We start from the raw sequence: 57,671 nt of genomic DNA, 5'->3' as shown, positions 1-57,671 counted from the left end.
TCGCACTGAAAAAATTCTCTAAATCGTCCTTTTTGCGGACGGTCTGCGCGCCAAACCGGTTGAATTTGATATCTTTTAAAAGGAAATTCTATATCGTTTTGGTGCTGTACTACGTAACGTGCAAAAGGCACAGTAAGATCGTATCGAAGGGCTTTTTCTGAGATTTTTGGCGTTATTTTAGTTTCAGATTTAGCACTATAGTCTTCATCTGATATTTTTTTCAAATACGCACCACTATTCAAAATTTTAAAAATCAAGCGATCCCCTTCTTCGCCATATTTTCCCATTAAAGTTTCGGAGTTTTCAAAACTTGGAGTTTCGATAGGTTGAAATCCAAAAATTTGAAACTGTTCTTTTATGGTTTCCATTATATAAGAACGCTTTGCAACTTCTGCTGCATTAAAATCTCTTGTCCCTTTTGGGATGCTTGGTTTTTGTGCCATGTTAACGTCCTGCGAAAGCAGGAATCTCTTTTAGTGAAACTTAATTTTGAACTTAAAATTCAACACAAAAATATTATATTTTTCAGAGGTCTTATAAAGATATCTTCATTTTATAGTAACTTTATACAGTTTACGTCGTCTTATACTTTTAAACAACTCAACCAACACGATTAAAAATCATGTTTTCATTAGCTAGAGAGAATATTAGAATTGCTTTTGACTCTATAAAAGGGCAATTATTACGTACCATTTTAACGGTTTTAATTATAGCAATTGGTATTATGGCTTTAGTTGGAATTCTTAGTGGTGTATCTGCACTAGAAAATACCATAACTAGTAATTTTTCTTCAATGGGCGCAAATACATTTAATTTGCAACGCTATGAGTTTACAAATCAACGTCAAAGTAGCAGAGAACGTCAAAAAATAAATCCGGTAATTGATTACAGAAACGTAAAGGCTTTTGCCGATAATTACAATTTTCCGTTCACTAAAGTTGCCATTTCTTTTATGGGCACATTTGCCGCTGAAGTTAAATACGAGAATAAAAAAACAGATCCTGAAGTAGCGGTTTTAGGTGCCAATGAATTTTATATCGAAAATTCAGGTTTAGAATTAGATTTTGGTCGGTCATTAAATGTTTTTGATGTAGAGAATAGTAATGCCGTTTGTGTCATTGGAAGTGATTTACAAAAAGCCTTATTTCCTGATGAAAACCCTATTGATAAAACCATAAGTATTAGAGGGTCTAAATTTAAGGTTATTGGCGTGCTTAAAGAAAAGGGCTCTACATTTGGAAATAATCAAGATTTAAGGGTTTTTATGCCTTTACAAAAAGCGCGTTCTATGTTCACTAACGCCAATATTAATTACAATTTAAGTGTAAAAGTGGACAAAACCGATATGTTAGAAGCTGCCCAAGATGATGCTATATTAACCTTTAGAAATATTAGAGGTCTTAATCCTATTGAAGCCAATGATTTTGGGATAGAGCGCAGTGATGACTTATTAAATCGTGTTGCGGAAAATATTTCTGCCTTATATATTGCCGCGTGGATTATTAGTATCATTACCATTTTTGGATCTACTATTGCCTTAATGAACATTATGTTGGTCTCAGTAAGCGAGCGAACGCGCGAGATTGGAGTGAGAAAAGCGCTAGGTGCAAAACGCAAAACTATAGCCTTTCAGTTTTTTATGGAAACGATTATCATCGGTCAGTTTGGAGGTGTTTTAGGCATTATTTTAGGTATTTTAATCGGTTGGGCAGTTGCCAATGGCTTTGACCTGGAGTTTTCTACGCCTTGGATTGCGATGATTTGGGCAACAAGTATAGCGTTTATTGTAGCCATTGTTTCAGGTTTATATCCTGCGACAAAAGCGGCCAAACTCGATCCTATTGAGAGTCTGCGCTATGAGTAAAATTCCTGCGAAGGCAGACATCTTATTTAACACTACAATTATGGCTATTTTGGTAACCTATAAAATTTAAAGCTTATGAAAGCATTCTTTTTAAAATTGAACACTTTTATCAGAAACATGCTCTTAGATGATGTTGATAAACCTTACGATAAGCCACTGCCTTACCATCGGAAATTTGGTTCTGTAGACAGACAGAAAAACGATATTAAACAAAAACGTAACTACGAACAAAAACAGCAATCTGGCGGCTTTTAATCACCCTTTACCAAATTCGCAAAATACTCAAACAATTCGCCTTTAGTAATGTTTGCACCAGACTGAATCATTTTAAATATATCTAAATACTTATCGTCTGAATAATCTTTTTTAGCATTAAAAAACTCCACAGAATCCGATAATAAATTATCGCGTAACCAATTAAACCCTTCTTTGGTTGTAAAATCGACACGTTTATTTTCAATTCTTAAGGCAATTAAACGCATGCTCTTTTCATTGCACTGAAATAAGTGAATTTGCTGTGGCGAAATATGTTCTAAATACTTCACTTTCTGTAAAACACCTAACCAAACCAAATCACTAAATACGTCGAGCTCTTGCTCTGCTGTTTCTGGCTTATTCTTTTTTATATCTTCCCACTCATCACCTGTAATAGATTGTGTGGCTAAAAAATTAATGAATTCTTGGTGTAATTCTTCAAACTGTTCTTTGGTTAATCTTGAATACTTCATTATTTACGTTTTCAATAGTATTGCTATTGCCATCACGTCAATTGGCAAATTAAATTTTTTAATTATTAAGCGCTTCAAAAGCATTAAAAGGCCTGTCTGTTGCTAAAATATCTGCACCTCGCTTGTTCCATTCCCTATAAATAGCATCGCCTTTAGCCGCTGCGCTTTTATCTAAATTCCCTAAAGTGCCTAACATACATACTATATTATTTTCATGTAAGCGCTTAAATAAAGTAGCATCAGATAAGCGCGTTCCTGTAAATGCGAGCATATTAGCTGTTGGTATTTCAGTTTTTAGCAACCTATCAAATTCCTCATCGTTTCTGGCAGAAACTGACAATAACAATTCTGGTGCTAATTGGTATGCGGTTTTCGCTTGGTCTACAGTGTACGTAATAATAATACTTATGTCTTCGGCAGACTGCTTTTTTATTTCGCGTATTACCGATTCTTGGCGCACCGTTTTTTTGATATCTATGGTTAACACCACATTGTGTTTTACACACCAGCTTAAGACGTCAGAAAATAAAGGGATTTTATACGCCGTTACGTTACCGAAATCATCAACTAATTTAAAGTCTTTGATTTCATTATACGTTAATTGGTCAATTTTTCCACTGCCATTGGTGGTACGGTCAATAGAATTATCGTGTAACAATACGAGTTGACCATCTTTGGTTTGTGCCACATCTACTTCATATATCGCAGAAATACTATCGCTGATATATTTAATGGTTTCAAGGCAATTTTCAGGATACTTTAAAATCCCTTTTCCACCACGATGCACACTTATATTTGGGTAATTAGTTTGTGATGCTTTAAAAAGCGCAATGAGTTGAGACGTTTTTACTTCTGGTAATTGCTTTGAGACTTCGCTTTGTTTACAACTAAAAAAAGTACTTATAATTAATACGAAAAGAAAATGTTTCATAAAAAACAACCGTTTTAAACCAAAAAAATACGCTACAACCCTAAGGGCTGTTTAAGCATCTCGATGAATTTTGAAAAAAAATTATAAAAAAACCGCTTAGAAAACTAAACGGTTTTTTAAAATTGTATTACTAAAGATTATGCATCAGCAACAACATCGAAAGTTAAATCAACATTTACTGATCTGTGTAATCTAATTGCAGCTACGTACTGACCTAAACGTTTAATGTTACCACCTGTAATAGCGATAAACTTTTTGTCTACATCGAAACCAGCATCTTTAAGTGCAGCAGCTAAATCAATATTGGTTATAGAACCAAATAATTTATCTCCAGCAGTAGCACCAGTACCAGCTTTAGCTGTTATTTTAATATCTAAACCTCTTAATCCTTCAGCAGTTTTTTCTGCTTCAGCAATTATAGATTTTTCTTTATAAGCTCTTTGCTTTAAAGTTTCTGCTAATACTTTTTTAGCAGAAGAAGTCGCCATTACAGCTTGTCCTTGAGGAATTAAAAAATTTCTACCATAACCGTTCTTAACAGATACAATATCGTCTTTAAATCCTAAATTTTCAACGTCTTGTTTTAATATAAGTTCCATTGTTATGATATTTTATTTTAATAAATCAGCAACGTATGGCATTAAAGCTAAATGTCTAGCTCTTTTTACAGCCACAGATACTTTTCTTTGATACTTTAAAGATGTTCCTGTTAAACGTCTTGGTAATAATTTTCCTTGTTCGTTTACAAAACCTAATAACCAATCTGCATCTTTATAATCTACATACTTGATTCCAGATTTTTGGAAACGACAATATTTTTTCGTTTTAGACGTCTCAATATTTAACGGTGTTAAATATCTAATTTCTCCGTCTTTTTTTCCTTTTGCTTGTTGTTCTATTGATGACATAATTACGCTTTTGCTTTTACTTTAAGTTTTTCTCTTCTTCTCTCAGCCCATGAAATCGCATGCTTGTCTAATTTCACAGTTAAGTAACGCATAAAACGCTCGTCACGTCTAAACTCTACTTCTAAAGGTTCTATTACTTCTCCAGCAACAGTGTACTCAAATAAATGGTAAAAACCACTTTTTTTGTTTTGAATTGGGTACGCTAATTTTTTTAAGCCCCAATCTTCTTTTGATACCATCTTAGCTCCTTTAGAAACGAGGAAATCCTCATATTTCTTTACTGTCTCCTTTATCTGATCTTCAGATAAAACGGGATTTAAGATGAAAACAGTTTCATAATGATTCATAATAAATAATTTTGTTTATTGTTAAAACGGCTGCAAAAGTACACATTAATTATCTAACTGACAACTAGTTTTACAACTACTTTAACAACAACGATTTTACATCAAAAAAACAGAAAAAATTTATGTTAATTATTACGCTTTGTCGGTAATATTTGTTTTTTAACCGAATTTATCGTACTATTGTCGATATCTTAACCTAAAATTAATAATGTTATGACTTTAAACTGTGTAGTTGTTGATGATTCTGCGATTCAGCGCCTCTCTATAGTAAAGTTAATCGAGAATCATTCTTCGCTTAACCTTATTGCAGAGTACAGCAGTGCGTTAGAAACAAAAAACGGTCTTAATACACATAAGGTTGATCTTATCTTCTTAGATATAGAGATGCCTGTATTAAACGGTTTTGAATTACTAGATGTACTCAACAACAAACCCCAAATTATTTTTGTTACTGGTAAAACCGAATATGCTTTTAAGGCATTTAATTATGATGCCACAGATTATCTTCAAAAACCTATTACTAAAGAACGTTTTAATACTGCCGTAGAAAAAGCTATTGAGCAGCACAAATTAAAACTAGACTTTAATGAAACGGATGGCGAACATATATTTGTAAAAAGCAACCTTAAAAAACGTAAAGTTTATATTAAGGACATTAAATGGATTGAAGCCCTTGGTGACTACGTAAAAGTAGTGACTGAAGAAAACAGTCTCGTGGTTTTATCTACAATGAAAGCTTTTGAAAGCGAACTACCTGAAGGTAAATTTTTAAGAATTCACAAATCTTATATTGTGAATCTCGACAAAATTGACCGATTTAACAGTAAAAATGTTGAAGTTGGCGCTTACGAAATCCCATTGAGTCGAAATAAAAAGACCCAATTAGTTGATGCTTTAAATAACATGTAGAATTATTACATTAACATTTAAGCATTACATTATAATTTTAAAAAATCCTAAGTCATGGCTTAGGATTTTTTGGTTTTAATAATTATCGACATTAATGACCACACGTACAGATCTAAAATCTTTAACGGCATTAAAACTGTTATCAATCTTTCTAATGGCCTCTTTTGTTTTGCCTAAGGATTGCTGTTGTGGGATTTTTATTAAAATATTTTTGTGATATAAATTTCTTATACGCGATACTGGAGGAAATTCTGGACCTAAAACATTAGATTTAAAATACTGTTTTAAAGATTTCGCATACCAATCTGCTGCTAAATTTACGCGGTTATAATCCTTATGCTTAAATGTAATTTTAATGATTCTAAAAATTGGAGGATATTTAAAATTATAGCGCTCATTCATTTGCTCGGCAAACATCTCTTTATAAGAATTGGTAGACACTTGCTGTAAAATATTATGGTGCGGATTATAGGTTTGAATTAAAACCTTACCTCGCAAATCGGTACGTCCTGCCCTTCCCGACACTTGTGCCATGAGTTGATAGCTGCGTTCGTGCGCTCTAAAATCCGGAAAATTTAGCAAGTTATCTGCATTCATTATACCTACCAATTTTACGTATCTAAAATCTAAACCTTTAGTCAGCATTTGTGTACCGACCAAAATATCAACTTCGCGCTGCTCAAAACTGTTAATTATTTTTTCAAATCCATATTTACCTCGTGTCGTATCTAAATCCATACGAGCCACTTTCTTATCTGGAAACAACTGTTTCACTTCTTGTTCTATTTGCTCTGTCCCAAAACCTTTAGTATCTAAAGTAGCGTTTCCACAACCTTGACATGTTTTTAACATCACAGCATTATAACCACAATAATGACAACGCAACTGATCTCTATATTGATGATAGGTTAAACTTACATCACAATTAGGACATTGAGGTGACGTGCCACATGTGGTACATTCTATTATTGGTGAATAGCCTCTCCTATTTTGAAATAATATAATCTGAAAGCCCTCCTCTAAGGTCTCTGTCATCTCTTCAATTAATCGATCACTAAAATGACCTTTCATGCGTTTTCGTTTGTACTTATCTGCCAAATCTACCAACTCAATATCTGGCATCAGAACATTATTGTAACGCGTATTTAATTCTACCAAACCATATTTGCCTTGGCTAGCATTAAAATAACTCTCTAAACTTGGCGTTGCCGAACCTAAAAGCGTTTTGGCGCCAAAAATATTGGCCAACACTATGGCTGCATCTCTAGCATGATATCGTGGTGCAGGATCAAATTGCTTGTAAGATTGCTCGTGCTCTTCATCTACAATGATTAACCCTAAATTGACAAATGGTAATAATAAGGACGAGCGTGCACCAATAATTACTTGGGCTTTCTCAGATTTTGAACACATATTTTGCCAAACCTCTACCCTTTCGTTTCCAGAATATCTAGAATGAAAAACGGCAACTTTCTCCCCAAAATAATCTTGAAGTCTATTAACCAATTGTGTCGTTAATGCAATTTCAGGCAATAAGTACAATACTTGCTTTCCTTGGTCTAATTGCTTTTGAATGAGTTGAACATATATTTCCGTTTTACCAGAAGAGGTTACACCATGCAATAAGGCTACAGATTTGTCTTTAAATATAGTTTCAACCGCATCATAGGCTTTTTGTTGTGCCTCGCTTAATCGTTTAGCATCTTCATCGCCTTCACCATCAAATTGCACACGATTAACTTTTAAATGATATTCTTCTAAAATCTGTTTATCAATTAGCGTTTTAACAATACTTGATGAGGCACCACTTCGTTCTGATAAATCTGAAACTTTTATTGGTTGATTTAGTGATGCTTCCATGGTAAATAATGTTAATACCACTTCTCTTTGCTTAGGAGCACGACTCAATTCTTCTAACAATTCTTGTAATTTGTCTTGAGTTTTGTGATTGTGATGCAACTTTACATAGCGTACTAATTTTGGTGTGTATTTTTCATAGAGCTCTTCTTGCAAATTCAATACACCCTTTTCTACTAAACCATTAATTACTGGTAAAACGCGTTTTTTGTCTAATATTGAAACGACATCATTTATTTTTAATGAGGATTGATGTTGTAATGCTTCATAAATTAAAAACTCATCATCTTTTAACTCTGATTCATTAACGTTTAGTTTTTCGTTTTTTGAAATTACCGTTTCACTTTCTAACAAGTACGCATTGGGCATTGCAGCTCTCAAAACCTCTCCAATGCTGCACATATAATACTTAGCCATCCATTCCCAATGTTTTAATTGGTTCGAGGTCACAACAGGCGTTTCATCTATAATTTGATGAATCGTTTTGGCATCATATGCTGTCGGTGGATTTTGATGAATACTATAGACTATAGCTGTGTAAATTTTACGCTTTCCAAAAGGAACAGCCACACGCATTCCTGGCTGAAGAAACTTAGATTCCGCTTCTGTAATATGATACGTAAATGCCTTTTGAAGCGGAATTGGTAAAATGACGTCTATAAAATGTAGCATACTTCAAAAGTAATGCCTTTCCATAAAAAAACCATCTCGAAATGAGATGGTTTTTTACTTAAATTTTTATTCATCTACTGCTTTACAATCTTAAAAGTTGCTTTTTCATTTTCCGTAGATAAACTTAATATATATATACCACTTTCTAAGTCACCTAATTCTAAACTTCGTAAATCTTCTGACGATGTATAAACTTCTTTTCCTGTAATATCGAAAACTGTAATAACTTGGAACGTTACAGCTCTTGAAGCCTCAAAATTTATTGTATTTATAAATGGATTGGGATTTATATGTATAGAATCATACAAACTTTCTCCTACACTTAATTGACCACTTATTGTAAAAATTTCACAATCATAAAGTGACCAATTTTCATTTTCATTTTTAGTTCTTACACAAAAAACATGATCTCCTTGCGCTAATCCAGTTGTATTAAAATTAATTACCCTATTTAAGGAAGCTTCAGACGGATTAACACTTACATCTGTAACACCATTTGCCTCTGAATCAATATAATATTGAAATGCAACAATATTTGAAACGTTACCAATTTCTGAAATATAAATTAATTGCCTATCATACAAACTCCATGTATCTTCAGAATTTTTGACGCGAACATAGAGAATGTGAATACCAGAATCTAATCCCGTTGTTGAAATTGTAGAAGTTACTGTTGGATTTGCCTCATTCGGAATACTTAATGGCAAGTTGTCTCCAAACCCAAGATCTCCATCATCAAAGAAGTACTCAGCAGCTAGAATTACCGAATTTGAAACTGTATTGGTTTTTGAAACATAAACCCATTGTTTATCATTTAAACTCCATCTACCTAGATCATCTTTTACTCTAAATGTAATTAAATGTACGCCTTCGTCTTCAGCAGCCATAGAAATGGTATAGGATTGATTTATACTACCAGTATTTACATTAACACTAAGTGAATTACCCATTCCTATTCCGGGATCTTGATCTATAAAATACTCCGCGGAAGTAATACTTTGAGCATTTATATTTATTATGAAAAACCCAGTGCAAATAATAAAATATATTTTTTTCATATTATTCGCATTATTAGTTTGTATTCCCCTCTATAGTTACTTCTAAATCTGCACCTTCTGCTACTGTATTAGTGATTGCTGTAATTGTAACACGAGGTACGCCATTAGTAAATCCAAAATTATTGAATCCATAATTACTATTATAAATCCCAATATTTAAACCATCATTTCCAAAGTTAAGACCTGGTGAAGCTGATTGTAGGTGATAATCTTCTGTATAAGCATTAAAAACCGTACTTGTAATTGAAACAAACTGAGGGTCTACATCATTCATATTCGTATCTGTACCTTCAAAAGGCAATGTAATGAATCCGCCACCCGCATTATAACTTAAACAGTTTTCAAAAACGAAACCATCATTACCTGAACTAAAATTGGTAACATCTGCTGTACCAAATGGCTTTATTAAAATAGAATTTTCTATCGTAATATTATTTGGGTTAGTATTAGAATAAGTTGTATTATTTAAGCCAGTTGCGTTTGAGCTTGTACCTATAATAATGATGTTATTTTTAAAAGTGATATCATAAAAATCAAAAACAATAGAAGCTTGAGTAAATACATTATGTGAAATTACAGAATTACTCATCCTTATATCGGAAGCAGAATTGATAATATTTCCTGTTAAAAAAGAATTGTTCATTACCGATGTACCAGAAAAATCAATATTGTCTATAAAATTATTCTGAATTTTCATATTTGTAATAGTAGCGGCGTTCTCTGTATATAAATCATCTATCCATAATCCGCTAATAAATGAACCCGAAGCTGCTTCTGCAATGGTTAATACATCCATAGTAGTCGTGTATGAATTTTCACTATGCGAACGACCTACAATGTTTATTAACTTGTTCACTGTAGCATCTTCATAATTTGTTTCGGACTGTTGTATATAAATAGTATCTCCTGCGACTGATGTATTAATTGCAGATTGTATATCAGTAAAATCTGCAGAGGTGCCAGCATTATTATCAACAATCCAAGTGTTTTGTGAATGAGTGCTCATTGTTACTAAAATTGCACTAAAAAAAAGTAAAAAATTTGTTTTCATTTGTTTTTGGTTTTAAGAATTAATTAATAGCTAATAAAAAATGATTTATGGTTAAAATTCATGTCGATTAATGAACAATTAAACGCCTATCTATATACACCTTAGTTTGTGATTAGAATATTAAATATTGATAATAAAATTGTGAAACAAGCAAATTTCTAAATGCCGAAAATTTTAAATTGAAAACAATAAGGTTAACTTTTTAAATTTTTAATTCCACATAGAAATTGTACTCAAAATAGATTGAAAAACTAGGCATATTATTTAAGATTACACTATCAAACAAAATATTGCAACCTGCTTATTTTCAACGCATTAAATAACAAGAATTTTAATAAAAACTGCAAAAAACAACGACGAACGGTAAAAAACCTAGCTAAAAACAGCACAATACTCTGATTTTAAATGTTTTACAACTAAAACATGTTCTGAATTCAATTATTCAGAATTCAAAAATCATAATGATAAGGTATATCTGTAAAGGAACCGTTAGAAATGGTATAAGTAATCCCTGTATCTTCATCAGTGGTTTCATAGTTAAATGTTCCTGAAATTGTACCTTCAGAATCATTTACAGATGCTATGTTTAAGGTTGCTGAAAGGGTTTGATCGGCATCAATACTTGACGTTCCTGCTTCATTATCGTACGCATATGTACCTAACACAATATCTGAAGGTGTTGAAAATGAAGCTCCAGCCACGACGTCATCAGGATGATCTATAAAAACCACTATACCTATTGATTTGGTTTCCGAATTATCAGACACACCATCCGTAGACGCTGCAACGCCTAATGCATAAATTGTTTCTGTACCTGCCGTTTCACTAGTAATCACTGCACCCAATGAATTTACGCCAAAATTCCATGTATGTGTTTGTCCATTAATATCTGCTTTTACAGTACCTTCAACGAGTTGACTAATAATGTCTTCAGTATCACAACTTGCCAATACAAGAGCGAATAAACAAAATAATATTTTCTTCATAAGTTAAAATTTTAATGATTTACAAATCAAAATAATAGTGAATACCAACACCATATGCAAAACCAGCGAAGCTCCCAATTCCTCTATCAAAAGAACCGCCTACATAACCCAACTCTACATTAAATGCCAAACCCTCTACAAATTCTGGAACAGTGCCTTCTATGCCACCACCAACTCCAAAAGAGACGGTATTATAAGACTCTGAAGCACCTAAAAACTTTACTTTTACACTAAAATACCCTAATTGGCCATAGGCATATGGTTGGTAAATAAATTTACTGCCTCCTGCTTCAAAATTATAAAGGTATCTCCCAGATATGGCTAGCGAACTCGTACCAAAGCCATAAGAAGCTCCTCCAAGTATAACTTGTCCTGAATGGGTTTCGGTAAAATTATATTTTGCACTAAGACCATAACCAGGATATGACGACGCCAATCCAACACCTAATTTTCCTTGCTCTGATATACTTTGCGATTGCAGTGCTGTGAATAAAAACAGACTTAATATAATGGTAAATACATACTTGTTTTTCATAATGAGTTATGGATTTAATCGTTTATAGTTTGAACAATTTTTTAAGCGCAGCAGAATCCGTCTTCTTTTCGGACGTATTACTGCTTGTTCTACTGGCATTTGTATTTGTTCTTTTAAGCACGTCCTTATTTAGGCGATCTTGCCTCTCCTTTATAATTTGCGCTTGTGCTTGTTTATTAGATTCATCTAACGCCTGTGCAGATGGCATATTTGCAATGGTTCCTCCACTTTTTTTATCTGCAAGCGCTCTTAATTTTAAAACTTCCAAATCTAATTCTCCAAAATAAATTTTATCATAGAGCGCAATAGCGTCAGTGTAACGTTCTTGCTCTTCATAAACCCAAGCTAAAAGCTTTAGCTCATGCCTTGTAGATTTAAAATTCTCTTTGTTTGGGTTGAGTTCTAAACTTTTTTTAATATCAGCTTCGGTCTCTTTTAAATTACCCAACTTAAATTGCACTTGAGCTCTCATATAATAAGCCATTGCTGTTGGTGTTAAGGCGACCATTTGATCATAGCGTTCTAATTCACTTTCCTTGGCATTTTCTCGTGCAATGAGTTTTTTACTGGTCCTTTGATAATCAATGTGCTTATAATAGACATCACAGGTGTATATTAATTCTGCTGGCATTGCAAGTAATAATTCTTTTCTCGCCAGTTGCCCTTTTAGATACTTCTGCTGAGGATCTGCCTCTATAATACTGGCATCAATCTGGTCTGCATACGTTGGTAAGGTCTCTCTTAAACAGGTTTTAAAGGCATTTTCGGTTAGTGGTCGCTTTAGACTTTCTTCTTCTAAACAGCTACACACATCTGCCCTAAATGCACTTTTATACGCTTGTGCATGTACAGACAAAAATCCCATGATGACTATAAAATAAAGGACTATTTTTTTCATGTTTCTTTAGTTAATCTTCATCTTCCTTTATACCAACAAAGTATTCCTTAACGGCAGTCATACAAAACTTTAAGGCCTTCTTAGAACGGTTAAGATTAAACGTTGCCTTAGCCTGTTTCATAAAAGGAGCATCACTAATATCATCTACAATATTAGGCACTTCTTGCCAAAGGCTGTCTACATCTCTTTCTGCACGTTCTATAAGGGCATCTTCAATTTCAGCAGGCACTTCAACACCTGCTTTATATAAACTATCGTAAACAAATACTTTGTGATATAACTCAAAAGAATGATTCACAAATTTATCAACGCTTTCTATTTTAGAATTACGCTTTGGCGGCTTTAACCGATTTACTTGAGACCAACCCAAAAACGGAATCAGTAATACGATAATAAAAACGCTCGTGTTAAAAAGGGTAGCTGATTTCATATGTTTCATAATGAGAGATTTTAAAACCTTAATTATATTGAATAATACCGTTCATGGTTAAGACGTTGTCGTTCTCTACATTGATAACCGTTGTATTAGAAAACACAATTTCCTTTTCTACTTTGTCTACGCTAAAACCTGTACCGCAATCTATTCCACCTCCAGCACTAGTTGCAGGTGTAGTGCATACATAACTCATTTGCACACCGTTTTTAACAATAGTCATTGAAATGGATTTCTCTACTGCAGCTTCATCTTGCGCATTAAACTCTGCGGCAACCAAAACAAAGGCATTTGCAAAATCTGAAGATTCTATTTCGCCATTTTCAAAGGTTGTGTTTTCATCTAATAGCACTACAGAACTCGAGGTGCCAGTGGTATCTAATGCATCAGCATCAATATTACCAACGGTTAATGACGAACCAATAATAGCTGTATCTGTACCAGATAATTCAATTGTGCCATAAACGTTTGCGTCTGAATCATCACTACTAGAACACCCAGCAAGTATTAAAACAAATGATACAATTTTAAGGGTGTTTAATAGTCGTTTCATATTTAAGATATATAGGATTAATTATACATAAAGAACCAACTATTTATAATGAAAAACGATAACCAACCTATTATCGTTGGATTTGAATATATTAACGTTCTAATTCTTATTAACTTTTGTATATAATTGTTACTTTTAAACCAGCTATTAATTAAACCATTACATGAAAAGATTCCTAACAATCCTCTTTTTTGCATCGGCTTTATTTTGTTTTTCCCAAAACAAAATGATTGACTCGTTAGAAAATGTAATTACCAATTACAAAAAGAAAGACACCAATTATGTGAACCTAAGAATTAAGTACGTCGCAAGAAAAATGTTCTTAACACCAGCAGACACAACTTGGACCTCATATAATAACACAACGCTAAACCTTTCTAAAGAGTTAAAGTATCCAAAAGGCGTAGGGATTTCTTATAATAACTTAGGCATTATTCAACATTACTTTTTATCAGACCCTTTAAAAGGTTTAGAATTTTACCAAAAGAGTTATGCCGTTTTTGAAAACGAACCCAAATTTCAAAAATATGCCATAGGTGTTCTTACTAATATTGGTCTTATTAATTTAGAACAACAAGAATATGGAAAAGCCTTAAATAGTTTTAAAACTTTATTGAAAAATCCAGAAAACAAGAGCAAACACAGTACTGAATTTTACATTGGTAATGTCTATGGCGAACAAAAGCAATTAGATTCTTCAATCTATTATTACAAAAAATCATTGATTGGTGCAGAACAACACAAGCAACCTATTTTAATCGCTAACATTAAAACCAATTTGGGCTTAATGCAAACCAATGCCGGTTTTTTGGAAGACGGTCTGCTAAACACACAAGAGAGTTTAGATCTCATTGCAACTCACAATATAGAAGGTTTACGTGTTACAGCTTACACTAATGCAGCCGAAGTTTACTTACAAAACAACAACATTGAAAAAGCCGAATACTATGCCTCAAATAGTCTAAAATTAAGTGAAGGCTTAAACAGCTTATCTACTAAAAATAGTGCTTTGGCAACCTTAGCGAATGTCTATGCTCAAAAAGGCGATTATAAAAATGCCCTCACCAATTACAAAGAACATATTGTATTAAGAGATAGTTTAATTAATGCAGATAGAAAATTAGAAATTTCTAGAAAGGAAATTCAGTTTAAGGCAGATAAAGATAAAGCCATCGCACAGGTTGAAATTGAACGCCAAAAATCGATTAAAAATGCGTCTATTCTTGGTGGCGCAGGACTCATATTAGCCGCAATCATCGGGTTTATTTTATACCGAAGAAAGCAAGATGCTGTTTCAAAATCAAAGGAAGCCGAATTTAATGCTAAGGTTTCTGATACTGAGTTAAAAGCCTTACGCTCTCAAATGAATCCGCATTTTATATTTAATTCTTTAAACTCCATTGGCGATTATATTCTAAAAAACGACACCCAATCTGCGAGTGACTATTTAAGCAAGTTTGCCAAATTAATGCGACTTACTTTAGAAAACTCAGAAAAAAAGGAAATTTTACTCAGTGATGATATTTCGCTATTGAGAACGTATATGGACATTGAGCGAAAACGCTTTAACAATGCTTTTAATTACGTCATTAAAGTAGATGATGAACTCGATGAAGATAACATCCTTGTTCCACCAATGATTCTGCAACCATTTATAGAAAACAGCATTATTCACGGATTAGCCCAAAAGGAAAATTCTGGAGTTTTAACCATTGCTTTTAAAGCCGAAAATGATATGCTCATTTGCAGTGTAGATGATAATGGTATTGGCCGAACATCCTCAGCTAAAAACAAATCCGCTACTGAAAATAAATCTATGGGAATGGCGATTACCAAAAGTAGAATTGAAATTATCAATAAATTAAAAAACACCAACGGAAACGTTGAAATTATTGATAAAACCGAAGGCACCAGAATAGACGTTTCATTACCAATGCAACTTGCTTATTAACATGATAAAAACCATAATTATAGACGACGAAAAGCATTGCTCTGACCGTGTTTTAAATTTGATAGAACGACATCCTAACACCTTTAAAGTCTTAAAAGTTATAGATACGGTTGATGACGCATTAGAACTCGTACCACAACTACAACCCGATTTAGTGTTTTTAGATATTAAAATTCATGAAAAAACAGGATTTGATTTTCTTCAAGCCATGGACATCATAAATTTTAAAGTCATATTTACCACTGCTTTTGACAATTACGCTATCAAAGCCTTTAAGTTTAGCGCCATTGATTACCTATTAAAACCTATTGATGCAGACGATTTTAATGCTTCCGTGTTGCGATTAAAAGAAACGATTTCGCAACAAAGCATGGAGCAACAATTGCAAAGTTTATTTGAAAACATAAAACCTAACCAAAAAAAGGTCATTACCATTCCGTCATTAACTGGCTTTGAAACCTTAAAAATTGAAGACATTGTTCATCTTGAAGCTGATACAAGTTATACGCATATTTTCACAAAAGAGGGCAAATCAATGGTCTCTAAACCTATTAAGTTTTATGAAGAATTACTCGATGATGAGACGTTTTTTAAAACACACAAATCGCATTTAATCAATCTAGACCACGTTAAGCAATATTTTAAAGGCAAACAGAGTTATGTTGTAATGTCTAATGACGCTCAGGTACCAATATCAGTGAGACGCAAGGAAGAATTCCTAAAACATTTTAACTAATAATATCCTTAAATTTTATTGGTTTTTTAACCCTTGGATGCTTTCTTAAAAACTGAAGTGAGGCATTTAACTCATAACCCAAAAGCAAAATATTAGAGTTTAACCATAGGTATAATAATAGAATTAATAAACCACCAATAGAGCCATAAAGTTCATTGTATTGTGAGAAATTATTAATATAAATACCGAAAAGAAAAGACGTTAAAATAATAAGCAATGTTGTGAGTAAAGCGCCTACTGAAAAGAATCTGGATTTCCGGCCTTCTCTAGTGCCAAAATAATATAAGGTAGCCGTTGCAATATAAGTCATTATTACAAAAAACATATACTTTGCAAAGATGACCCAACCGACACCAGAATTGTCTTCTGAGACCATTTCTTTATTAATACTTTCATACAAAGGTTCTATCACATAAATCTGAAAATACCCTAAAAACGCAACCGTTAACAGTAATAATATGGCTAAGATTAAGGCAATGCCTAAAGCAAAAATATATTGCTTAAAAACGTTTCTGGTAAGTTGCTGATGATACGAATTTTCAAATCCAGAAAAAACGGCATTAACACCATTTGCCATTAACAACATAGACAAAAGAAAAACAGAAGATATTAAACCACCACCTCCATTACCACTGATGTTTTCAAAAATATTAGAAAAGAAAAAATCGGAAGTTTGTGGCGGCAAAAAGGAGTTTAAAAAATCTAAAAAATCCGATTGAAAATTATCAATTGGGATATACGGAATTAAAATAATTACAAATAATAAAAAAGGAAATATTGCTGTAAAGAAACTGAACGCAATAGCACTAGCTCTTGTGGTTAATGCACCTTTTACAATGCCCATAACGTAAAGCTCTAACAAATCATATATGGATAAACCTTCGAATCCTGGTAATCTAATCTGCTTAAAAAAACGCACAACTATATTTAAAACCGGAATCTTATCTAATTTATCTTCTATGTGTTTAGTCATTATTTAGCTTTTAGCAATAGACGGTTAGCCTTTAGCGCTTCTTTATCGTCAACATAAAGGGTAAATGCAAAACGTTTCTTAAACCGCTTTTAAGCTTAAATCTTTGTTGTAAACGGAGTGCGTTAACGCACCAGATGAAATATAATCCACACCACATTCGGCATATTTTCTAAGGGTGTTTTCGTTTATTCCACCAGAAGATTCTGTTAAACATTGGTCGCCAATTAATTTTACAGCTTTACGCGTATCTTCATAATTAAAGTTATCAATTAAAATTCTATAAACACCACCACAATCTAAAATTTCTTTAATTTCTTCAAGATTTCTAGCCTCTACTATGATTTTCAAGTCTCTATCTGTATCTTTTAAATATTGCTTAGTTAGGTTAATGGCTTTAGACACGCCTCCTGCAAAATCAATGTGATTATCCTTAAGCATAATCATGTCATACAAAGCAAATCTATGGTTTTCACCACCACCAATTTTTACAGCCCATTTTTCTAAAGCTCTAATACCTGGCGTGGTTTTACGCGTATCTAAAATTTTGGTTCCTGTACCTTCTAAAATATCTACAAATTCTCTCGTCTTTGTGGCAATAGCACTCATGCGCTGCATCGCATTTAGTACTAAACGTTCTGCTTTTAAAATAGATTGTGATGCGCCTTCTACATAAAACACAATATCGCCATGCTTAACGCGGCTTCCATCTTCAATTAAGGTTTCCACCTTCATATCAGCATCCACATACGCAAACACTTGCTTCGCGAATTCTACACCAGCAATTACACCAGTATCTTTTACTAATAATTTTGCTTTTCCTTGCGCTGAAGCTGGTATACATGCTAATGAACTATGGTCGCCATCACCAACATCTTCACGGATGGCATTAGAGATTATTAATTCTATTTCTTTATCGAATTGTGCTTGTGAAATCATATTAAATACTTATTTGATGTAAAAATAGGAAATTGATTTACGAAATCCGATTTTAGAATTACGAATTATAATTTCAGAAAAAAATTAAAATGATAGCTTGTAAATCGTAAATTTGAAATATGAACATTAAACTCATAGCCATAGGCAAAACGGATAATAAAAACCTTCAAGTTTTAATTGAAGATTATACCAAAAGACTTGGGCATTATATAAAGTTTGATTTTGACGTTATTCCGGATTTAAAGAAGGTTAAAAATTTATCCGAAGCACAACAAAAAGACAAAGAAGGCGAACTCATTTTAGCGAAAACGCAAACCTCTGATGTTTTAATTTTACTAGATGAAAACGGTAAACAATTAGATTCTGTAGCCTTTTCTAGCTATCTACAAAAACACATGAACTCTGGAATTAAAACCTTAATTTTTGTCATTGGAGGTCCTTATGGATTTTCTGACGCCGTTTATAACAGAGCGAATGGGAAATTAGGTTTATCTAAAATGACCTTTTCGCATCAAATGGTAAGACTATTCTTTATAGAACAATTGTATAGAGGGTTTACAATTCTTAGAAATGAACCTTATCATCATCGCTAAAAACTATAAACCCTCTGTACTTTTAAACAAAAAAAGTATTAATGTGTACTAAAAACTTCTTTACGCTTTTTAAGTTGGCGTTCTAAATCTTTAATGGTTTCTGTCATTGCCATTTCGTAGTTCTTTTTGCTTGACGTTGCGAAAATACGAGGTCCTGGTAAACTCAACTCTATATTACAAATTTTGCCAGTTTCATTATCTTTTTCGTCGTGCTTAAAATAAACTTGAGCTGAAATTAAAAACTCAAATTTATGAGCTAATTTTTCTAATTTCTCAATGGTTAATGCAGAAAGTGTTTCGCTTGTATCTAGGTTTACGTATTGAAAATTCACAGTCATAATCTCTATCTTTTTAAATTAATTATTCTTTTGTCTAAGATAAAGATTAAACACAATCTTATGACTGATAAATATCATAAATAATACCTAAAATTTAGCAATATGATCAGTTTACTGAATAGCCTTTAGACTAAAATAAAAATAAGCACTATTGATTTCTACTTCTAAATCTGTAACCAATAGCTAGTTTAGCATTCGTAAGGTTTAATCGATACTTATTATCATAATCAAAATCAGTGGTATACAAACCATTATTATACGTTAAGCTTATATAATATCTATCAAAACTATATCCTAGGCCAACCATAAAATCGAGCTTATAAAGCATGGCATTACTCGGTGTATAGGATTTCCCTTCTACCGTAAGTTTTTTATACATCATTCCCATACCTGGCATTAAATTAATGGTAGCTGTAATATTTTCCGGCAATTTAAAATACGATATAAAACCAGCTAAAACACCTAGAGTAACACCTTGAAAACGTCTTATATTAGCTTCATCATTAAAATATGGGCTCGTATCTTCTGTCAATAAACCAGTATCTGAAGAAAAATAATCAAAGCCAGTAAAAAGGCCTAGTCCGCCTGTGATAAAAATATTTTCGTTTCTTTTTTCTGCTAATCCTGCTTTGAGTAAGGCATAGGAAAATTCAATATCGTCAAACGTATATAAATAATTAAGCCCAAAACTTATAGAACGTAAATCACTGTTAAACTCAAAGGCTTCATCAAAATTATTTTTAGCGGTAAACCCTTTATATGTTTGCACATAAATATTAGAAAAATGCCTATTCTTAATGATTGTAGTGCCTTGTAAATCAAACTTCTTTGTATCTTCTTTGTTTGTATTTTTTACATTGAAGGCAACATCTAAAATAATTTTGCGGTTCGCCACACCTATACCCAAACCATGTCTGTTATTAGGCACAAATCTCGCCTTATAATCATCGTTATGTATACTAAATTTATTCGCCTTAAAATTTGTAAACAAGCGCAATGAATAATTGTCTAAATCTCTATCTACAAGTAAAGAGTCTAAATCATCAATATCTTGAGCATTGACAAAAAAACAACAGAAACAAAGCAAAAAAGGCCAGATACATCGTAAGCTATAAGACCTCTCAAAATTTATTTCATTTGACACAAAAAATGTAATTAGATTCATATTTTTACAAGAGCTAAAATACATTAATAAAAAGACACTATGCAACTCGTTTTCGCTACAAATAATTTAAATAAGCTAAAAGAAGTACAAGCCATACTACCACCACACATTAAACTTTTAAGTTTAAAAGATATTGCCTGTACCGAAGATATACCTGAAACACAAACTACTATTGAAGGTAACGCTATTCAAAAGGCAGAATATCTGCAATCCCATTATGGATATGATTGTTTTGCAGATGACACGGGTTTAGAAGTTAATGCTTTAGATGGTGAACCTGGTGTCTATTCGGCACGTTATGCTGGTCCGCAACGTAACGCAGAAGACAATACCAATAAGTTATTAAACGAACTCCAGGATAATCCCAACAGAGCTGCTCAATTTAAAACCGTAATTGCGCTACACATCAATGGTCAACTTCACACTTTTACAGGGATTTGTAAAGGTAGTATCACAACCAAAACCTATGGACAAGGTGGATTTGGTTACGACCCTATTTTTAAAGCTGAAGGCTACACTAAAACGTTTGCAGAAATCTCATTAGAAGAAAAAAATAAAATAGGACATCGTGGTAAAGCCATTAGGCAGTTGGTTAATTTTTTAAATCAATAGTTCAATTTTCAGAAGAAAACGTTAAATATTTTTTAGTTTCTAACCGATTGTTTAGTTTTGTATCATCATTTAGAACAAATTTTGTTTTCGGATAAAAAAAATGGCAAGAACTAAACAATACATAGAAGCTGAAGTTGTCGAAAAAGCTATGCATCTTTTTTGGAAAAATGGCTATGAAACAACCTCTATGCAAATGCTTGAAAAAGAAATGGGCATTAATAAGTTTTCTATATACGCTAGTTTTGGCAGTAAACATGGATTGTTTTTAGAAAGTTTAAAGCAATACAAATCTATTGTAAATACCGTCTTAGAAAAATTAAAACATGGCACACGTGGTGTGGCAGATATAAAACAATTTTTCTATGATTCTGTAAGTTCTAAATTAAAAGACGACAACTTAAACGGATGCTTTGTGACCAATACCTATAATGAGTTTTCAGAATCAGAAGATGAATTAGTACAAGAACAAATGAGCATGTTTATGACACAGTTAAAACAAATTATCATAGATAAGCTAAAAATGGATCCTACTAAAGATGATGCAACCATCTTAAAACAAGCTAATTATTTATTATTAGCAAAACACGGATTAGCAGCAGCATCTAGAGTTAACACCAAAAAAGAAATTGAAGATTATATTGAAATGATCTTCGCAAATGTGTAAACATTTTTTTTACACCATAACTAAACGAACGTTTAGAATAAAAATAATATAAATATTAAAATCAAAATTACTATGACTACATTAAAAATTCACGACATTGATTCTGCACCAGAAGGCAGCCAACCATTTTTAGAAAATTCTTTAAAATCATTTGGAATGATTCCTGGTTTACATGGTGTATTAGCCAGTTCGCCTCAAATCTTAAAGGCATACCAAACTTTACACGAGCTGTTTACACAATCCTCATTTAACAGCGATGAATTAACAGTCGTTTGGCAAACTATCAATGTAGAACATGAATGTCATTATTGCGTACCTGCACATACTGGTATTGCTAAAATGATGAAAGTAGACGATGCCATCACAGAAGCACTAAGAAACGAAACACCATTAGAAGATGCTAAACTAGAAGCGTTACGTACCATGACATTAAGCATCGTAAGAAATCGTGGCCATGTTACTCAAGACGATTTAGATGCCTTTTATGCTGCAGGTTACCAAGAAAAGCACGTTTTAGATATTATTCTAGGTTTATCTCAAAAAACGATAAGTAACTATACAAACCATATCGCAAATACACCAGTTGATGGTGCTTTTGAAAAATTTGCATGGTCTAAAGAAAACGTGGTATCCTAAACCCTAAAACCACGATGTTGATTGTTAGCAATAAACCTTCCGATTATTCGGGAGGTTTATTTAATTAAAACACAAATTTAGCATGACAGATAAATTAAAAATAGACATAGTGTCTGATGTCGTTTGTCCTTGGTGTACCATTGGATACAAACGCCTTGAAAAAGCTATAAATGAATTAGGTATTTCAGATCAAATTGAGATAGAATGGCAACCTTTTGAATTAAACCCTAATATGCCTGCAGATGGTCAAAATGTCACTGAACATATCGCGGAAAAATATGGTGCTACAATTGAACAACAAAAAGCGTCACAACAGCAGATGGCAGAAATTGGAGAATCATTAGGTTTTAAATTCGATTATTTTGATACGATGAGAATCGTGAACACTTTTGATGCTCATGTCCTTTTAGAATACGCTAAAAGCAAAGGCAAACAAACTGAATTAAAAATGACGTTAACTAAAGCGTTTTTTAGCGAAAGAAAAGACGTTTCTGATAGACATATTTTAAAACAAGCACTATTAGAGGTTGGCTTAAACGCAACAGAAGCTCTTGAAAAATTAGATGATGAGGATGCTCGTTACCACGTTCGAAGCCTTCAAAATGAATGGAAAAATATGGGTGTAAATTCTGTACCAACAATTGTTTTTAACCGTAAAAGCGCGATAACAGGCGCACAACCTGTAGAAACATTTAAACAAGTCCTTTCAGAATTAATAGCAGAATAGGCTAAAAAAAGCACATGAAATTCGCAAAATTGTATTTTAAATAAATTAACCTACCTTTGCACCTTGCAAAAATCCATAGATTGGATTTTTATATTCCTCAGAGTGAGGATGTGTTACCTAGAAGTTTTAGTGTTTAGTATGTCGATTCGCTTCTCTTGTAACACCAACAGAACATAATCGAATACATAAAACTCAAGAATGAGCACATTCCAAGAATTAGGTCTTAATGAAGACCTACTTAACGCAATTACGGATTTAGGTTTTGAAAAACCATCTGAAGTCCAAGCAAAAGCAATTCCAATTTTATTAGAAGAAGACAAAGATTTAGTGGCTTTGGCACAAACAGGAACTGGTAAAACAGCAGCTTTCGGTTTTCCAATGTTACAAAAAATTGATGTAGATAGTAGAACGACTCAAGGTTTAATCTTATCACCTACTCGAGAACTTTGTTTACAAATTACCAACGAATTAAAAAACTACGGTAAATATTGTAAAGGTTTAAACGTTGTAGCCATTTATGGTGGATCTAGTATATCTGATCAAGCCAGACAAGTAAAACGTGGTGCGCAAATAATTGTGGCTACACCTGGTCGTATGAAAGATATGATTAGTAGAAATATGGTGGACATCTCTAAAATACAATACAGTGTTTTAGACGAAGCCGATGAAATGCTAAACATGGGATTCTATGAAGATATCACAGACATTTTATCACATACACCAGATGATAAAAGTACATGGTTATTCTCTGCAACGATGCCTAGAGAGGTCGCTACCATAGCTAAGAAATTTATGTACGATCCAACAGAAATTACGGTTGGAAATAAAAACGAAAGCACAAGCAATGTAACACACGAGTATTATTTAGTCAATGCCAGAGACCGTTATAGAGCTTTAAAACGATTAGCAGACGCGAATCCAGATATATTTTCAGTAATATTCTGTAGAACAAAACGCGATACGCAAAAGGTAGCCGAAAACTTAATTGAAGATGGCTATTCTGCAGGTGCTTTACATGGTGACTTAAGTCAAAACCAACGTGATTTGGTTATGAAATCCTTTAGAAACAACCAAATACAAATGTTAGTTGCTACTGATGTCGCTGCACGTGGTATCGATGTAGATGACATTACACACGTTATCAACTACCAATTGCCAGATGAAATAGAAACGTATACCCATCGTTCAGGAAGAACAGGACGTGCTGGTAAAACCGGAGTTTCCATGGTTATTGTTTCTAAAAGTGAATTAAGAAAAATTAAAAGTATTGAACGCATAATTAAAAAGCAGTTTGAGAAAAAAGACGTGCCATCTGGTACTGATATTGTTGAAGTACAATTAATGTCTTTAGCCAATAAAATTCATACTACAGAAACCAATCACGAAATAGATAAACATTTAGACAGTATTAACGAATTATTCGCGGATACTGATAAAGACGAATTAATTAAAAAATTCTTCTCAGTAGAATTTAATCGTTTCTTTGATTATTATCAAAAATCTAAAGATATCAGCGCTGTAGAATCTAGAGGCGATAAAGATGGTGGACGTGATTACGGTAAGCAATCTAATGATTCTCGTTATTTTATCAATGTTGGAAGTAAAGATGGTTTTGATTGGATGAAATTGAAAGATTTCTTAAAAGAACAATTAGAATTAGGACGAGATGATGTTTTTAAAGTCGATGTAAAAGAAAGTTTCTCATTCTTTAATACGGAAAAAACATTACAAGAAAAGGTATTAGCATTCTTCACAGATTTTAAACACGAAGGTCGTTTTGTAAACGTAGAAGTTAGCGAAAATAGAGGTCGTAGCGGTGGCGGAAGACGCGATAGAGGTCGTGGTCGTGGCGGAAACGATAGACGCTCTGGTGGTGGAAATCGCAGAAGAGATGACAGAGGAGATAGACGCTCTAATGACAGACGTTCATCTGGAGGTTCTGGAAACAGAAGTGACAGAAGAAGCAGTAGACGATCCGACGATAATAGAAGTGACCGAGGCCAAGACCGCAAATTTAATGATTCTCGAGGCGATAGACGTCCAGAATCTAGCAACTCAGGTTCAGATAGACCAAGACGTTCTAGACGTAGAGATTAAAGATCTGTAGAGTTCATAGAACACCATTCTAACATGTATTAGAATACTTTATACAAAATCCAAAGCCTATAAGATATCCTTAAGGCTTTGGATTTTTTTTGTCCAACAACCAAAAATTGTAACCCAATCATCAAATAAAAGTTAATATTTAGTCAAAAATAAAGGTCCAATATGTTAAATCGGTTTTGTTTATTACCTTTACGGAGTAACACAACTACATGCGATATTTATTTATTCTCTTTATTTGCTTAACTACAGTCCATGGCTATAGTCAAGATAGTACATCTACAAAAACACCAACAACTGTTAAAGGAACTCTAGTTAGTGCATCTACAGCATTACCTTTGAGCGAAGCCAATATTGTAAATATTAATCAGGTGGTAGGAACCGCTTCTGACGATAATGGAGAATTTGAAATAAAGGCCAAAGTAAATGACACCTTACATTTATCTTATATTGGGTACAAATCAATTAGAGTGCGTGTTACTAACGACTGGTTAAAATTTGGTGGCACGGAAATTCAAATGACCGAACTCGCCTTAGCCTTAGAAGAAGTAACCGTAAAACAACTAGAATTAACTGGGTATTTGGAGGTAGACATGGAACAAATTCCAGTAACATCAAACAACCGTTATCGTATTTCTGGTTTACCTGGCCAAGGTTACGAAGCTGGTAAGCCCAATATCGCCACAAAGGTATTAGGTGCTATTTTTAATCCTGCAGATTTCTTATACAATATGTTTGGTAAAAAGCCAAATGAGATGCATAAGCTTAAGAAAATGAAGGAGGACGATGAAATAAGAAACCAATTAGCTAAACGCTTTGACAGAGAGATGTTACTCGTCTTACTGCAGGTTACTAAGTATGATTTAGATGAAATCGTTAACCAATGTAACTACTCAAAAGACTTTATAAACACCGCGAATGATCTACAAATTTTAGATGCCATTAGTGAGTGTTATGAAGAATACAAGGTCATTAAACGCAGTAAGGATAGAAAAAATAAGAAGGATTAATTTTTCTCTTGATAGCGTTCAACAATAGCATCGTAATCTTTGATTGTTTTTTTAACCCAATCAAAACGTTTATCAATAATGTCTTCGGCAGTTAATTGCCATTTGATTTCAGATTTTCTTAGTTGTGCTGTAACATGTTGAAGAATAATCGCAGCAGATACTGATATGTTTAAACTCTCTGTAAAGCCTACCATCGGAATTTTCAAGTAGCAATCTGCTGCTTCCATAACTTGTTGAGACAAGCCTTCTGTTTCCCTTCCAAAGAAAAAGCACGACTTTTTTGAGATATCAAAGTCAATCAATTCACAATCGTCCACATGCGGTGTAGTCGCCACAATTTGGTATCCTTTCGACTTTAAATCTTTAAGGCAGTTGGTAGTAGAATGATACCTATTTAGATCTACCCATTTTTGTGCTCCCATAGCAATTTCTCTATCGATGCTTTTAGAATTCACTTCTTCTACAATATTTAATTCTTGAATACCAAAGACATCACAAGAACGCATCACTGCACTAGTGTTGTGCAATTGATAAACATCTTCTGTAGCCACAGTAAAATGTTTGGTACGTTGCGGCAGTACTTTTTTAAAACGCTCTCTCCTATTTTCGGTTAAAAAGCTTTCTAAATATTCTAAAAGTTTTAGGTCTTGCATACTTCAAAAATAACTATTTTTAGTCTATGAAAAAACACATCGTTGTATTAACAGGAGCTGGCATGAGTGCCGAGAGTGGAATAAAAACATTTAGAGATGCCAATGGTCTTTGGGAAGGACATGACGTCATGGAAGTGGCTTCTCCAGAAGGTTTTGCAAAGAATCCTGAACTTGTTTTAAAATTTTATAACGAAAGACGACAACAACTAAAAGACGTAGAACCTAATCAAGCGCATAAGGACTTAGCAATGCTTGAAGATAAATTCAAAGTCACCATTGTAACCCAAAATGTAGATGATTTACATGAACGCGCTGGTAGTACAGATGTGATTCATCTTCATGGCGAATTAAGAAAAATACGAAGCACAGGAAATGAAAACGATATTAGAGATTGGACTGAGGATGTAAACTTAGGCGATTTGTGTAAAAAAGGACACCAATTACGTCCTCATATCGTTTGGTTTGGCGAGGCCGTACCAGAGATTGAAACCGCGATTAAGATTTGCTATGCCGCAGATATTTTAGTGATTATTGGAACGAGTATGCAAGTATATCCAGCAGCTAGTTTAATTGACTATGTACAACCAGACACACCCATTTTTTATATCGACCCTAAACCTGCTATTAACAGTAGTGACAAGGTAACTGTAATTGCGAAATCTGCTACAGAAGGCATGCAAGCGCTTTGCCACTTATTATAAATGATCGTTACGCGTCATCAATAGTTAATTTAAAAAAATCATTTACTGGTTTATTAAAAAGTTGAGATAATTTTAATGCCAAAACCGTTGACGGCACATAACGATTAGCTTCTATAGAATTTATAGTTTGTCGAGACACACCAATTTTTTTAGCCAATTCATCTTGTGTTAAATTTAAAATAGCACGTTCTACTTTGATGGTGTTTTCCATTATCTGTAACGTTTTAAATTATGGTAAAACATAAGCTGAATCATTAGCATAAACAATAAGACTTGAAAATCGCCTAAATCTTTAAATGCTTCGCCTCCAGAATGCACTAAATTAGACACACCATATTCTACATAAGGCATAACTAAGGCATAAACCACACCAACAACAAAAGCAATAGCATACGATTGTGCTCTTAAACTTATGGTCATCTCATCCTCTACCTTATCCTTAGACAAAGACATAATTAACATACCGACTAAAAGTATTTTTTTTAATAACTGTTTTAACCAATCCATGTCACCTTCCAAAGCAAAAGCGTGTACCAACATACCTAGTATTGCTAAAACAACAATGGTTAAACCAACAGCCATAAAGCGATGCGGCAACCTGAATTTAATAAATTTTTGAAAGCGCTTACGCTCACAGTTAATTATCTTCTCGGTATTCATAATTGACAAATTTTCTTTACATTAAGGAAAGTTTATTTCCCTATATGACAAACATACTTTACATATTGCAATTTTTAAAATTTTTTAAGCATATTTTAACATCCCAAAAACATACTAACTAGTATTTTTTATATTATATTTGAACCATGGAACAAAAACAAAAATCTGAACTCACCAAACAGTTAATACTCGACGAGTCTTTTAAATTGTTCTATAAAAACGGGTTTAAAACTACGAGTGTAGATAAAATAATGAACGCTACTCAACTCACTAAAGGTGCGTTTTATCATCATTATAAAAGCAAAAGAGAACTCGGTTTAGAATTGATTAGTTCTAAATTACAACAACGTGTGTATGACGGCATGATAACGCCTTTATACGAAGAAGGAAACGCTTTAGAAATTTTAGAAAACACCTTCTCTAGTCGACTAAAGTCCTTTTCTGTATTCGATAAGCGACATGGCTGCCCAATGAATAATTTGATTAATGAAATTGCAGACGAAGAAGAAGCCTATCAATTCGCATTAAAACGTATCATAGAAGAATGGAAAGCAGCTTTAATTCATTTGTTAGAACGTGGTAAAAAAGACAAAGACATTAACCATACCATTTCTAGTAGCGCTGCTGCTGTATATTTAATTAGTGCGTTTGAAGGTGTAAGAGGACTACGAAAACTATATAATGACGATCAAATTTTAGACGACTATATAGAAGGACTATCTCAGTATATAAAACAATTAGCAGCCTAGGTTTAACATAAGACATACTAATAAGTATGTAAAATAGAAAAACATGACGACTAACAACAGAAGAAATTTTATTAAAAAATCCGCATTACTTGGCTTAGCTGGTGCCACAATACCGCAATATAGCTTTGCTTCTGATGCCAAAACAAAACAACAGGATATTAAATCTTCTAAAAGACCAAAAGTTTTATTTTTTGATGTCAATGAAACACTTTTAGACCTTACTGCTATGAAAGAAAGTGTTGGAAAAGTGCTTGGCAATCGCAGTGTTTTGTTACCATTATGGTTTACAACAATGCTACAATACTCTTTAGTTTCTACTGTTGGCAGACAGTATAATGATTTTGGTGTCATTGGTGCAGCCGCATTACAAATGGTAGCTGCTAACCACAATATTACACTAAGTGAAGAAGAAGGAAAAGCAGCTATATTAGGACCATTGCGTTCAATACCTCCTCATCCAGAAGTAAAACAAGCTCTAGCTGACTTAAAAAAAGCCGGTTATACCTTAGTTTCGTTTACCAACTCCTCTAATATTGGCGTAGAAACTCAATTTAAAAATGCTGGCTTATTAGATTATTTTGACCAACGCTTAAGCATAGAAGATATAGGAAAATACAAACCACATACAGACGCCTATGATTGGGCTGCAAGAAAAATGGGTATTCAACCCAATGAATGTTTATTAATAGCTGCACACGGCTGGGATATTGCTGGTGCATTATGGGCAAACTGGAGAGGTGCTTTTGTAAGTCGACCTGGTGCACAACAGTATCCTCTTGCACCTACTCCAGAAATTGCCGAACCTAATTTAACTTTAATCGCAAAACGTTTAATTGCTCTTAAATAAACGCATGGAAACATTAAAAAATAAAGTCGTTGTTGTTACTGGTGCTTCACGAGGTATTGGTCGTGAGATTGCTATACAATTAGCTAAAAATGGTGCCGCAGTTATTGTAAATCACTCTAATAGTGCTACAGAAGCAGAGGAAACTGTGAACACTATAAGTAATGAAGGCGGAAAAGCCATAGCCGTAAAAGCAGATGTGAGTAACAAAACCGACGTTACATGTTTATTTGATACTGCAATCGAAACTTTTGGCAAAGTTGATGTTTTAATCAATAACGCAGGTATAATGATTTCTAAAACATTAAAAGATAACACCGAAGCGGATTTTACCAAGCAATTTAATGTGAATGTAAAAGGCGTGTTTAACACAATGCAAGAAGCATTTCATAAATTATCGGATAACGGAAATATCATTAATATTTCTTCAAGTACCGTAAAATTAATGTTTCCTACTTATGCTATTTACTCTGCTTCTAAAGCTGCCGTTGAGCAAATGACACGCGTATTCTCTAAGGAGGTAGGAAGAGGAATTTCCGTAAATGCCTTAGCTCCTGGACCTACAGAAACAGAATTATTTTTAAATGGCAAATCGCAAGAGTTTATAGACAAATTAAGCAGCATGAACGCCTTTAATAGATTAGCAAAACCCTTAGATATTGCCAATGTTGCTGTTTTCTTGGCCAGTGATAATTCTAAATGGATTTCTGGACAAGTTATTGGTGCCAATGGCGCTTTAGTATAACGATATTGATTGAAACAAATAACTCATAAAAAACACATGAAAGTCAACATTTTTACTCTTTTTCTTTGTATTATTTTAATGTCTTGTAATGAGACGAAAAAAAACACTACGGACACACCTGCAAAAGATGCTCCTAATACTGAAGCCGTCGATGCAATACCCATTCATTTTAAAAACAAAGGTCATGAATTAGTATATAACCTAACCCAAAAAACAGGAAACTACCAAACGCTTCTAAAAAAGAAAGACGTAGTTTATACCTATACGTACACAACGCCAGATGGCAAAACAGATAGCTCTACAGAAAAATATATTTTTAACGGAGAATTATCTTATGGTGCTTACAGCCAACACCAACGCACGTTACCTAAACTTGAAGGATTAATTGAACAAGGTTACGATGGGAATGAATTTTGGCTTAAACACAATGGTAAGATCATAGAAGATGAAGCTGCATTAAAACGTGTTGCTTTTAATAGACCAACAAATTTTTATTGGTTCGCTATGATGCCTAAACTTTTAGATCCAAGTGTTGTTTATGACTATTTAGGCAATAAAACCATTGATACTACGGAGTACGACATTGTAAAAGTATCATTTACATCAGAAAACAATAAACCTACAGATATATATCAATTATATATTAATAAAAACACAGGCTTAGTAGACCAATTTTTATTTACTGTAGCGGACTTTGGCAAAATGGAAATCCCAAATTTAATGCAATTAGAATATGAAGAAATTGATGATATATTAATTCCGACTAAACGACAATATAAAAAATCTAATTGGAATGCCGATGTTACAGACCAACCTTGGATTAATGTAAATTGGACCAACATAAAATTTAATACAGGATTAACCAAAGACGATTTTAAAAAATAATAATGCTGTTACACCTAAGTAAGAACACTACTTTGTAACCACATTATAACAATAATTGAAAAAGAAGATTAGATTACGCTTACCTGATGCACACTAGGTCTCAAAACCATCTTGTTTTTGAATCAAGGTGTATCAACAGAATTATTTATTAATAGTTTGTTTTTGTTCACTAAAAAAGTCATTATTTATATAATGGCTTTTTTTAATGTTCATCTTTAAAATCAATTGCCTTACAAAACAACCTCATCAAATGATTCTCAATTATTTCTACTAACTTCGTTTTTATAACTTACATCAACTTTCAGAACAAAATAGAAGCCAAATAAAAACGACAACAACTCATACTGCTCCATTGCGCTCTACTCCTATTCGGCTTCAAGAATATGGTGTTGGTATTTTTGATGCTTGCCCAACAAAATCGGCTTTAAAAAAAGCTCTAAAAAAAAACTACATTACAGTCAATGGAAAAATAGCAACGTCTGCAACCTACATTAATGGTGGAGAAATCATTTCACTATCCACACCAGAATCAACAAACGCACATAAAAAATTACATTTTAATTTAAAGGTTTTATTTGAAGACGAATATTTAGCCGTTATACACAAACCAGCAGGTATTTTAGTCAGTGGTAATCATTTTAAAACTATTGCAAACGCATTACAACAAAACCTAAAAACAAGCACACTAGCAGATGCTTCTAAACCTCAGCCAGTGCATCGTTTAGATTTTGCCACCACAGGAATTTTATTAGCAGGCAAAACAAGCACGAGCATAAGAACTTTAAATAAACTTTTTGAAAATAAAAACATTAATAAAACTTATTTTGCTGTCACTATTGGTAGCATGACCAATAAAGAAGGTATCATAACTACCAATGTTGAAGACAAAGTTGCACAATCTAAATATAGCGTTGAACAATCAGTGTCATCAAAGCGATTTGGTCAACTCAATTTAGTAAAACTTGAACCCTTAACAGGAAGACGACACCAATTGCGCATTCACTTATCACAACTTGGACATCCTATTTTAGGCGACAAAGATTATGGCATAAAAGATTTAATATTGAATGGAAAAGGCATGTATCTTCATGCGTATTCATTAGAATTTGTTCATCCATTTACAAATGAGAATATTTGTTTGATAAGTGAATTACCAGAAAGATTCAAGAAGTTATTTAACTCCATTTAATTTGCTAATAATTAGAAAGTTAGTATTTGACTTTGTAATTTTAAATCCCTAACTTCGTTTACTTGTGCTGAACTAGATTCAGCAACTTATGATTTAAAACATTGAAACGTTTTTATGTCATTGAATCATTAGCCTTCATTAAGACCAACCATTAACCAAATGATAAAGTTTTTTAGATTATCGAAACAAAATTTTGCAAGGCAAAATCGAATACCCTGTGGACATTTGGTGGAGATAGCCGCTTGCGGAAGATTTAAAACCTTAAAACATGATTAAGTTCTTCAGACACATAAGACAACGACTACTCTCAGAAAACAAATTCAGCAAATATCTACTTTATGCAATTGGAGAAATTGTGCTTGTTATTATTGGTATTCTTATCGCGCTTCAAATAAATAATAAAAACGAACAGCGTAAATCCGAAAATAAGATTGTTTCTATTTTAAAAGAAGTACAACATGATTTAGGACTGGATATTCAAAAATCGGACGAACTAATTGCCTATTATAAAACACAAGATTCAATCATCAACCTAATACTAACAGATAAACTAACCTATGATGATTATAAAAATAATAATATTTTAAGATATACAATTATGAACGCCTTTCACATGAAAATTCATGCAAATGGATATACCAACCTCATGGAAAATGTTGATAATGTTCCAAAAAATCTGAAAGCAGTCATTGAGCCATTGAACGAGATCTATATTTATAACAAATACGAAATAGACAAGTTCGATAAGCGATTGGACTTGATTACAGATAGAGTGATAGACAAGTTAGCCAAAAGTAAAGATTGGCATTACAGAATAGATCAGCCTCAATTAGAAGATGAGATGATTGATTTTTTCCTAAATGACCCTTACTATAAAAATGATGTGTATCTATACCGAAATGCTGGCTGGACAAACTTGGCATACCATGTTACTATATTTAGAGAAAATGCGATAAATGCTTACAAACAAATTAACGCACTTATTGAAAGTAATGAACCGCTTCCCGATTTTATACCACATAATTTAGTTCATCTAACCACAGCACAACTAAATGAATACGTGGGTAATTTTAAGGTTGTAAAGTTTGAAGGGTACGATGGTCCAATTCCAGACCTAAATTATAAAATTCAGATACAAGACAATGGTCTAGAAGGCATTATGAATGGAGATCTTGAAGATATGGATTATTTCTATTTTGAAACAAAAGATAAGATATTTGGTCAGACTGATATTTACCTTAAAGGAGAGTTTGTAAGAGATAGTTTGAATAAAATTACATCTTTGATTATTACGAAAAATGGAAGGGAAGCTCACTTAAATAAACTTGAAACGAATTAGAAGAAGCTAATAACGAAAGCCTAACAATGTATCTATTTTATTGTTAGTTCTAGCGTGCTTACCAATATTCTCGCGAATTTTCTATTATGTTTTTATTTGTTAACTTAGTTACTTTAACTACGTAACTTTCCTTATACAAAACCGATAATCCAAAGCCCAAAAGAATCAACTATTCTTAGCCTCTATCCACTTACTCATATACTTGGTACTTTGCATGGTTTGATGCATCAATAATTGACCAATAAAGTTTTGTTCGCGATGCGCTGTTAAGATTTCTATCAAGATATTAACTTGAGATTCAAAATCAGCTTCAAAATCTATACGATTAAAACGTTGGTTTAAAACTTCAAAACCATGTTGTTGTTTCTGTTGCCATACTTCAACATTGTTATAAAGTTCAACAGCTTGTTTTGCAAAAGCTTCTGGTGCATCTTCTATAAATCCATTGGGTTTAGAATTTCCAAACATTCCTTCTGCAGCAATAGAAGTCATAACAACTGGTGTTCCATTTTGCATGGCATCAACCAATTTACCCTTTAAACCAGCACCAAAACGTAAGGAAGCCAAACAAACTTTAGCATGTCTCATCACTTCATTTACATCTTCGGCAAATCCTTTAATTAAAAAACCTTCCTTATTAGTATTGAGTTGAGTTACTTTCTGAGATTCGTAGGCACCATAAATATGTAACTCTGCTTTGGGTAATTGCTTTTTTATTAATGGCCAAATGGTTTGTTTTAAATACAATACTGCATCATAATTTGGCGCATGTAAAAAATTACCAATGGTAATAAAGTGGTGTCGTGCTTCAAAAGCTGGTAATTGATTAATGGTTTCCTGTTGAATTGGTTCTAATAAAAATGGCAAATAATACAATAAGCTTTTATCAATATTAAATTGCTGTGTCAAGATTTCTATTTCAACTTCAGAAATCATTAAACTTAAATCACAACGGTAAATACTGGCAATTTCACGCTTGGTAATAGCGTTTTGCATATGCTGAGCAGAAACACTTTCATTGCGTTTTAAAGCCACTTCCCTAGCCTTTCTTAACCCATGAAAATCTTCGGTATCTAAAATTCTTAAAGCATTAGGACATTGTTCTGCGACGCGCCATCCGTATTGTTCTTCAGACATAAACCGATCAAACAATACCACGTTTGGATTTAGATTTTTCACAAACACATCAAAAGAAGCATCATTTAAAAGAATGTGCTGTGTTGTAATATTGATACTTTCTAAATTAAAGGTATTTGGAGATGTTTTTGCTGCTGAAGCAAATGTCACTGTATAGCCATTTTGCTGAAATTGATGTACCAACTGCAGCATTCTACTGCCTGCAGCAGAACTTTTAGGTTCTGGCCAAACAAAACCAATAACGAGTAATTTCTTTTTCATGTTACCTCAAAAAAAGAATGCTATTGTAGCTTTTACAATAGCATTCCACTTTATAAATAGTATATGCTACCTTATTGAGCTTCTTCTAGAAAGGTATATTTTAATCGCACATTTTTTGCCCAATCTACAACGGCATCAATTTGTGCTTGCGATAGTTTCGCTTCGCCATGTGCCCACGTATAACTCTCTAATGGCATTTCTTTGTCTTCTACCATTTCAATTAACTCATCGAGTTTATGATCTTTTCGCTTATCATCGTAGTCGTTCCATTTAGAAAAATTTAAATGTTTTGTACCATGCTCTATATGGTCTGCCAACCAATAGTTAACAGGTGTAATAGTACTATACCATGGATATTTTGTACTATCGCTATGGCAATCATTACAAGCATTTTCTAAAATCATTTTAACATCTTCTGGCGGATTAGTATCTGCATAAAAAGCCTCTACAGTTGTAAAATCACCTTCATTTTTATCTGGCCCAAAAAACTGAGCTATAATAAAAACCACCAAAAGTAAAAGTCCTATTTTTTTGAAAATCTTCATATTTCATTAATTTTAAAGCTCTAAAATAAACATTTTCTTTTGACCAAAGCAGAACTCTACCAAGAATTAAATTATGTCAACCACTCGCGAGATAAGCGCGTAAAATATGCCAATATGGTTATTGACCAGCCAGATCTTATTGCGCCTCTATTAGACATACTATTTGATGTAGATGATAAAATTTCGTGCAGAGCCGCTTGGGTTTTTGAGTTTATGTGTGGCGAAAAGTTAGAAGCCATTATTCCGCACCTCGATACTTTTACTGAAAACATGAGCAAAGTTCACTTAGATTCTGCTGTAAGACCTGTATCTAAAGTGTGTGAATATTTAACCAAAGCTTACTATGGTAAAGCAGATCATTTATTAAAACAACACCTTACACCAAAACAAAAGGAAAAAATTATTGAAGCTTGTTTTGACTGGATGATTAATGACGAAAAAGTTGCTCCAAAAGCATATAGTATGGTTAGCCTCTTTTTATTAGGGCAAGAATACGATTGGATCTACCCAGAACTAACACTGATTTTAGAACGCGATTTTCATATTCAAAGTGCTGCTTTTAAAGCAAGAGCTCGACATATTTTAAAGAAAATTAAAAAGTAAATCGCTTTAAACCTGAAGCATAAACTTGGTAATAAGAATGAAATCGTTCTATTACAAATTAAGCGTTATTCCGAATAAAGCACATAGGGAAATCACATTATTATAGCATTTATAATTAGGCACTCAAAGGCTTAATAATTATTCATTCTTCCAACTAACTTTATTATATTTGATGCTTCAAAAAAACAACTCTAAATGGCACTTTCACCTCTTAATGCAATTTCTCCAATCGATGGAAGATATAGATCTAAAGTAGAAAAATTAAAAGACTATTTTTCTGAAGAAGCACTTATTAAATATCGTGTTTTAGTAGAAATCGAATATTTTATTGCACTTTGTGAATTACCATTGCCACAACTCGAGACCGTTGAACATACACTTTTTGACGCCTTAAGAGACATCTATAAAAACTTTACAGCTGATGATGCTTCTGCCATTAAAGACATAGAAAAAGTAACCAACCATGATGTAAAGGCTGTTGAATACTTTATTAAAGAAAAGTTTGATACTTTAGAATTGTCTGCTTATAAAGAGTTTATTCATTTTGGATTAACGTCTCAAGACATCAACAACACAGCCATTCCTTTAAGTATTAAGGATGCCATGAACGCTGTTTATGTCCCAGAATATTTTGAACTTTTAGAAAAAATAGAAGGTTTAGCAAAAGAATGGGAAGCCATACCAATGTTAGCCAGAACACATGGACAACCTGCTTCGCCAACACGCTTAGGTAAAGAAGTTAGTGTATTTGCCGTTAGACTTAAAGAACAGTTTAACTTATTAAACGATGTACCAAGTGCTGCAAAATTTGGTGGTGCAACAGGAAATTTCAATGCACACAAAGTGGCTTATCCTGCTATTGACTGGAAAGCATTTGGTACCAAGTTTGTTCAAGAAAAATTAGGTTTACAACATTCTTTCCCAACAACTCAAATAGAACATTACGACCATGCAGCGGCTTTATTTGATGCTTTAAAGCGTATCAATACTATAATAATTGATTTAGATAGAGACATATGGGCCTATGTGTCTATGGATTATTTTAAACAAAAAATAAAAGCTGGTGAAGTAGGCAGTTCTGCAATGCCACACAAAGTAAATCCTATTGATTTTGAAAATAGCGAAGGTAACTTAGGTATTGCAAATGCTATTTTTGAGCACCTTTCTGCCAAGCTACCAATATCTAGATTACAACGTGACTTAACAGATAGTACAGTCTTGAGAAATGTTGGTGTACCATTTGGTCATACCATAATTGGATTTAAATCTACAATGAAAGGTTTAGGTAAATTATTACTAAACGAATCTAAATTTGCGCAAGATTTAGAAAATAATTGGGCTGTGGTCGCAGAAGCTATTCAAACGATTTTAAGACGCGAAAGCTACCCAAATCCTTATGAAGCTTTAAAAGGTTTAACAAGAACGAATGCAGCTATTACGCAAAGTTCAATCTCAAATTTTATTGATACTTTGGAAGTTTCAGACGACATTAAATCTGAATTAAAAGCGATAACACCTAGTAATTACACAGGAATTTAATACCAATGCAATTGAAAATAATACCTAAAACAAAAGATGGCATTGCATTGTTGGTTGTTGCAACACTTACAATAAGCTTTTTTTTATCTGGTTTATTTGATGTTCTCGATATTTTTATAGTTAAAGTTATGTTGGTTATTGGCGTTATGGGCTTATTAGCAATTGCGGTCCATTATGCCTTAAAAAATGAAACTAAAAAAAATCGTCCTGAAGACTAACTTCAAGACGATTAACATTAACATTTAAATAAAGGTCAGTTTATTTAAATTTCATTTAGCTTTTATTTAAAAAATTCTTTTAATCCTACAAGATCAGTACTATCATAATTGGCTTTTTCTAAAACCGATGTTAAAGACATGAGTTGTCCGGCATTCATATCATCACCTAAAACTCTTGCAATGATAAACCCTCTATTATTAGCATTAGCAAACACAATGAGCTCATCAATTTGATCTACATCTCCTAAAAACTTCACAACAAACTTTCCATCCGTTGCATTTCCTCCTCTGATTAGCTCTTCATAATCAGGATTTTTAAGTATTGTTTTTACTTTTTCTAATTCGGCCTTGTATTCTGTTGATTCCGTATCATCTTCCATAAAGGTTAAAACATTTAGCTTATCTACAGAATTGTAAGCCTCTTTTTGTTTATCCGTCATACTCACATTCTCAACATTAATAAAACTTGTTGGCACATCAAATGAAGCAAAACCAGGTTTCATTTCGTTATCTACGTAGTAGGTTTGTAATGTTGACCCTTGATTACAGCTTGTAAAAGCTGTAATCAGAAGCAACACCACCATTGATTTTTTGATTGATTGTATCATAACTTTAGTCTTTTTTTTCACCTGCTTTATTTAAATGCTCACCACCTGGAACATCCATTTTATTAGTGATTTTAGATATCTGTCTTAGATCAATATCTCCTGTTAAGGATAATATTAAGGTTTCAAACACACGCTTTTTACCATTAATCTCTATGTCTTGACCATCTGTTAGCTCCTTAAGACCTGTCATAAACATTAAAAGTTCTTTGACATGGTTTTCGTCTTTACCTTCTTTTACGTAAAACTTTATAGTTTGATCACCATCCTTAAAACGCATTAACTCTTCAAGATCTGATGATTTTAAATATTTATCTACAGTAGTTTTCATATCTGTTGAAACCTTTTCATCTCCTGTAGTAAACACTTTAAGACCTGTAATCTTTTTAGCCATTTCTAAAAATTCTTGATCTTCAGGATCATCTAAATCAATGTCTATAGATGCTAACATTCTAAACATTTTCTGATTGATTACAAAAGAAGACACACCTTCTATTTCTTCAAATTTGTCAAATACGCCTTGTCCAAAACTTAATATTGGTGTTAAAATAAGCGCTGTTATTATTATTATTTTTTTCATGATTACTAATTTTTAATTGTTACTTGTTTTTTAAAATTCTGTTTGTTATTACATTAAATTCTTCTAGTCTACTAGCTTGCTCAACACCTTCATTGATGTTTTCACTAACTAAAGCCAAATTGGTTAATTGTGTTTTTCCTTTATTCATTCCTAAAGAGATAAGATTAAAAGCTTCCATTGTTTGGTTATAGGTTGCTAATGCCATTTCTTGATCTCTTAAGTCTTGCTCTGAAGGCCCTAAAACTTTAGGCACAATTAAGCCAAGCATTAAAACAGTCACAGCTGCGACAGAAATCCATTGATACAATTTTGTTTTTATAGACTTTAATGGAACGTCTTTGGTGTACTGCTCTTTTTTTGAATTAGAAAAGTACTGAAACATTGGTTTGTAATGCTCTAAATGAGGCGCTACATCATCACTCAAAAAATAGGCTTTTAGTTGCGCCTCTTCCTTAAGTGTAGTTTCCGCATTGTTATACTTTTCTATTAATTTTTCTATATTATTTAATACCATATTGATGCGTATTAGTTAATTTTTCTCTTATCGTTTTTCGTGCTCTAGATAAATTTACTCTAACTGCTGTTTCATTCATATCTAGCATTTTAGCTATTTCTGCAAAATCATATTCTTCAATATCTCTCAGCTGCACTATTATTTTTTGTTGCTCTGGCAGATCTTCCATTATACGAGACACCCAATCCACACTATCCTTCGCTTCAACTTGTTTTTGTAAACACGCATTGCCATCTGTGTAATTACTATGTACAATTTTTAAATTTTGTGCTTGTTTAGATTTTAAACGATCTAAACAAAAATTCTTTGTCATGGTCATTGAAAACGCTTCTACATTTTTATAGTCTTCAATCTTTTTATTATTCTTCCATAATTTCAACAGTATTTCTTGTGTAGCATCTTCTGCTTCTTCACGAGAAACAAGTAGTCGTTTCGCCAAACGAAATACTTTATCTTTAAAGGGCATCACGATTTTTACAAAATCTGACTGTTTCATTACTTTTTTTTGATTGGTTGTGAACTGCAATTTTAATTGCCTTCATTATTACGACGAACTACTTTATCTTTTGTTACAAAGATTTATGATTTTTATAATATTGTGAGTAAATTTAGAGTTTTACATATATAAGTAAAGAATTGCTATTTAATTAAGAAAAAGAAATTATGAAAAAAATTAAAATTTTAATACTCCTATTTGTGACAACAATTAGTGTCACATCTTGTTATGACGACTTAGATGATAACATCATAGTTTCTACTAATGTAGAAATTAGTGATTTTGTCTGGAAAGCGATGAATGCTGTCTATTTATACAAATCAGAAATTCCAGATTTAGCTGATGATAGATTTGTTACTAATGAAGAATATAACGACTATCTCAATAGTTATAGCACACCAGAAGAATTATTTGAATCTCTTAAATACGCACCAAATACGATAGATCGATTTAGTAGAATTTATAGTGATTACAATCAGCTATTAGATTTAATAGGTGGTACTTCATTAAGTAATGGTATTGAATATAATTTATATTTTATACCTGGTAGCGACTCAGAAATATTTGGCGCCATTACGCAAGTTTTGAATAATAGCATGGCTTCAGATTTAGGTTTAGAACGTGGTCAAATATTTAGGACTGTTAATGGCGAAAACCTTACCTCTAATAATTATATTGAACTCCTATCAGCAAATGATTACACCTTAGGTTTTGCCGATTATAACACCAATGGCACTAATAATACTGAAGATGATACAGTTACATTAAATGATGAAAATGTAAGTTTATCTCTAGTAACGTATACCGAAAACCCTATTCATAAATCAGAAGTTCTTCAAGTTAACGGTACCAATATTGGCTATTTAATGTACAACGCGTTTAATACTAATTATAATTCCGCTTTAAACGAGGTATTTGGTGAATTTAGCGCAGCAGGTGTAACAGAATTGGTGTTAGATTTAAGGTACAATGGTGGTGGCTCCGTACAAACAGCGGCTTATTTAGGAAGTATGGTTACAGGTCAGTTTACTGGAGACGTTTATTCAAAATTATTTTACAATGATAATTTGAGCAATAACAATGAAGACTACTTATTCACTAATTCTATTTCGGGTAGTGGTACAATAAATAGTCTCAACCTCACTAAAGTTTATGTTTTAACAACTAATAGAAGAACCGCTTCTGCGAGCGAATTGATTATTAACAGTCTTAGACCTTACATTGAAGTTATTGTTATTGGAGAAAATACAGTCGGTAAAACACAAGCGTCTAGAACGGTTTATGACTCACCAAGCCTATTCTCTTCAGATGGTATAAATCTTGGTCATACCTATGCCATGCAACCTTTGATTGCGAACTCTACAAATGTAAATGATGAGCTTGTGCCTAACACAGGTTTAACGCCTGATATAGAACTTTCTGAAACTCCAACTAATTATGGTATTCTTGGAGACGTTAACGAGCCGTTATTAGCTGCAGCCATTCAACATATGACATCCGCAGACCGTTCTTCCATCACAAATAGTAATGTAAATGAACTCATAGACGTAAAACACATTAAAACTACTCTAGAGCAAGATATGTATATTGATTAATTTAAGTTAAAAAAAACGAAAAGCCGCATTTTAGATAAAATGCGGCTTTCTTTTTATATGTGAATTTCTATACTCTAATTAAAATAAACACCTCCTGGTATAATGTTCACCGTTGCAGAATTCACTAAGGTATTTGATGATAAATCATAAGCCGTTAAAATTCCATTGCTGGTAAAATCTACAGCATCAACACCATATAATACAGAATCATTTATAGACATTCCATAAAAGTTTAACCCTGTAATTTCAGCAGCAGAAGGTAAGGTTGTGGCATCCTCATTCATTTTATACACACTTCCAGATAAATAATAGTAAAGCGTACCAGTCTCAAATACTAAAAAGCTTGGGTGCTCAGTTCCCGCAAAATCTATAGAGGTTACGCTATAATCACTACTATCTATTTTAGATAATTTTCCACCAGTTTCACTACCTGTCCAAGATGGTGTTCCTCCAGCTAAAACCCATAAATCGCCATCTGTATCTAATTGTAAAGAATTAGGTACATCGCCTACAGTTACTGTTGTAGACACAACATCTGTAGCAGCATTAATTACTGAAATAATATTGTTTTGACTGTAACCACCTTGATGCGCTACATAAACTGTATTTCCGTTAGCAACTAGTTTTTCTGGACCTTCTTCTACAGCAATTGTTTGTGCACTAATTGTATTTGTCGTCACATCAATAACAGCAACATAATCATCTGTTGCAACACTACCATCGCCCCAATTTGTTACATATCCTTTGCCGTTTGCAAATGCTATATGCCTTGGATTATTTAACCCAGTATCTATGGTTGCTACTGAAACAAAAGTATATCTATCGACAACCTCAATTTTATTCGACACATTTAATACAATATAGGCAAGATCGTCATAAAACCCTATACTCTGTGCAGTATCTCCTAAAAGCGAAGAATTTACCGCATTATAAATATTATTTTCTACAACGGTTAAGTCATAAGACGCAAAAGATACAGATGCATTGCCTTGCCCAAAATTACCTTCGTGTGAAATTAACAAACCATTTTCATAGTCTCCCAATGGCACTGGATTTGAATCATCATCATCATTATTACATGATGTAAATAATAATGCTACCGATAATACTAGTACTGTCAATTGATTTTTAATCATTTTGTTTTAAAATTTAAGTGTTAGTTTAATATTGAAATTTCTGTTTGGCATTGGTCGCAATGCTACGTTTTCGTAATAGGTGTTATATATGTTATTGACTTTTAAGTCTAAGATGTAATTTAATTTTCCGGCCGTATTCAGCACATAAGAACAGCCTAAATTACCAACATCATAACCATCTAATGAACCACCAATAATATCTACTTCTCCCGTAAATAAATGTTGGTAATAAGCCGTAAATGATTTAAAATTATATGATACAGCTGTATTGCCTTTATGAAGTGGCACATAATATAACGGCTGATTTTTTTCTACATCTTCCGTTTCTGTGTAAGAATATGCTGTTACTAAATTAACGTGATGTGCATTGATTTGTTTTGAATAACCAAGTTCTACTTCTAAACCATAATGCTTAGCATTTGCAATATTTACAGGGTTCCAATAGTTAGTTTCAGTATTTGGTCGCCATTGAATAAGGTCTGAAGTTTCAATATAAAACATGTTGAGTTTTATTTGAAACGACTTTAATATTTCCAGTTGATGACCTAAATCAAATTGAAAAGATTCTTCTGGTTCTAGGTCTAAATTTCCACCAGGATGCCAATACAAATCATTAAATGTTGGTACTCTAAAGTTTTTAGAAGCATTAAACTTTAATGTATATGGTTCGGCTATTCTATAACTTAAATCTCCTGCAAAAACTAATGGACTTTTAAAATCTGAAATCACATCTTTTCTAACATTTAGGTTGTATCTAAATCTTGATGAAAATTGATGATTTAATAGCGCTGTGGCAGAAAAAGCATTTCGTTTTGGATCTACATAACTATTGCCTTCAGCCGTAATATAACTGTAATCTGTAATAACACTCAAAGTCATGTTATTTGATAGATTACGCATATAATTATGCTTAATCAACCATGTTTTTGCCTGACCGATAGAGTAGTTATTTAAATCTTTGTTTTCAAAATATTTAAATTGTTCTAATAAATGAACCGCTTTTAAACTCGATGTAAAATTTTCACTAACATGAGCCCATTCTAACATGCTACGATAATCCTCAGTTTCATACTTACTATTAGAAGGTGCTAATAAGGTTGAAGAAAATGCTCTATCGCTTCTAAAATTTTGATGGTATATTTTTAAAACATCCTTTTGAGATAAAACATAGCCTAAATTAAGATTAAGGTCTAAATTATTAAAAGCACCATTTTCATTTTTTTCATCAGTACCAAGAATTCTGTAATCATTTTCGGTACGCACGTAAGACACACCTACATTTCCAGACCATTTACTATTACCAAAGGATAAATTGTAACTAGCATTCTCAGTGTCATAACTGCCATAACCCAATTGCAACCTATGATTTATATGCGTTGTAAAATCTAATTCATTAGATAAATGCACACTTCCACCAATGGCACCACTGCCATATTGCACACTTCCGCCTCCACTTCGTATACTTATAGCATTGTAATTAGCTGCAGATATGGTATTAAAATCTACCTGTCCATTAAGTTGAGAATTAATGTTGATGCCATTCCAAATCACAGCAGTTTGCGACGCATTGGTTCCTCTAAAAGACGCTGAAGACACCATACCATAACCATTTTCTTTGAAATAAATATTAGAATTAAAACGCAAAACATCGGTTAATGAGTTTCCATTTTTTCTAAGAATAGAGTCGTTTAAGACAGTAAGTTTATAACCTTGGTTATAACGCTTCAGTTTCACGTCACTCAACACAACTTCATCCAAGCGCTGAATAGAATCAGTGGACGTTTGTGCCTTAGCAACGCTATAAAAACATAGCAATAAAAAACAGAGTACTATACGTATCATACCGCAATCACTTTTATCCCGAAAGTTTTACTATTTGTTAAAAAAATGGCAGGTCTCCTGACTTACGTCTTGTTATTTGCCTTCCCATTCTTTATAGAACAGTGACTAGAAGTGTAATAACAAGCATCACCAACGTGACAAAGCTTACAGTTGCGGGAACAGTTCTGGTATCGCACCAGATTCCCTTTTAATTCATTCAATTAAGAATAAAACCAATTTTCGATGCAAAAGTAGTCTATTAATACATTGTAACTCTCAAAAATTGTTACTTTTTCTGATTCATTTTGTAGATGAGATAAATGAATCCGATTAAAAAATGTACTAGGATGATACCTGCAACGATATATAGTGTTAAATTTGAATCGCCTCTCATGGTAGAATTTTTATCAAAATTACACGAAAGATTTCAACATATACGTTACAAATGTTACCTATGAAATACTTAAAAATACTATTACTCTTTTTGCTTATTAGCGCTTGTAAAAATGAATCTAAAAGAGATTTACAAGATCTTGGTGAGACTAAAAAAACAGTATTAAAATATGCTCAAGGCTTTAGTATTACAGCATTCTCCAATTATAAAACTTTAGAAATAACCAAAGCTTGGCCTCAGGCTAAAAAAAAATACACCTATTTATTACTAACAAAAGCACAGGCTTCAAAAACTACTTATAATTCAGACGACTATGATGGTGTCATAATCACACCTGTTAAAAGCACTGTCGTTACCTCTACAACGCATATTCCTGCCTTAGAGCTTTTAGGAGTTGAAAAAACATTAACCGGATTTCCGGGCACAGATTATGTGTCATCTCAAAAAACAAGAGCACTGATTGACAGTAAAAAAATCAGAGAATTAGGAAAAAATGAAGGCATAAATACAGAAGTTTTACTCGAGTTAAATCCAGATGTAGTAATTGGTTTTGGTGTTGATGGTGTTAACAAAACTTTCGAAGTCATAAAAAAATCAGGAACACCTGTAATTTACAATGGTGATTGGGTTGAAGGTTCGGCTTTAGCAAAAGCAGAATGGATTAAGTTTTTTGGTGTATTGTATAATAAAGAAAAAGAGGCCGATTCTATATTTAATAGTATTGAAAAAGACTATCTCGCAGCAAAACAAATAGCGAAACAAGCCACACATAGTCCAACCGTTTTAAGTGGCGCTATGGAACAAGAGGTTTGGTATTTACCCAATGGCTCTAGTGCTGAAGCACAATTTTTAAAAGATGCTAACGCTAACTACCTTTGGAAAGAAACTACAGGTAACGGAAGTTTGGCTCTAAGTTTTGAGTCGGTATTAGTAAAGGCCAAAGATGCCAATATTTGGTTAAGTCCATCGTATTACAGTAGTTTTGAACAACTAAAAAACGCAAATGCACTATATGCCAATTTTGAAGCTTTTAAAACCAAAAACATTTATACCTTTTCTAATAAAACAGGTGCCACAGGTGGTGTTTTGTATTATGAATTAGGAACAGCAAGACCAGATTTGGTGCTAAAAGATCTTATAAAAATTATACACCCTGAATTATTACCAACGTATACGCCATCCTTTTTTGAAAAATTAAATTAGTCATACCATTCTTAAAAACAATGACGACCAAATAAACATGAAAATCAACCACAAATATGCGTTTATTGTCTTAACACTAATTTTGTTGTTATGCTTTGTTCTCAACATCTGTTTAGGTTCGGTACAAGTGTCTTTTTCAGACGTCTTTAGTAGTCTTTTTGGCACTATAGAGAACGAAACGCATCAACTTATTGTGACCAAAGTTAGACTTCCTAAAGCTATAACAGCCATTATGGTTGGTTCTGGCTTAGGCATTTCTGGTTTATTAATGCAAACGCTATTTAGAAATCCATTGGCAGGACCATTTGTTTTAGGTATAAGCTCTGGCGCAAGTTTGGGTGTTGCCATAGTTATCTTAGGAGCAGGTATATTTGGAGGATTTACTACATTTTTAATTTCAAAATGGAGTATTGTGGTCGCAGCCAGTTTAGGTAGTTTTCTAGTGCTATTAGCCGTAATGCTTGTGGCGAGTAAAGTAAGAGACACTATGGCCATATTAATTATAGGTTTAATGTTTGGAAGTATTACAGCTGCTGTTGTGAGCGTACTTTCTTACTTTAGCTCTGCAGAACAATTACAGCAATATATTTTTTGGGGATTTGGCAGTTTAGACAATTTATCTTGGGAAGAATTGCTCATTTTCTTTGGAATTTATGCTATTGGCATCACACTCAGCATCGCCTCAGCTAAAAGCCTGAATGCCTTACTATTAGGCGACAATTACGCAAAAAGCCTGGGATTATCTTTGAAATCTAGCAGATTCATCATTATATTTGCTACAAGTTTAATTGCAGGAACTGTTACCGCTTTTGCTGGCCCTATAGCATTTATCGGCTTAGCAATTCCGCATTTAACACGGCAAATATTTAAAACCTCAAATCATAAAATATTATTGCCTGCTGTATTTTTATTTGGTGCAATAGTTATGCTAATTTGTGATAGCATTGCTCAAGTTCCTACTAGTGACTATACCTTACCAATCAATGCTATTACGGCATTAGTTGGAGCACCAGTAGTAATTTGGCTACTTGTAAAACAGCGGAACATAATGTTTTAAACTATGTAGAACATGAAAACAAAAACTCCCCTAAGTTTTTGTAAGATGGCCACTGTAAAACCCTTAATTATTGTATTTACAATTAGCTTATTTATTGGATGCAAATCTTACAAAACAACCACCGAACTACAAACGACCTTCGTTAAAGAAGAATTAAAAGATCTTGAAACCATACGCACCTTTTTCGTTAAAGATATTATGGGATTAAAGGATGAAAATTTTCATTTCGAATTTAGAAACAAAATCCAAAAATTAGAAGCGAGCGGTTTTGCTAATGTAAAATTAGATAAAATAAACAACCTCTTTAAATCGGTATCAGAATCTACAATTGACGAAATTTGGGAGACCAAATCGCATTCTAACTCCATGCGTAATAGTATTTCTTACAAGTATTTAGTCCCAAACGAACAAGGTAAATACCTGCAGTTTTTAGAAAAAAACACCAAGCACAACTCTAGGATAAATGAGTATTACGATAAAGTCCTTAAATCTGGTAACTTTAGCCACTTATCTATGCTTGGCTATATGAATGATAATAATTTAGATTTTGACTTAACGAATACAAACATTCAAATTGTACTGGCAATTCATTATATTACACTCTGTCATGATAACAACATTACCAGTAATATAAAAATTAGTGCCACTAACTAAAAACAATATTGTATTAAAAACGCAAGACCTATCTATTGGTTATACAGCTAAAAAAAGTATAACCACTATTGCTTCAAACATTAATTTTGAACTAGAACAAGGGCATCTTATAGGCTTAGTTGGTGCAAATGGTATTGGTAAATCTACGCTACTAAGAACATTAATTGGTTTACAACCAGCACTATCTGGCACAATTCAAATACATAATAACAGTTTAGAAACGACATCTACTTTAGATCTTGCTAAACAATTGAGCATTGTATTAACAGAACCCTTGCAATCAAAAAATCTTACGGTTTTTGAGCTAGTATCCTTGGGCAGACACCCTTACACCAACTGGATTGGAAATTTAACCGAAAATGACCTATCTATAGTAAATAATGCACTACAACTCGTAAATATTACAGAATACAAAACCAAAAAATGCTACGAACTTAGTGATGGCCAGTTACAAAAGGTTATGATCGCTAGAGCCTTAGCACAAGATACATCATTAATAATTTTAGATGAGCCTACTTCGCATTTAGATATGTATCACAAAGCCTACATAATTAAATTACTGCAAAAGCTTACAAAAGAAACCGGTAAAACCATACTATTCTCTTCTCATGAGATAGATTTGGCTATCCAGTTATGTGATACAATGATTGTCATGCAGCAAGACAATGTGGTTTGTGACCAGCCGTGTCAATTAATTTCAAACCATATTTTTGAATCTCTTTTTCCAGAAGATTTAATTTCTTTTGATGCCACATCAGGACGTTTTATCGTTTCCAAATAAATATAATTACAAACAGATTATAATTCTGAGTTCAATCCAATAGCCTTCAATAGCGCTATAATATCACAGCTATCAATTTCACGTTCATTTTCGACTTTATTTTCAACATTAAAAATTATCTTTGGTTAAATTTCTATTGACACCATGAACGACACCATAATTCTCATCATATCTATTTTTATTTCTGCAGCAATTGGCGCTTTTATAGGCTTAAAGTTCTCGCAATTAAAAAGTAAAAGTGACAAAAGCACTTTAGAAGAGCGAAATGCTAATTTGCAGCAACAATTTGAAGAATTCAAGCAGTTTTCAGAGTCTGAAAACCAAAAGCAAAATCAATATTTTACACAATCACTGAGTGAATTAAAGGAAACCATCACCAAAATTGAAACAGAGCGCGAAGCCATAAGACGCGAAAAAGATTTTTTAAATACAGAATTATCTCGACGCAATACAGAGTTTGAAAACCTACAAGAACAAAACTTAAAACGTGATGCAGAATTAGAACAACAACAAATTCAGCTTAGAAAGGATTTTGAATTAATGGCCTCTAAAATTTTAGAGGAAAAATCAGAAAAATTCACATTACAGAATAAAGAAAACATAAAAAACATCTTAAACCCACTTGAAGAAAAAATAAAAACTTTCGAAAAAAAGGTAGAAGACACACAAAAGGAAAGCATAAGCATGCACTCTGCTCTAAAAGAGCAACTTCTTGGCTTAAAAGATCTTAACCAACAAATGGCAAAAGAAGCCACAAACCTTACTAGAGCATTAAAAGGAGATAGTAAAACGCAAGGAAACTGGGGCGAATTGGTATTAGAACGTGTTTTAGAAAAATCAGGATTAGAAAAAGATAGAGAGTATTTTGTACAGCAAAACTTTCAGCGTGAAGATGGCTCGCGAGTAATGCCAGATGTGGTATTGCACCTACCAGATTCTAAAAAAATGATTATCGACTCAAAGGTATCATTAACCGATTACGAACGATTGGTAAATGCAGAAGATGATGAAAAGGCACTACATTTAAAAGCGCATGTTAACTCTATTAAAAAACATGTAGACCAATTATCTGCAAAAAATTATCAAGACTTGTATGATATTGAATCGCCAGACTTTGTTTTAATGTTTATACCTATAGAACCAGCATTCGCCATTGCTATTAATGAAGATAATTCACTGTACAACAAAGCATTTGAACAAAACATTGTAATAGTAACACCTGCGACGCTTTTAGCAACGCTACGTACTATAGATACAATGTGGAATAATGAAAAACAACAACAAAACGCTTTAGAAATTGCGAAGCAAGCAGGTGCGCTATATGATAAATTTGAAGGCTTAGTCACGGATTTAACAGGTGTAGGCAAAAAGATTGATGCTGCAAAAAGTGACTATTCTTCTGCGATGAACAAACTTGTAGATGGCAAAGGTAATCTTATTTCGCGAGTAGAAAAGATTAAGAAAATGGGTGCTAAAGCGAAAAAATCACTTCCAGAAAACATCATTAAACGTGCCACTGAAGACGATTTATAATCATTAAATAAATTAACAATATTTATAATTATTCATCAACAATAACTAACTTGTTGCGCTAAATACACAAGCATATGTTTAAAACAACCGAAGATTCTAGAATTCAAATATCTGAATTAATGAAACCATCTCATGCTAATTTTGGCGGTAAAATCCATGGTGGTTATATTTTGAGTTTAATGGACAATATCGCTTTTGCTTGTGCATCAAAACACTCGCGTAGTTATTGCGTTACGGCATCAGTAAACAAAGTGAATTTCTTAAATCCTATAGAAGTTGGCGAGTTAGTTACCATGAAAGCCTCTGTGAATTACGTCGGAAAATCCTCAATGGTTGTGGGTATTAGAGTAGAATCTGAAAATATAACAACAGGAGAAAAAAAACACTGCAATTCTTCCTATTTTATTATGGTTGCCGTAGATGAAAATGGTAAAACTGTAACTGTTCCTGGTTTAATTCTTACTAATAAATTAGCCGCTAAACGTTTTATAAAATCTATTATTAGACGCGAAAGTGACTCTAAACGAAGTGAAGATTTAGAAGATCTTTACAAAAACGTAGAAGATCATTTAGAACAACTAAAAGATCATAGAGTTAAAATTGATTTTAAATAAAAAAAGCTGCCTCATTTCTGAAACAGCTTTTATCTTTTTTTATTAAGCGTTACATTATTGTTTAATAAAACGCTTAGTATGCGACGTCTTTTCGTTAGAAATTTTAACAAGATAAACGCCTGTTTTCCATGCAGACACGTCTATTGAAGCCTCTAATTTTGAAATTGACGTTTTATAAATACGTTTTCCTAAGACATCAAAAACCTCAAGGGTCAACAGATCTGCTGACTTTAAAACCTTAATGTTTAATCTATTTTTTGCTGGATTTGGCGAAATTGTAAAATCCTTATCCTGAAAATTATCCATGCCATTCTCAATAGATACTACGGCACTCATAGCATCATTATAACGCAATGAAGCGTTAGCATGTAAGGTGCTAAATAGAGTAACTAATAAAAGACTTAGTAATATTTTTTTCATAAGATCTCAAATTCTACTAAAGCTAAGTTAGTAATTATTAAATAATTATACTTGTACTTTATCGAAAACTATGCCAATTACTTACTTAAATACATTTTTCTTCTTGCATAGAGATCATAAAACTGATCGTCCTTTAGACTATCTATAAACAATATACTTTCTCCAGTACTTTTCATTTCTGGTCCTAATTGCTTATTTACATTAGGAAACTTATTGAATGAGAACACAGGTTGTTTTATAGCATAACCTTCTAATTGTGGATTAAAATCAAAATCGGTTACTTTCTTCTCACCTAACATAACTTTAGTTGCATAATTTACATAAGGTTCCTTGTAAGCTTTCGCAATAAATGGCACTGTACGCGATGCTCTTGGGTTCGCTTCAATGATATAAACCACCTCATCTTTTATAGCAAACTGAATATTAATTAAACCTACAGTATTTAATGCTAATGCTATGGTTTTTGTATGGTCTTTAATCTGTTGCATTACCAATTCTCCTAAGTTAAAAGGAGGTAATGTTGCGTTACTATCACCAGAGTGAATACCACAAGGTTCAATATGCTCCATTATACCTATGATATAAACATTTTCGCCATCACAGATTGCATCTGCTTCTGCTTCAATTGCTCCATCTAAATAGTGATCTAACAATAATTTGTTACCTGGAATAGACTTTAATAAATCAATAACATGAGATTCTAATTCTTGCTTATTAATTACAATTTTCATGCCTTGTCCACCCAAAACATAAGACGGTCTTACTAAAATTGGAAAATCTAAAACATCAGCAATAGCAAGAGCTTCATCTGCAGATTCTGCTACATCAAACTCTGGGTAAGGAATATTATGTTCTTTTAAAATATTAGAAAAACTACCTCTATCTTCAGCTAAATCTAAAGCTTTAAAGCTAGTTCCCATTATCTTAACTCCCCATTTTTCTAACTTCTCAGCAAGTTTTAAAGCGGTTTGTCCACCTAACTGAACAATGACACCTTCTGGTTTTTCATGCTGAATGATATCATAAATGTGTTCCCAAAAAACAGGTTCAAAATAAAGTTTGTCTGCTATATCAAAATCTGTTGATACTGTTTCAGGATTACAGTTAATCATAATAGTTTCATAACCACACTCTGCAGCTGCCAAAACACCATGTACACAACAGTAATCAAACTCAATACCTTGCCCAATTCTATTAGGTCCAGATCCAAGTACAATGATTTTCTTTTTATCACTAACAATACTTTCGTTTTGCACGTATACTTCACCTTCTGCTGTTTCTACTTCACTTTCAAAGGTTGAATAATAATAAGGTGTTTGCGCCTTAAATTCAGCCGCACACGTATCTACCAATTTAAATACACGGTTAATATTTAAATCCATTCGTTTTTTATGCACCTGACTTTCTAAACATCCTAACATATGAGCAATTTGTCTATCACCATAACCTTTTTGCTTAGCTTCTAGTAACAATTCACGCTCAATGGTATCAATTTTAAATGTTGAAATTTCTTTTTGAAGTTGAAACAACTCTTCGTATTGTCTTAAAAACCACATATCAATTTTAGTGATTTCGTGAATACGACTCAACGGTATTCCGATAGCAATAGCATCATAAATTACAAATACTCTATCCCAACTTGCATAGGTTAGTTTTTCTATAATAGTATCGTAATCTGTATGTCCTTTTCCGTCTGCACCTAATCCATTTCTCTTAATTTCTAAAGATTGTGTGGCTTTATGCAATGCTTCTTGAAACGAACGACCAATAGACATTACCTCTCCTACGGCTTTCATCTGTAGTCCTAAGGTTCTGTCTGATCCTTCAAATTTATCAAAATTCCAACGTGGTATTTTTACAACAACGTAATCTAATGTTGGCTCAAATAAAGCTGATGTAGATTTCGTAATTTGATTATCTAATTCATCTAGTGTATAACCAATGGCCAATTTAGCAGCAATTTTAGCAATAGGATAACCTGTCGCCTTACTTGCAAGTGCTGAAGAACGCGATACTCTTGGATTAATTTCTATTGCAATAATTTCTTCTTCATCATCTGGACTTACTGCAAATTGTACGTTACATCCACCAGCGAAATCACCTATACTACGCATCATATGTATGGCCATATCTCTCATTTTCTGAAATGTCTTATCAGATAATGTCATTGCTGGAGCAAGTGTTATAGAATCACCTGTATGAATTCCCATAGGATCCATATTTTCAATGGTACAGATAATGACAACGTTGTCGTTTTTATCTCTAAGTAACTCTAATTCATATTCTTTCCAACCGATTAAGGCTTTATCTATCATAACCTCATGTATAGGAGACACCTCCAAACCATGGGTTAATTTTTTATCAAATTCTTCTTCTTTAAAAACAAAAGAAGCTCCTGCTCCTCCTAAAGTATAGGACGCTCTAATCACTAAAGGAAAACCAAATTCTTGTGCAATCTCTTTACCTTTAAGATACGAGGTTGCTGTTGCTTGAGGTGCCATACCAACACCGATTTTTAGCATTAATTCTCTAAACTGTTCTCTATCTTCAGTAATATTTATGGCATCAATATCTACACCTATAATATCTACTCCAAAATCTTCCCATATTCCTTTTTCATCCGCTTCTATACAAAGGTTGAGTGCTGTTTGTCCTCCCATTGTTGGCAAAACAGCATCAATTTGAGGATGCTCTTTTAATATTTGAATTAAAGATTTGGTATTCAATGGCAACAAGTATACATGATCTGCCATTGTTGGATCTGTCATGATTGTTGCAGGATTTGAGTTAATTAAAATGGTTTCAATTCCATCTTCTCGTAATGAACGTAAAGCTTGAGAACCAGAATAATCAAATTCACAGGCTTGCCCAATAACAATAGGACCTGAACCAATTAGTAAAATAGATTTAATGTTGTTATTTTTTGGCATGAGGATTTATATTTAATTGTGACGTAAATACAGTTTCGTTTTTTTTTAGCTGTGCAAAAATAGTTAACAATACGATACAAAAAAAGGCGTTACACCTAAGTAACGCCTTTTATATATTAACAATTGTTAATCATTATTTTTTATGTCTTGATTCAGTTGAAACAGACAATTTCTTTCTTCCTTTAGCTCTTCTACGTGCTAAAACTTTTCTTCCGTTAACAGAAGCCATTCTTTCTCTGAAACCATGTTTGTTTCTTCTCTTTCTTTTTGACGGTTGAAACGTTCTTTTTGGCATGTCTTATATTTTTAAAAACTAATATTCTAATTAATTATTTGAGGGCTACCTCAAAACTGCGTGCAAATATACAACAAGTTTTTACTTTAGCAAGTCTGAAAATAAAATTTTTTATTTAGATTTTTATTACCTTTGCGCTCCGCAAAAAACAATAAACATGTTTCATAAAAATATTAAACTAGTAATTGCAGCATTAATCATAGGATTTGGGATCTATCAGTTTACTGAAGGTTATATTGGTAATGGCATAATGTATATACTATTGTCCACCATTTTTATTTTCCTATACTTTAAAAATGAAATGATACTGCTCGCTTTTTTAAAATTAAGAAAGCAAGATTTTGCTGGCGCAAAAAAATGGCTAGATAAAATAAAGAATCCTGAAGCAGCTTTAGTAAAAAAACAACAAGGCTATTTAAATTACTTAAATGGTATCATGGTTTCTCAAACCAATATGAACGAAGCTGAAGGTTATTTTAAAAAAGCAATCAATTTAGGTTTATCTATGGATCATGATTTAGCTATGGCAAAATTAAACTTAGCTGGTATTGCGTTTTCTAAACGCAGAAAACAAGAAGCTCAAAAATTATTGGCAGAAGCCGAAAAACTAGATAAAAGAGACATGCTTGCTGAGCAAATTAAAATGATGAAACAACAAATGAAAAAGGCTGTAATTCCTAAACAGCAATATGGTCAACCAACATCTGCGAGACAAAATCGTAGAAGTAGACGATAAATTTCGTTTTTCATTTTACAATAAAAAAGGCTCAAACAAAAAATGTTTGAGCCTTTTATTTTACATATACTTTTTATAATCTACTATAATAAAGGTGCCATTAAACGTGCAGTGGCTTCAATCAACTTTGTTTTTTTTGAGCGGCTTTGCCAGGTTATTAATTCTAGCCGCTCACAATCTTTTAGATCTATATTAAAATAATTGGTCAGTGCTTTACTGATGGCTTTATCATAGATCAGAGCATTAACTTCAAAATTAATATTAAAACTTCTATAATCCATATTGGTTGTTCCCACTGTACTAAACACACCATCTACAACCATAGTTTTAGCGTGTATAAAACCTTTAGTATATTGATAAACGTCTACACCTGCTTCTAAAAGTAATTCTAAATACGAATTTGTTGCATATTCTGCTATCCAAGAATCGGACGTTTTAGGCACAATAACTTTAACAGCAATATTACTTCGGGCGGCAACAATGAGTGCTGTCACAATTTCACTATTAGGAATAAAATAAGGCGTTGTAATATAAATGTGATCTTCGGCATTAGTAATTCCAACAAAGATAGCCTCCATTATATTAGACCAATCTGTATCTGGTCCGCTCGCTGCTATTTGTATAGGTACATTTTGCTTACAATTATGATTTGGAAAATAGGCCTTAGAGATTTCAACAGGTTTATCATTTACAAAATCCCAAGTCGTAAAAAATAGGATTTGTAATTGTTTAACAGCTTCGCCAACAACACGTATATGCGTGTCTCGCCAGTATCTGTTATTATTAGCATTTACATAAGTATCAGATATATTAACACCTCCAACATAACCTATTTTTCCATCTATTACAATAATTTTTCTGTGATCTCTATAATTCATCTGACCCGTAAATTTTGTAAATAATACAGGCATAAAAGCAAACATCTCTACATTGCAAGCTATTAACTTACGTTTCATGGATGACGAAATGGAACTACCAACATCATCAATAACAATTCTAATTTCTAGACCTTCTTGAGCTTTTTCACACAAAAGATTGAGTACTTGTGTTCCTATTTCATCATCTTTAATTACAAAATATTCGAGATGGATATGATGCTCGGCTGCTTTAAGATCATCAATAAGCAATCTAAACTTTTCATCGCCATTTTTAATGAGCTTTACATCATTATTTATGGTAAGTCTAGATTTTTCATTATTGTACAATAATGGGATGAGTTTAGACTTTTGATCTAACAAATCATCTACAGCATTAATTTGTTTTGTATTAAGCTCTAGTTGCTTTTGAATCTTTTGTATCGTAGACTGATTTAATACACGTTTTCTATTAAAGATTTTTGTTTTACGGTATTCTTGTCCAAAAAGATAATAAACAATTAAGCCAATAAAGGGGAAAGCAAGTAACCCAATAATATAGCTTAGCGCTTTGGTTGGGTTTACTTTTTTTAACAATATGGTCACTACCGCAGAAAGCGCAATAGTATAATTTAATACAATGAGTATTTGCCAGATATGGTTTCTAACAAATTCCAATAATTATGGCTGAACGGTATAATAACCTTCTTTTGGTATTTCTATTAAATAAGATTTACGAGATTTATTATTTAAATGCGCCTCTCTTAACCAAGGATTATGCAGTTTTAAAATCTTGTAATTTATACCAAAACGTTTCGCAAATTTTGCAAAATCAGTAACTGCTGTATCCACTTCTATTTTATAGGTTGGCACTTCCTTATATAAATGCGACTTATTAAAATTAAATCCATATTTATCAGGATGAGATAGAATTTCTTTCAATGCTACAATTCTAAAGACATAACGACCCGTTTCTTCTCCTAACAATAAATCGTAGTAACTCGTCACATCTTGAGCCTTTAAGCGTTTAGAAACACCATAATTACCAGCATTATATGCCGCAGCTGCTTTGGTCCAAGACCCTAAATTTGCTTTAGCTTTCTTTAAATAATCACAAGCTACTTCTGTTGCTTTTTCTATGTTATAACGCTCATCGACGTTGTCATTAACTTCTAAGCCGTTTTCTCTACCTGTTGCTTTCATAATTTGCC

The 57,671-nt window shown here is 32.9% G+C and carries 64 protein-coding genes and 1 riboswitch (2 of these 65 only partly in view); of the genes, 30 read left to right on the top strand and 34 right to left on the bottom strand.

The genetic code is table 11. From position 1 onward, the window contains the following. Positions 1–443, bottom strand: partial view of a histidine--tRNA ligase gene (hisS, locus tag HNV08_RS07165; protein WP_173280487.1) — the 5' end (the start) only. 940 nt of this gene lie to the left of the window's left edge; the window shows 443 of its 1,383 coding nt (coding positions 1–443); its start codon is at positions 441–443; its stop codon lies off the left edge, out of view. 179 nt (positions 444–622) lie between these two features. Between hisS and HNV08_RS07160 the strand changes: the two genes are divergently transcribed. Continuing rightward, on the top strand, positions 623–1,864 hold the full coding sequence (locus tag HNV08_RS07160; RefSeq protein WP_173280486.1) for an ABC transporter permease: 1,242 nt from the start codon (positions 623–625) through the stop codon (positions 1,862–1,864). A 75-nt stretch (positions 1,865–1,939) separates the two neighbouring features. Further along, entirely contained in the window at positions 1,940–2,119 is a 180-nt protein-coding gene (locus HNV08_RS07155; protein WP_173280485.1) for a hypothetical protein, read from the top strand. Here the strand turns inward: HNV08_RS07155 and HNV08_RS07150 are convergent. The 5 genes from HNV08_RS07150 to rpsF all read right to left on the bottom strand — a co-directional run bounded on the left by HNV08_RS07150 (position 2,116) and on the right by rpsF (position 4,778). Beyond that, positions 2,116–2,592 (bottom strand): DUF6495 family protein, encoded by a 477-nt coding sequence (locus HNV08_RS07150; protein ID WP_173280484.1) that lies wholly within the window; start codon positions 2,590–2,592, stop codon positions 2,116–2,118. The genes HNV08_RS07155 and HNV08_RS07150 overlap by 4 nt on opposite strands. Before the next feature lie 58 nt (positions 2,593–2,650). Next, positions 2,651–3,523 (bottom strand): glycerophosphodiester phosphodiesterase family protein, encoded by an 873-nt coding sequence (locus tag HNV08_RS07145; RefSeq protein ID WP_173280483.1) that lies wholly within the window; start codon positions 3,521–3,523, stop codon positions 2,651–2,653. A gap of 137 nt (positions 3,524–3,660) precedes the next feature. Beyond that, positions 3,661–4,122 carry a 50S ribosomal protein L9 gene (gene rplI / locus HNV08_RS07140; RefSeq protein WP_173280482.1) on the bottom strand — a complete coding sequence of 154 codons (462 nt, stop codon included), beginning with the start codon at positions 4,120–4,122 and terminating at the stop codon, positions 3,661–3,663. A gap of 12 nt (positions 4,123–4,134) precedes the next feature. Next, positions 4,135–4,434, bottom strand: coding sequence for a 30S ribosomal protein S18 (rpsR, locus tag HNV08_RS07135; protein WP_173280593.1), 300 nt, complete (start codon positions 4,432–4,434; stop codon positions 4,135–4,137). Then, positions 4,434–4,778 carry a 30S ribosomal protein S6 gene (gene rpsF / locus HNV08_RS07130; RefSeq protein WP_157363191.1) on the bottom strand — a complete coding sequence of 115 codons (345 nt, stop codon included), beginning with the start codon at positions 4,776–4,778 and terminating at the stop codon, positions 4,434–4,436. The genes rpsR and rpsF overlap by 1 nt, the downstream gene beginning before the upstream one ends. A 213-nt stretch (positions 4,779–4,991) precedes the next feature. Here rpsF and HNV08_RS07125 point away from each other — a divergent pair, with 213 nt between their 5' ends. Then, positions 4,992–5,687 (top strand): LytR/AlgR family response regulator transcription factor, encoded by a 696-nt coding sequence (locus tag HNV08_RS07125; protein ID WP_092443855.1) that lies wholly within the window; start codon positions 4,992–4,994, stop codon positions 5,685–5,687. 75 nt (positions 5,688–5,762) lie between these two features. On the opposite strand, the gene priA is transcribed toward HNV08_RS07125, so the two are convergent. The 8 genes from priA to HNV08_RS07085 form a co-directional block, all read right to left on the bottom strand. After that, entirely contained in the window at positions 5,763–8,216 is a 2,454-nt protein-coding gene (gene priA / locus HNV08_RS07120; RefSeq protein WP_173280481.1) for a replication restart helicase PriA, read from the bottom strand. A gap of 74 nt (positions 8,217–8,290) precedes the next feature. Continuing rightward, on the bottom strand, positions 8,291–9,274 hold the full coding sequence (locus HNV08_RS07115) for a T9SS type A sorting domain-containing protein (protein WP_173280480.1): 984 nt from the start codon (positions 9,272–9,274) through the stop codon (positions 8,291–8,293). Between the two features lie 13 nt (positions 9,275–9,287). Then, positions 9,288–10,325, bottom strand: a complete 1,038-nt coding sequence (locus tag HNV08_RS07110; protein ID WP_173280479.1) for a right-handed parallel beta-helix repeat-containing protein — start codon at positions 10,323–10,325, stop codon at positions 9,288–9,290. A 449-nt stretch (positions 10,326–10,774) separates the two neighbouring features. After that, on the bottom strand, positions 10,775–11,311 hold the full coding sequence (locus HNV08_RS07105; RefSeq protein ID WP_173280478.1) for a hypothetical protein: 537 nt from the start codon (positions 11,309–11,311) through the stop codon (positions 10,775–10,777). Positions 11,312–11,330: 19 nt separating this feature from the next. Beyond that, positions 11,331–11,846, bottom strand: coding sequence for a hypothetical protein (locus HNV08_RS07100; RefSeq protein WP_173280477.1), 516 nt, complete (start codon positions 11,844–11,846; stop codon positions 11,331–11,333). 22 nt (positions 11,847–11,868) lie between these two features. Continuing rightward, positions 11,869–12,744: a tetratricopeptide repeat protein gene (locus HNV08_RS07095; protein WP_173280476.1), complete on the bottom strand. Its 876-nt coding sequence runs from the start codon at positions 12,742–12,744 to the stop codon at positions 11,869–11,871. Between the two features lie 10 nt (positions 12,745–12,754). Beyond that, positions 12,755–13,183: a hypothetical protein gene (locus tag HNV08_RS07090; protein ID WP_173280475.1), complete on the bottom strand. Its 429-nt coding sequence runs from the start codon at positions 13,181–13,183 to the stop codon at positions 12,755–12,757. 19 nt (positions 13,184–13,202) lie between these two features. After that, entirely contained in the window at positions 13,203–13,730 is a 528-nt protein-coding gene (locus tag HNV08_RS07085) for a hypothetical protein (RefSeq protein ID WP_173280474.1), read from the bottom strand. Between the two features lie 226 nt (positions 13,731–13,956). On the opposite strand from HNV08_RS07085, the gene HNV08_RS07080 reads away from it, so the two are divergent. Both HNV08_RS07080 and HNV08_RS07075 read left to right on the top strand, forming a co-directional pair. After that, positions 13,957–15,681 carry a tetratricopeptide repeat-containing sensor histidine kinase gene (locus tag HNV08_RS07080; RefSeq protein WP_173280473.1) on the top strand — a complete coding sequence of 575 codons (1,725 nt, stop codon included), beginning with the start codon at positions 13,957–13,959 and terminating at the stop codon, positions 15,679–15,681. A gap of 1 nt (position 15,682) precedes the next feature. Further along, positions 15,683–16,417 carry a LytR/AlgR family response regulator transcription factor gene (locus HNV08_RS07075; RefSeq protein ID WP_173280472.1) on the top strand — a complete coding sequence of 245 codons (735 nt, stop codon included), beginning with the start codon at positions 15,683–15,685 and terminating at the stop codon, positions 16,415–16,417. Here the strand turns inward: HNV08_RS07075 and HNV08_RS07070 are convergent. Further along, positions 16,410–17,390: a YihY/virulence factor BrkB family protein gene (locus HNV08_RS07070; RefSeq protein ID WP_173280471.1), complete on the bottom strand. Its 981-nt coding sequence runs from the start codon at positions 17,388–17,390 to the stop codon at positions 16,410–16,412. The two genes, HNV08_RS07075 and HNV08_RS07070, sit on opposite strands and share 8 nt — an antisense overlap. Positions 17,391–17,468: 78 nt before the next feature. Continuing rightward, the gene (gene nadC, locus HNV08_RS07065) at positions 17,469–18,326 is read right to left on the bottom strand and encodes a carboxylating nicotinate-nucleotide diphosphorylase (RefSeq protein WP_173280470.1); all 858 of its coding nucleotides are present in this window, start codon (positions 18,324–18,326) and stop codon (positions 17,469–17,471) included. A gap of 119 nt (positions 18,327–18,445) precedes the next feature. Between nadC and rlmH the strand changes: the two genes are divergently transcribed. Further along, positions 18,446–18,919, top strand: a complete 474-nt coding sequence (gene rlmH, locus HNV08_RS07060) for a 23S rRNA (pseudouridine(1915)-N(3))-methyltransferase RlmH (RefSeq protein WP_173280469.1) — start codon at positions 18,446–18,448, stop codon at positions 18,917–18,919. 38 nt (positions 18,920–18,957) lie between these two features. Here the strand turns inward: rlmH and HNV08_RS07055 are convergent, their stop codons facing one another. Further along, positions 18,958–19,257, bottom strand: a complete 300-nt coding sequence (locus HNV08_RS07055) for an HPF/RaiA family ribosome-associated protein (protein WP_173280468.1) — start codon at positions 19,255–19,257, stop codon at positions 18,958–18,960. A 148-nt stretch (positions 19,258–19,405) separates the two neighbouring features. Continuing rightward, a complete protein-coding gene (locus tag HNV08_RS07050; RefSeq protein ID WP_173280467.1) occupies positions 19,406–20,422 on the bottom strand; it encodes a DUF4421 family protein in 1,017 nt (338 codons plus the stop codon). Between the two features lie 39 nt (positions 20,423–20,461). Here HNV08_RS07050 and HNV08_RS07045 point away from each other — a divergent pair, with 39 nt between their 5' ends. The 6 genes from HNV08_RS07045 (at position 20,462) to HNV08_RS07020 (ending at position 26,174) form a co-directional block, all read left to right on the top strand. Beyond that, the gene (locus HNV08_RS07045) at positions 20,462–21,034 is read left to right on the top strand and encodes a non-canonical purine NTP diphosphatase (RefSeq protein WP_173280466.1); all 573 of its coding nucleotides are present in this window, start codon (positions 20,462–20,464) and stop codon (positions 21,032–21,034) included. A gap of 100 nt (positions 21,035–21,134) precedes the next feature. Then, positions 21,135–21,698, top strand: a complete 564-nt coding sequence (locus HNV08_RS07040) for a TetR/AcrR family transcriptional regulator (protein WP_173280465.1) — start codon at positions 21,135–21,137, stop codon at positions 21,696–21,698. Positions 21,699–21,770: 72 nt separating this feature from the next. After that, entirely contained in the window at positions 21,771–22,334 is a 564-nt protein-coding gene (locus HNV08_RS07035) for a carboxymuconolactone decarboxylase family protein (RefSeq protein WP_173280464.1), read from the top strand. 82 nt (positions 22,335–22,416) lie between these two features. After that, positions 22,417–23,061, top strand: coding sequence for a DsbA family oxidoreductase (locus tag HNV08_RS07030; protein ID WP_173280463.1), 645 nt, complete (start codon positions 22,417–22,419; stop codon positions 23,059–23,061). Positions 23,062–23,259: 198 nt separating this feature from the next. Then, the gene (locus HNV08_RS07025; RefSeq protein WP_173280462.1) at positions 23,260–25,158 is read left to right on the top strand and encodes a DEAD/DEAH box helicase; all 1,899 of its coding nucleotides are present in this window, start codon (positions 23,260–23,262) and stop codon (positions 25,156–25,158) included. A 218-nt stretch (positions 25,159–25,376) separates the two neighbouring features. Further along, the gene (locus tag HNV08_RS07020) at positions 25,377–26,174 is read left to right on the top strand and encodes a carboxypeptidase-like regulatory domain-containing protein (protein ID WP_173280461.1); all 798 of its coding nucleotides are present in this window, start codon (positions 25,377–25,379) and stop codon (positions 26,172–26,174) included. On the opposite strand, the gene HNV08_RS07015 is transcribed toward HNV08_RS07020, so the two are convergent. Next, entirely contained in the window at positions 26,171–26,827 is a 657-nt protein-coding gene (locus HNV08_RS07015) for a TrmH family RNA methyltransferase (protein WP_173280460.1), read from the bottom strand. The two genes, HNV08_RS07020 and HNV08_RS07015, sit on opposite strands and share 4 nt — an antisense overlap. A gap of 26 nt (positions 26,828–26,853) precedes the next feature. Between HNV08_RS07015 and HNV08_RS07010 the strand changes: the two genes are divergently transcribed. Then, entirely contained in the window at positions 26,854–27,528 is a 675-nt protein-coding gene (locus HNV08_RS07010) for an SIR2 family NAD-dependent protein deacylase (protein ID WP_173280459.1), read from the top strand. 7 nt (positions 27,529–27,535) lie between these two features. Here HNV08_RS07010 and HNV08_RS07005 read toward each other — a convergent pair whose 3' ends face one another. Together HNV08_RS07005 and HNV08_RS07000 are read right to left on the bottom strand one after the other, a co-directional pair. Then, positions 27,536–27,739 carry a helix-turn-helix transcriptional regulator gene (locus HNV08_RS07005; protein WP_173280458.1) on the bottom strand — a complete coding sequence of 68 codons (204 nt, stop codon included), beginning with the start codon at positions 27,737–27,739 and terminating at the stop codon, positions 27,536–27,538. Further along, positions 27,739–28,188: a hypothetical protein gene (locus tag HNV08_RS07000; protein ID WP_173280457.1), complete on the bottom strand. Its 450-nt coding sequence runs from the start codon at positions 28,186–28,188 to the stop codon at positions 27,739–27,741. Before HNV08_RS07000 ends, HNV08_RS07005 begins: the two co-directional genes overlap by 1 nt. Before the next feature lie 146 nt (positions 28,189–28,334). Here HNV08_RS07000 and HNV08_RS06995 point away from each other — a divergent pair, with 146 nt between their 5' ends. The 6 genes from HNV08_RS06995 (at position 28,335) to HNV08_RS06970 (ending at position 33,939) form a co-directional block, all read left to right on the top strand. After that, positions 28,335–28,937: a TetR/AcrR family transcriptional regulator gene (locus tag HNV08_RS06995; protein WP_173280456.1), complete on the top strand. Its 603-nt coding sequence runs from the start codon at positions 28,335–28,337 to the stop codon at positions 28,935–28,937. A 43-nt stretch (positions 28,938–28,980) separates the two neighbouring features. Then, positions 28,981–29,784: a haloacid dehalogenase type II gene (locus HNV08_RS06990; RefSeq protein ID WP_173280455.1), complete on the top strand. Its 804-nt coding sequence runs from the start codon at positions 28,981–28,983 to the stop codon at positions 29,782–29,784. 4 nt (positions 29,785–29,788) lie between these two features. Next, positions 29,789–30,526 carry an SDR family oxidoreductase gene (locus HNV08_RS06985; RefSeq protein ID WP_173280454.1) on the top strand — a complete coding sequence of 246 codons (738 nt, stop codon included), beginning with the start codon at positions 29,789–29,791 and terminating at the stop codon, positions 30,524–30,526. 36 nt (positions 30,527–30,562) lie between these two features. Continuing rightward, positions 30,563–31,411 (top strand): DUF6503 family protein, encoded by an 849-nt coding sequence (locus HNV08_RS06980; protein WP_173280453.1) that lies wholly within the window; start codon positions 30,563–30,565, stop codon positions 31,409–31,411. 352 nt (positions 31,412–31,763) lie between these two features. Further along, positions 31,764–32,600 (top strand): RluA family pseudouridine synthase, encoded by an 837-nt coding sequence (locus HNV08_RS06975; protein ID WP_194241981.1) that lies wholly within the window; start codon positions 31,764–31,766, stop codon positions 32,598–32,600. A gap of 268 nt (positions 32,601–32,868) precedes the next feature. Continuing rightward, positions 32,869–33,939: a DUF6090 family protein gene (locus tag HNV08_RS06970; RefSeq protein ID WP_173280144.1), complete on the top strand. Its 1,071-nt coding sequence runs from the start codon at positions 32,869–32,871 to the stop codon at positions 33,937–33,939. A gap of 165 nt (positions 33,940–34,104) precedes the next feature. On the opposite strand, the gene HNV08_RS06965 is transcribed toward HNV08_RS06970, so the two are convergent. Beyond that, complete coding sequence (locus tag HNV08_RS06965) at positions 34,105–35,337, bottom strand: glycosyltransferase (protein ID WP_173280452.1); 1,233 nt, start codon at positions 35,335–35,337, stop codon at positions 34,105–34,107. Positions 35,338–35,408: 71 nt separating this feature from the next. Then, on the bottom strand, positions 35,409–35,882 hold the full coding sequence (locus HNV08_RS06960; protein WP_173280451.1) for a heme-binding domain-containing protein: 474 nt from the start codon (positions 35,880–35,882) through the stop codon (positions 35,409–35,411). A gap of 39 nt (positions 35,883–35,921) precedes the next feature. On the opposite strand from HNV08_RS06960, the gene HNV08_RS06955 reads away from it, so the two are divergent. The 3 genes from HNV08_RS06955 (at position 35,922) to HNV08_RS06945 (ending at position 38,242) form a co-directional block, all read left to right on the top strand. Next, positions 35,922–36,485 carry an adenylosuccinate lyase gene (locus tag HNV08_RS06955; RefSeq protein WP_173280450.1) on the top strand — a complete coding sequence of 188 codons (564 nt, stop codon included), beginning with the start codon at positions 35,922–35,924 and terminating at the stop codon, positions 36,483–36,485. 195 nt (positions 36,486–36,680) lie between these two features. Next, the gene (gene purB / locus HNV08_RS06950; RefSeq protein WP_173280449.1) at positions 36,681–38,024 is read left to right on the top strand and encodes an adenylosuccinate lyase; all 1,344 of its coding nucleotides are present in this window, start codon (positions 36,681–36,683) and stop codon (positions 38,022–38,024) included. A gap of 11 nt (positions 38,025–38,035) precedes the next feature. Next, the gene (locus tag HNV08_RS06945; RefSeq protein ID WP_173280448.1) at positions 38,036–38,242 is read left to right on the top strand and encodes a hypothetical protein; all 207 of its coding nucleotides are present in this window, start codon (positions 38,036–38,038) and stop codon (positions 38,240–38,242) included. Between the two features lie 62 nt (positions 38,243–38,304). On the opposite strand, the gene HNV08_RS06940 is transcribed toward HNV08_RS06945, so the two are convergent. The 4 genes from HNV08_RS06940 to HNV08_RS06925 are packed head-to-tail and all read right to left on the bottom strand — an operon-like array spanning position 38,305 to position 40,437. After that, complete coding sequence (locus HNV08_RS06940; protein WP_173280447.1) at positions 38,305–38,850, bottom strand: DUF4252 domain-containing protein; 546 nt, start codon at positions 38,848–38,850, stop codon at positions 38,305–38,307. Between the two features lie 4 nt (positions 38,851–38,854). Then, entirely contained in the window at positions 38,855–39,427 is a 573-nt protein-coding gene (locus HNV08_RS06935; protein WP_173280446.1) for a DUF4252 domain-containing protein, read from the bottom strand. Between the two features lie 19 nt (positions 39,428–39,446). Further along, on the bottom strand, positions 39,447–39,941 hold the full coding sequence (locus tag HNV08_RS06930) for a hypothetical protein (RefSeq protein WP_173280445.1): 495 nt from the start codon (positions 39,939–39,941) through the stop codon (positions 39,447–39,449). Continuing rightward, on the bottom strand, positions 39,928–40,437 hold the full coding sequence (locus HNV08_RS06925; RefSeq protein ID WP_173280444.1) for an RNA polymerase sigma factor: 510 nt from the start codon (positions 40,435–40,437) through the stop codon (positions 39,928–39,930). The genes HNV08_RS06930 and HNV08_RS06925 overlap by 14 nt, the downstream gene beginning before the upstream one ends. Before the next feature lie 167 nt (positions 40,438–40,604). Between HNV08_RS06925 and HNV08_RS06920 the strand changes: the two genes are divergently transcribed. Beyond that, entirely contained in the window at positions 40,605–42,032 is a 1,428-nt protein-coding gene (locus HNV08_RS06920; protein WP_173280443.1) for a S41 family peptidase, read from the top strand. Between the two features lie 74 nt (positions 42,033–42,106). Here HNV08_RS06920 and HNV08_RS06915 read toward each other — a convergent pair whose 3' ends face one another. Together HNV08_RS06915 and HNV08_RS06910 are read right to left on the bottom strand one after the other, a co-directional pair. Next, positions 42,107–43,168 (bottom strand): YncE family protein, encoded by a 1,062-nt coding sequence (locus tag HNV08_RS06915; protein ID WP_173280442.1) that lies wholly within the window; start codon positions 43,166–43,168, stop codon positions 42,107–42,109. 6 nt (positions 43,169–43,174) lie between these two features. Then, positions 43,175–45,010: a TonB-dependent receptor plug domain-containing protein gene (locus tag HNV08_RS06910; protein WP_173280441.1), complete on the bottom strand. Its 1,836-nt coding sequence runs from the start codon at positions 45,008–45,010 to the stop codon at positions 43,175–43,177. A 30-nt stretch (positions 45,011–45,040) separates the two neighbouring features. Continuing rightward, a riboswitch (cobalamin riboswitch) is annotated at positions 45,041–45,242 on the bottom strand. A 201-nt stretch (positions 45,243–45,443) separates the two neighbouring features. On the opposite strand from HNV08_RS06910, the gene HNV08_RS06905 reads away from it, so the two are divergent. From HNV08_RS06905 to HNV08_RS06880, 6 genes are all read left to right on the top strand, one after another. Continuing rightward, entirely contained in the window at positions 45,444–46,586 is a 1,143-nt protein-coding gene (locus tag HNV08_RS06905) for an ABC transporter substrate-binding protein (RefSeq protein WP_173280440.1), read from the top strand. A 37-nt stretch (positions 46,587–46,623) separates the two neighbouring features. Further along, a complete protein-coding gene (locus HNV08_RS06900; RefSeq protein WP_173280439.1) occupies positions 46,624–47,643 on the top strand; it encodes a FecCD family ABC transporter permease in 1,020 nt (339 codons plus the stop codon). 12 nt (positions 47,644–47,655) lie between these two features. Next, entirely contained in the window at positions 47,656–48,297 is a 642-nt protein-coding gene (locus tag HNV08_RS06895; RefSeq protein ID WP_173280438.1) for a hypothetical protein, read from the top strand. Then, positions 48,284–49,078, top strand: a complete 795-nt coding sequence (locus tag HNV08_RS06890; RefSeq protein WP_173280437.1) for an ABC transporter ATP-binding protein — start codon at positions 48,284–48,286, stop codon at positions 49,076–49,078. The genes HNV08_RS06895 and HNV08_RS06890 overlap by 14 nt, the downstream gene beginning before the upstream one ends. 144 nt (positions 49,079–49,222) lie before the next feature. Beyond that, positions 49,223–50,611 (top strand): DNA recombination protein RmuC, encoded by a 1,389-nt coding sequence (gene rmuC, locus HNV08_RS06885; protein WP_173280436.1) that lies wholly within the window; start codon positions 49,223–49,225, stop codon positions 50,609–50,611. A 74-nt stretch (positions 50,612–50,685) separates the two neighbouring features. Then, positions 50,686–51,225: an acyl-CoA thioesterase gene (locus tag HNV08_RS06880; RefSeq protein ID WP_173280435.1), complete on the top strand. Its 540-nt coding sequence runs from the start codon at positions 50,686–50,688 to the stop codon at positions 51,223–51,225. A 54-nt stretch (positions 51,226–51,279) separates the two neighbouring features. Here the strand turns inward: HNV08_RS06880 and HNV08_RS06875 are convergent, their stop codons facing one another. From HNV08_RS06875 to rpmH, 3 genes are all read right to left on the bottom strand, one after another. Further along, positions 51,280–51,645 carry a T9SS type A sorting domain-containing protein gene (locus HNV08_RS06875; protein WP_173280434.1) on the bottom strand — a complete coding sequence of 122 codons (366 nt, stop codon included), beginning with the start codon at positions 51,643–51,645 and terminating at the stop codon, positions 51,280–51,282. 77 nt (positions 51,646–51,722) lie between these two features. Continuing rightward, positions 51,723–54,575 (bottom strand): carbamoyl-phosphate synthase large subunit, encoded by a 2,853-nt coding sequence (gene carB, locus HNV08_RS06870; RefSeq protein ID WP_173280433.1) that lies wholly within the window; start codon positions 54,573–54,575, stop codon positions 51,723–51,725. A 133-nt stretch (positions 54,576–54,708) separates the two neighbouring features. Beyond that, positions 54,709–54,870 (bottom strand): 50S ribosomal protein L34, encoded by a 162-nt coding sequence (gene rpmH, locus HNV08_RS06865; RefSeq protein WP_115818167.1) that lies wholly within the window; start codon positions 54,868–54,870, stop codon positions 54,709–54,711. 157 nt (positions 54,871–55,027) lie between these two features. Between rpmH and HNV08_RS06860 the strand changes: the two genes are divergently transcribed. Continuing rightward, positions 55,028–55,606, top strand: coding sequence for a tetratricopeptide repeat protein (locus HNV08_RS06860; protein WP_173280432.1), 579 nt, complete (start codon positions 55,028–55,030; stop codon positions 55,604–55,606). Between the two features lie 83 nt (positions 55,607–55,689). Here HNV08_RS06860 and cls read toward each other — a convergent pair whose 3' ends face one another. Both cls and HNV08_RS06850 read right to left on the bottom strand, forming a co-directional pair. Further along, positions 55,690–57,138 carry a cardiolipin synthase gene (cls, locus tag HNV08_RS06855; protein ID WP_173280431.1) on the bottom strand — a complete coding sequence of 483 codons (1,449 nt, stop codon included), beginning with the start codon at positions 57,136–57,138 and terminating at the stop codon, positions 55,690–55,692. A gap of 3 nt (positions 57,139–57,141) precedes the next feature. Beyond that, positions 57,142–57,671, bottom strand: the 3' portion of a protein-coding gene (locus tag HNV08_RS06850; protein ID WP_173280430.1) for a lytic transglycosylase domain-containing protein. The gene runs 424 nt beyond the window's last position; 530 of the gene's 954 nt are visible here — the last part of the coding sequence; the start codon falls outside the window, past its right edge — the gene reads right to left on this strand; its stop codon occupies positions 57,142–57,144.

The sequence above is a fragment of the Winogradskyella eckloniae genome (genome assembly GCF_013249045.1).
Taxonomy (GTDB): Bacteria; Bacteroidota; Bacteroidia; order Flavobacteriales; family Flavobacteriaceae; genus Winogradskyella; species Winogradskyella eckloniae.
This window is presented reverse-complemented; position numbering and strand designations above follow the sequence as displayed.

Coding starts and splice junctions, on each gene's coding strand:
- HNV08_RS07045 (WP_173280466.1), top strand. CDS start 20,462: ATGCAACTCGTTTTCGCTACAAATAATTTAAATAAGCTAAAAGAAGTA.
- HNV08_RS07150 (WP_173280484.1), bottom strand. CDS start 2,592: ATGAAGTATTCAAGATTAACCAAAGAACAGTTTGAAGAATTACACCAA.
- priA (WP_173280481.1), bottom strand. CDS start 8,216: ATGCTACATTTTATAGACGTCATTTTACCAATTCCGCTTCAAAAGGCA.
- HNV08_RS06970 (WP_173280144.1), top strand. CDS start 32,869: ATGATTAAGTTCTTCAGACACATAAGACAACGACTACTCTCAGAAAAC.
- HNV08_RS07010 (WP_173280459.1), top strand. CDS start 26,854: ATGAAAAAACACATCGTTGTATTAACAGGAGCTGGCATGAGTGCCGAG.
- HNV08_RS07070 (WP_173280471.1), bottom strand. CDS start 17,390: ATGACTAAACACATAGAAGATAAATTAGATAAGATTCCGGTTTTAAAT.
- rmuC (WP_173280436.1), top strand. CDS start 49,223: ATGAACGACACCATAATTCTCATCATATCTATTTTTATTTCTGCAGCA.
- HNV08_RS06875 (WP_173280434.1), bottom strand. CDS start 51,645: ATGAAAAAAATATTACTAAGTCTTTTATTAGTTACTCTATTTAGCACC.
- HNV08_RS07015 (WP_173280460.1), bottom strand. CDS start 26,827: ATGCAAGACCTAAAACTTTTAGAATATTTAGAAAGCTTTTTAACCGAA.
- HNV08_RS07025 (WP_173280462.1), top strand. CDS start 23,260: ATGAGCACATTCCAAGAATTAGGTCTTAATGAAGACCTACTTAACGCA.
- HNV08_RS06990 (WP_173280455.1), top strand. CDS start 28,981: ATGACGACTAACAACAGAAGAAATTTTATTAAAAAATCCGCATTACTT.
- HNV08_RS06910 (WP_173280441.1), bottom strand. CDS start 45,010: ATGATACGTATAGTACTCTGTTTTTTATTGCTATGTTTTTATAGCGTT.
- HNV08_RS06930 (WP_173280445.1), bottom strand. CDS start 39,941: ATGGTATTAAATAATATAGAAAAATTAATAGAAAAGTATAACAATGCG.
- HNV08_RS07115 (WP_173280480.1), bottom strand. CDS start 9,274: ATGAAAAAAATATATTTTATTATTTGCACTGGGTTTTTCATAATAAAT.
- HNV08_RS07100 (WP_173280477.1), bottom strand. CDS start 11,846: ATGAAAAACAAGTATGTATTTACCATTATATTAAGTCTGTTTTTATTC.
- HNV08_RS07155 (WP_173280485.1), top strand. CDS start 1,940: ATGAAAGCATTCTTTTTAAAATTGAACACTTTTATCAGAAACATGCTC.
- HNV08_RS07145 (WP_173280483.1), bottom strand. CDS start 3,523: ATGAAACATTTTCTTTTCGTATTAATTATAAGTACTTTTTTTAGTTGT.
- HNV08_RS07020 (WP_173280461.1), top strand. CDS start 25,377: ATGCGATATTTATTTATTCTCTTTATTTGCTTAACTACAGTCCATGGC.
- purB (WP_173280449.1), top strand. CDS start 36,681: ATGGCACTTTCACCTCTTAATGCAATTTCTCCAATCGATGGAAGATAT.
- HNV08_RS07110 (WP_173280479.1), bottom strand. CDS start 10,325: ATGAAAACAAATTTTTTACTTTTTTTTAGTGCAATTTTAGTAACAATG.
- HNV08_RS07080 (WP_173280473.1), top strand. CDS start 13,957: ATGATTGACTCGTTAGAAAATGTAATTACCAATTACAAAAAGAAAGAC.
- HNV08_RS06905 (WP_173280440.1), top strand. CDS start 45,444: ATGAAATACTTAAAAATACTATTACTCTTTTTGCTTATTAGCGCTTGT.
- HNV08_RS06925 (WP_173280444.1), bottom strand. CDS start 40,437: ATGAAACAGTCAGATTTTGTAAAAATCGTGATGCCCTTTAAAGATAAA.
- HNV08_RS07035 (WP_173280464.1), top strand. CDS start 21,771: ATGACTACATTAAAAATTCACGACATTGATTCTGCACCAGAAGGCAGC.
- HNV08_RS07160 (WP_173280486.1), top strand. CDS start 623: ATGTTTTCATTAGCTAGAGAGAATATTAGAATTGCTTTTGACTCTATA.
- HNV08_RS07030 (WP_173280463.1), top strand. CDS start 22,417: ATGACAGATAAATTAAAAATAGACATAGTGTCTGATGTCGTTTGTCCT.
- HNV08_RS06935 (WP_173280446.1), bottom strand. CDS start 39,427: ATGAAAAAAATAATAATAATAACAGCGCTTATTTTAACACCAATATTA.
- HNV08_RS06985 (WP_173280454.1), top strand. CDS start 29,789: ATGGAAACATTAAAAAATAAAGTCGTTGTTGTTACTGGTGCTTCACGA.
- HNV08_RS07125 (WP_092443855.1), top strand. CDS start 4,992: ATGACTTTAAACTGTGTAGTTGTTGATGATTCTGCGATTCAGCGCCTC.
- HNV08_RS06915 (WP_173280442.1), bottom strand. CDS start 43,168: ATGATTAAAAATCAATTGACAGTACTAGTATTATCGGTAGCATTATTA.
- HNV08_RS06880 (WP_173280435.1), top strand. CDS start 50,686: ATGTTTAAAACAACCGAAGATTCTAGAATTCAAATATCTGAATTAATG.
- HNV08_RS07050 (WP_173280467.1), bottom strand. CDS start 20,422: ATGAATCTAATTACATTTTTTGTGTCAAATGAAATAAATTTTGAGAGG.
- rpsF (WP_157363191.1), bottom strand. CDS start 4,778: ATGAATCATTATGAAACTGTTTTCATCTTAAATCCCGTTTTATCTGAA.
- HNV08_RS06920 (WP_173280443.1), top strand. CDS start 40,605: ATGAAAAAAATTAAAATTTTAATACTCCTATTTGTGACAACAATTAGT.
- nadC (WP_173280470.1), bottom strand. CDS start 18,326: ATGATTTCACAAGCACAATTCGATAAAGAAATAGAATTAATAATCTCT.
- rplI (WP_173280482.1), bottom strand. CDS start 4,122: ATGGAACTTATATTAAAACAAGACGTTGAAAATTTAGGATTTAAAGAC.
- rpmH (WP_115818167.1), bottom strand. CDS start 54,870: ATGCCAAAAAGAACGTTTCAACCGTCAAAAAGAAAGAGAAGAAACAAA.
- HNV08_RS06965 (WP_173280452.1), bottom strand. CDS start 35,337: ATGAAAAAGAAATTACTCGTTATTGGTTTTGTTTGGCCAGAACCTAAA.
- HNV08_RS07055 (WP_173280468.1), bottom strand. CDS start 19,257: ATGACTGTGAATTTTCAATACGTAAACCTAGATACAAGCGAAACACTT.
- HNV08_RS06960 (WP_173280451.1), bottom strand. CDS start 35,882: ATGAAGATTTTCAAAAAAATAGGACTTTTACTTTTGGTGGTTTTTATT.
- HNV08_RS07005 (WP_173280458.1), bottom strand. CDS start 27,739: ATGGAAAACACCATCAAAGTAGAACGTGCTATTTTAAATTTAACACAA.
- HNV08_RS06860 (WP_173280432.1), top strand. CDS start 55,028: ATGTTTCATAAAAATATTAAACTAGTAATTGCAGCATTAATCATAGGA.
- HNV08_RS07075 (WP_173280472.1), top strand. CDS start 15,683: ATGATAAAAACCATAATTATAGACGACGAAAAGCATTGCTCTGACCGT.
- HNV08_RS06980 (WP_173280453.1), top strand. CDS start 30,563: ATGAAAGTCAACATTTTTACTCTTTTTCTTTGTATTATTTTAATGTCT.
- HNV08_RS07040 (WP_173280465.1), top strand. CDS start 21,135: ATGGCAAGAACTAAACAATACATAGAAGCTGAAGTTGTCGAAAAAGCT.
- HNV08_RS07095 (WP_173280476.1), bottom strand. CDS start 12,744: ATGAAAAAAATAGTCCTTTATTTTATAGTCATCATGGGATTTTTGTCT.
- HNV08_RS07085 (WP_173280474.1), bottom strand. CDS start 13,730: ATGAAACGACTATTAAACACCCTTAAAATTGTATCATTTGTTTTAATA.
- HNV08_RS06900 (WP_173280439.1), top strand. CDS start 46,624: ATGAAAATCAACCACAAATATGCGTTTATTGTCTTAACACTAATTTTG.
- HNV08_RS06895 (WP_173280438.1), top strand. CDS start 47,656: ATGAAAACAAAAACTCCCCTAAGTTTTTGTAAGATGGCCACTGTAAAA.
- HNV08_RS07105 (WP_173280478.1), bottom strand. CDS start 11,311: ATGAAGAAAATATTATTTTGTTTATTCGCTCTTGTATTGGCAAGTTGT.
- HNV08_RS07000 (WP_173280457.1), bottom strand. CDS start 28,188: ATGAATACCGAGAAGATAATTAACTGTGAGCGTAAGCGCTTTCAAAAA.
- carB (WP_173280433.1), bottom strand. CDS start 54,575: ATGCCAAAAAATAACAACATTAAATCTATTTTACTAATTGGTTCAGGT.
- HNV08_RS06995 (WP_173280456.1), top strand. CDS start 28,335: ATGGAACAAAAACAAAAATCTGAACTCACCAAACAGTTAATACTCGAC.
- HNV08_RS06940 (WP_173280447.1), bottom strand. CDS start 38,850: ATGATACAATCAATCAAAAAATCAATGGTGGTGTTGCTTCTGATTACA.
- rlmH (WP_173280469.1), top strand. CDS start 18,446: ATGAACATTAAACTCATAGCCATAGGCAAAACGGATAATAAAAACCTT.
- HNV08_RS07090 (WP_173280475.1), bottom strand. CDS start 13,183: ATGAAACATATGAAATCAGCTACCCTTTTTAACACGAGCGTTTTTATT.